The following is a 55,896-nucleotide window of genomic DNA, read 5'->3' on the forward strand; positions in this document are numbered from 1 at the left end:
TGGTGTTTGTTTGGCGACTACACAATAACCTTTCCAGCCGTTTTCGTATCTAGTTCCCGCTAATGTGCGAAGAACCATTAAAAAGCCTTACAATTGCAGTCTGACATGGATGCAGGGCATCTGTAATATAAGTAGGTCAATAGTTTAAGGATAGAGATACGCATGTCTCAGAAACGCGCATGGCCGATTCGATTGCTCGGCTTCATTTGGGCAGGGATCAACGGCACCCGACGACTGATACTGAACTTGGTGTTCTTCGGCTTCCTCGCCCTGATTCTGGTAGGGCTCAGTCAGGATCAGGTCCCACAGGTGCCCCAGGGCGCTGCCCTGGTGCTGAACCTGGAAGGCAAGCTGGTTGAACAGCCCAGAGAGATGGATCCTTTCGAGATGGTCGCCGGCAGTGGCGACAAGGAGCAGGAGATCGTTCTCGAGGAACTGATCGACGTTATTGAAACTGCTGCCGAGGATGACCGCATCGCCGGCATCGTACTGCGTCCCGGAGGTGTCTATGGTGGCACTGCCAAGCTGGAGCTGGTGGGCCAGGCCCTGAACCGTTTCCGCGACAGCGGCAAACCGGTGATTGCCCAGTCCGGTTGGTTCACTCAGGGTCCCTATCTGCTGGCCACTTATGCCGATGAGATTCAGCTGAACGCATCCGGTACCGTCGCCATCGAAGGCATGGGCATGTATCGCCTGTTCTACAAAGATCTGCTGGACAAGGTCGGGGTGAAGACCCACCTGTTCCGCGTCGGCAAATACAAGTCCTTCGCCGAAAGCTACTACCTCAACGAAATGTCCGAGCCCGCCAAGGAAGCCAATCGCTCCCTGCTGGACGACATCTGGGGCCAGTACAAGGCCACGGTCAATGCCAACCGCACCCTGCCCAAGGGTCTGCTGGACCGTAACCTGGACCAGCTGGAAGCTGGCCTGGAGCAGGTGGATGGCGACTTCAGCCAGTACGCCCTGGAAAACGGCCTGGTGGACAGCGTGCTGACCTCGGTGGAGATGCGCGATCAGCTGTTTGAGCGCTTCGGCGCCAAGAAAGACGATAAGAGCAAGTTCAATGGCGTCTCCTGGCAGGACTACGGCGCTCAGATGACCCCTGAGATCAACCTGCCCGGTCGTGATCAGGTGGCGGTGATTGTTGCCCAGGGCCCCATCGTTCCCGGGGATCAGCCTGCGGGCACCATTGGTGGCTACTCCATGTCCAAGTTGCTGCGTCAGGCTCGTGAGGATGACCAGGTGAAAGCCGTGGTGATCCGCGTCGACAGCCCCGGCGGCAGTGTCTACGCCTCTGAGCAGATCCGTCAGGAGATTCTGGCGCTGAAGGACGCGGGTAAAACCGTGGTCTCCTCCATGAGCTCTGTGGCTGCCTCCGGTGGTTACTGGATCTCGGCCAACGCTGACCGCATCTACGCCCAGCCCAACACCATCACAGGTTCCATCGGCATCATCGGCATGATTCAGACCTTTGAAGAGACTGCCAAGACCGTCGGCGTCAACATGGACGGTGTGGGCACCACTGAGATGGCCGGCCTGAATGTGTTCAAGCCCCTGCCCGACTCCTTCAAGCGCATCATGCAGATGAACCTCAACAAGGGCTACGCCGACTTCATCAACCTGGTGGCCACCGCCCGTGACATCCCGGTTGATAAGGTGGACGAAGTGGCCCAGGGTCGTGTCTGGAGTGGCGCCGCCGCCAAAGAGCTGGGTCTGGTGGATGAACTGGGCAGCCTGGATGACGCCGTCGCCGGTGCCGCCGAAATTGCCGGTATCAGCGACTACGACACCATACTCATCGAGAAAGAGCTCAGCCCAGAGCAGCAGATCATTCAGGAGATCCTGAAAAATGCCTCTGTAGAGCTGCCCCAGTCTGAAGGCAACAAGCTGATGGGCATGGTGAAGCAGACTCTGCTGGGCCCTCTGGAGCAGCAGCTGAAGCTGTCTGACCCGCAAAACGCCTACATGCTGTGCCTGGAGTGCAGCGAGCTGTAAGCCGCTTTTCCTCTTAAGAGACACAGATTAAAGGGCCTCCTTCGGGAGGCCCTTTTGCACTCCCCCGCCCCACATCCTATAATCCGGCCATCCTGGCCTACCCCTTTGAGCATAATGACAAAAAAACGGATCTACATCGCCTACACCGGCGGCACCATCGGTATGCAGAAAACCGATCAGGGCTATGCCCCCACCGCCGGGTTCCTCACCGAGCGAGTCAAGGCCAACCCCGAATTCCAACGGGCGGAGATGCCGGAGTTTGAGATCAGCGAATACGCCGATCTGATGGACTCCGCCAACATGACCCCGGAAGACTGGCAGCACATCGCCGACGACATCCAGGCGCGCTATGACGAGTTTGACGGCTTCGTCATCCTTCATGGCACCGACACCATGGCCTTCACCGCTGCCGCCCTCTCTTTCATGCTGGAGGGGCTGACCAAGCCTGTGGTGGTCACCGGTTCGCAGATCCCCTTTGCCGAACTGCGCTCAGACGGTCAGCACAACCTACTGAACGCCCTGTACCTGGCGGCCAGCCACCCCGTTGGCGAAGTCTGTCTGTTTTTCAACAACAAGCTGTTTCGCGGTAACCGAACCACCAAGGTGCACGCAGACGGCTTCGATGCCTTTGCCAGCCCCAACCTGCCACCGCTGCTGGAAGCGGGAATCCACATCCAGTCCGGGCCTGGCGTGACCCTGCTGGAGTCCAAGGGGCCGTTGACAGTGCACCCCATCACCCCGCAACCCATCGGCGTGGTGACCCTCTATCCGGGGATCTCCTCCGAGGTGATTCGCAATATCCTGCTGCAGCCGGTCAAAGCGCTTATCCTGCTCTCCTTCGGCGTGGGCAACGCCCCGCAGCGTCCAGAGCTGCTGGACCTGTTCAAGGACGCCCGCAAGCGGGAGGTGATCATCGTCAACTTGACCCAGTGCCTTCAGGGCAAGGTGAACATGAGCGGCTATGCCACCGGCAACGCCCTGTCACAGGCGGGTGTCATCAGTGGGTACGATATGACCACAGAAGCGGCCCTGGCCAAGCTGCACTTCCTGTTGAGCCAGCCCATGAGCTTTGATGAGCGGCTGCAGGCCATGGAGCAGAGCCTGAGAGGGGAACTCAGCCGATAGGGCGTGGTGACCTTCCTGACAAAAAAGACAGCCCTCATTCGAGGGCTGTTTTTGTAAGTGCGGTTAGACCGGGTCCAACATGCCGGAGAGCGGCCGCCTTGGGGAGGCCTCCGCCTTCTCAACAGGCCGCCCCAACCTGAGCAGTATCTGAGGTGACGCCAGCCCCGTTATCTTGGACAGACGGGTCCTCAAAGAGGCCACCTGTATCGGCTGGTTGAGGAAAGAGCCCTGGTAGCCCCGCTGACAGCAACCAAGCAACACGCTCTGCAGGGCCTGCCCGGTTTCAAGCCACTGCCTGGGGCCGTCACCACAACTGGAAAGTACCAGCAGCAGCGGCGCCTTCTCCACCAGTTGGTTACTTTTACGGGCCATCATGGCGCCAAGGTTGAACCAGCGAATCATGGCTCGAACAAGGGGCGACCAGAGGGCCGACACCGCCAGCCCCTCTCCCCGGTTCGGCGGCATCATCCAGCTCGCCAGCTCCCGGCGCCAGGCTGTATCCGCCCAAAGGGTCCTGTCGCCCTGGGCCACCAGATTGGCGATACGCTGACGCTGGGCCTCACTGGACACCACCGCCAGTTGCACCCCCTCCAATTTGGCCCAATGGCGCAGATCGGCAATCAGCTCACCTTGGTCAAATCCGGGTTCATAATCGGTTCGCACCGTATGGCGGTGGGGGATCTGATCGGCCAGTTGGGCCAGATCAGGCTGCTCTTCCAGCAAAGGGCACTGCTGAACTCTGGCGAGCAAGTCGGGATTGTCGGGGTCAGGAAGCAGCTGTACCTCAATGCCAACCTTGGCTTTGGCGGCTGCCAGCCTCATGTTCATCAGGGCACAACCGCAGCTGATGTGAAGTTCACGATCGTCGGGATCAGTCACAGGCAGGGCACGAGAACGGTCTGCCAGCAGCTCAATGCTGTCATCCTGAAGTCGAAACCGCCAGGGCTGGCTGTTGTGACTGGAGGGCGCCAACATCGCACTGTGGACCATCTGACGTGCGGTCTGTTTATTCATAACCCCCTCCTTCAACTTGCTCTACAGGCGCAACCGCAAAACAGGCGTTGGCCCCGGTTGCTAACTATAAGTAAAACATCTTTTTTCACTCTGTGCGTAATTATCCTGTTCTAATCCATTCCCAGAATAAGCTCCGCCCTTTATCAAACGAAAAACGTCCGAAATCCTGAGCTTACTCAATGAGACTGGCGCAGTTGCTGTTCTCTCTCACGAATCCTCTGCTGGAGCTCGACGAGGTTCTCATCCAGTCGCCGCTCCCCAATCATCATCGCCTCCTCCATCAGTTGCGGCTGCAACCTGAGGATCTTCTGACCGACCTGGGTGCGATAGAACTCGGTCAGCGCCCTAAGCTCCGCCTCGGTGAACGCTTCCTGATAGAGAGCGGCGTAATCCTCTTTGACGCTGTCCCATCCGGCGTATTTGAAGTAGAACGCTTTCAGGGTTGCTTTGAAGGGCGCCATCTCCGGATTGGCACGAACCTGGAGATCCAGAACCACTTCCAGGCTTTCATTGGTGAGGCGCTCAGCTCCCATCGCTTCCAGCATCTCATGGGCCACCTTGAGGTGAGTGTCACCCTTGGCTGGCAAGGCAACAAGCATCGCCGTGGCCAATACAGTGGCTATAAAGGAAGGGGACATCTTTTCTCCATTAGGGGTGATGAGTTTGGTGACGGGTCTGGCGAGCCCTTACTGCTCGCCCTCCTTGGGATTTACGGCATCCTCGGCCGCATGAATACGCTCCAGGGTCTCGGGGTGACTGCTCAGGTACTGGGTCCAGTGGCCAGAGCTGTCCTCATCCAGGGACTGATGGCTGGACTCAGCCAGCAAGCGCATGGCAGTGGCGAAGTACACCGGAGACAAGCCAAGCTGCTTCAGTTGTGCATGGGCAAAGCGATCCGCCTCCGACTCCATCTCCCTGGAAAACGCGCTGTCGATAAGGCTGCTGCCGGCTCCGATGATCACCTCACCGGCTCCCTCAATGTCCCCCAGCACCAGTGCGAACAGCATACTGTTGGCGGTGGCCCGGGCCAGTTGCTTCAACCCGTGCTGGTGCTCCACATGACCGATTTCATGGAGCAGCACCGCCGTCAGGGCGTGGGGCTCCGGCTCCATCAGAGTGACAATCTCATCGGTCAGCACCACGGTACCGTCGGGCAGGGCGAAGGCGTTGGCGCCCATTTTGCTGCTGCGAAACAGCAGCTGGTAGTCGCTGCTGTTCAGTGACAGGTGCTGCAGCGAATGCTGCCATTGGCCTCGAACCCGCTCTCTTTGCGCCTCATTGAGTTCACTGGGATCCATCAGGGTCTTGTCCAGCAGAAACAGAGTCTGTTCCCCAAGTTGGCGCGGCACCGCATCAGGCAACAGGCTCACCGAGGCGTCTGCCGCAGCGGGCAGTGCCTTGGTCACCATCACCCACAGAAACAGCGGCACCAGCAGTACGCCAGCCAATACCGCGCTCCAGTGCCCCTCCAGCCAGTGCAAGACTCGCTGGGCGCTTGAGGTCTGGGGCCAGCGAAACCCCGGATCATTCGGGGTAAACAGGGCGCCATCGGCAAAACGAAGGTCCACCGGCAATCCCGCCAGTACCTCTCCCTGCTCACAGTCGCCAAGATCGCAGCATATGTGGCGAGAACTGTCGCCGTCCAGGTAGAGGATCAACTCTTCCTGAACCAGTTCAACCCGCCCCTTCTGACTTTGACCGCTTCCGGGGGCCAGGTAGACCCCCTCAATCTGAAGACTCATTGCCCAGTCCTATCAGGTGATGGAGAGATCGAGATCGAACAGTCCCGCCGCTTCTTCACCGAAAGCGGAATCTCCTTCGCCGACGGTGTTGGTGAGGGTATCCGCACCAGGCAGCAGCATCACCCCGATGGCGTCGGTCATGTATTTGAGTTTGCGCACCTGGGTGACCGGGTAGGCCAGCCCCAGGGTGCAGGCCAGCATCACCGCATTGGTGGTCATCATTCTCATGTAACTGCCTAACTTGATTTCAGGCTTAAAGGAGACCACGCCCTCGATCGAGGTCTCACCGATCAAGTGGTTAAGTACCATGCTCTGGTACAGGGCGCGCACCATAAAGCTGATCAAAAACGCGGCGCCGTAGAACAGCAGCATGGGCACCAACTGGAAGTCCGGCTCGCCCTCGGCGTTGTAGGCAAACAACCCCTCCCCTAACCCCAGTATGGAGAAAAGGGCGATAAACAGCACAAAGCCCAACCCCAGCCCGGCAAAGGAGGCTTTGTAGTAACTGCCGCTGGAGGTGTTCACCTCGAAGCGCTTGCCACCATAGGTGGTGTGGCTATAGAGGTATTGATCCATCTTCTTAAACACCCAAGGCATCGCCAGGTACAGGGTAAAGGCACCCACAATAGGCAGAAGCACAAAGGTCGCCAATAAGCCGAAGTAGCTGCCCTCGAAGGAGAAGCGCACGTTTCTGTAGGCGGTCATTCGCATGGAGAAGCGCATCCCCTGCAGAATCAGCCAGGGGGTCGCAACCAGCAGGCCCAAACTGAACAGCAGGCCGGCGATGGGAAAGAACTGGGATAGCACAGAAAAGCCAATGAGTACGGCAACGGCGATCACCCGCCCCTTAAGAATCTGCATCGGCTTGGCCAGATAGCGGAAGCTGTGGCCCTCCAGCTTGGTGTGGCCCAGCAGGTACTGATTGTTGCGCACCTTGGCCCAAGCGCTGTAGATCCCAAGGGTGACGATGCTCAGCAGCAGATTGACGATCCACAGTTTGAAGTAGTCGCCCCCGGTGCCGGTAAACTCTAGCGGTACCTTCCTGGCCTCCTTGCTGAAAATGGACTCCCTCTCGGCAATCGCCTGAGCCTGCTGCTGGTGTTTCTCGGCGATCAACTGCTTCAGGCGAGCGGCGCGCTCTGGAAACGCGCTTGCATCCAGCTGCCCCAGGGCATCAACCAGCTCTGTCAGGCTGTATTTATCGTAGTTAGGTTCCATCTGTCCTCTCTAATCCCTTCTCCAATATGCGGAGACAAAAATTGTTGCGCCCTAATCTACCTGCATCCACTAGTGAGATAAAGAGGGGGTGATCGCAATTTATCTAACTAAATCAGTGCATTTGACGCATGAACAAGACGGCAGCAATGGCCGTCAGTGCAAACAGAGGAATGTTGGACAGCAGATAGACCGCGAACCTGAGTTCTACCTTGTTGATCAGGGCCTGCACCAGGCTGTGGGCCACCCGCAGCACCACATAGCTCCAGGCAAGAATCATGGTAATGCTCCCCTGCTCACCCATTAGGACCAGGGCGATGATAAGGGGGTAGAACAGCGTGGGCTGCTCCATCAAGTGGTTGTAGTTGTCAGCTTTCCAGCGTACCGGCGGAGGCAACTGATCCATCTGCTCCCCTCTGGGGGCATTGGGGTCAAGTGTCATGCCGGCTTTGAGGATGGCGGGGATTCGGGTGAAGTACATCCACAGCCACATCACCAGAGACCAGCAAATCAACGCCACTACTGGGCCAAGCAGAGGGGAATATTGAGGCATATCGACGTCCTGTCGAATGAGTAAGCTAGGGTACTTAGTAACTCACAGCTTAACAAGGGTTTCAACCTGACAGCCGTGGTAAGCGCTACCTGGCCGTCGAGACCACCGCCAAGCCTTCAAATTCGATCCTGTCTTCCCTAACCAGACGCTGCTCCACCAGGTAATGCTCAAGTTCATGAAGCATCTGCATCACCAGGTCCGACTGGCGCGACAGCTTTCGCATCAAATCGACCAGGGGTTTGCCAGTTTGCCCTGCGTCCACCGCCACCATCAATTCAGCCAGTGTCTGATGCAGATCCTTATGGCTCTGGTGTAGCTTGTTGAACCAGATGGTGTTTGAAAAACAACGACCCGGACCATAAAGCCATTTGCCCAGGCGACACTGGGTATGATGGGCTTCAGGCCAGCTTAAGGTGTTTGCGTCGCTCATCAGGTCCAAGTTGTAGACGCTGTCGATAACCGCTTTACGCCACTGAATATGGTCCAGTTGGGCCATGTGTAACATGCCCAGGAGCTGAGACGGCCAGTGCCGTCCCTCCTGCAGGAAATTGAGAAAACTCTTAAGGGGCAGTGGTGGGCTGATCCAATACCCCTGCGCCACGCTGCAGCCGGTGTTTTGCAGCAAACGATAGCAGGATTCTGTTTCTACCCCTTCGGCAACGATCTCCAGGTCCATGTTATGGGCCATCTGAATACTGGATTGAACGATGGAGAGTTCCTTTTCCGACGCTTCCACCTGGCTGATGATCGACTTGTCTATCTTAATGGTGCTAAAGGGCCAGCGAGCCAGGGTTCCCAGGTTGGAAAATCCGCGACAGTAATCATCCATCACCAGTCGAATACCCAGGTTCTTCAGCTTATTGAGGTTCTCTATCACCACAGGGCACTCATTGAGCACCACGGTCTCGGTCAGCTCTATCTCTATCTGTTCCGGGACGATCTCTCCCCGCGCGACCCCCTCCATCAGCAACTTGACCAGCTTTCGGTTCTGGAAGTCATGGGCTGACACGTTGAATGAAACAGGAAGCGGCTGACCCAGTTTGTTGATCTGACCGATATCCTCTATAAGGCGTTTGACCATGCACAGGGTCAGGCGGTTGATAAAGCCGTTGGACTCGGCCTGGGGAATAAAAGCGCCGGGAAGTACCACCGTACCATCGGCCCTGATCCAGCGAATTAAGGCTTCAGCACCGCAGATCTCTCCGGTGATCATGGAAACCTTGGGCTGGTAATAAAACTCAAATTCCCGCTTGTGCAGCGCGCTTTCCAAATCGCGTCTTGTTGTTGCCCTGGCGCTCATAGAGATGTCCGATTGTTGGTGACAAAGAAAACAGAACTAATCATGTTGCTATGCCCAATATCCTTGGCATCTGATCCTAAGAGCACGCTCATTTGTTGCCTATTTTTTGCAACTTCAATGAGTTGCGAACTGCTCTAGCAGGCTCATGTGAAACTCTAATTTCTGAATTCTGCAATCGAAAGTACGGAGATCTCAATTTAAGCCGAAACTAATATAAAAAGTAACCAAGAGGATAATATTCCCCATTATTACCGATCACAGGACACAAACAGGGTTCAAGCACGTTCCGCCAAGCGTCCATTAAAAAGGGGCCTTGCGGCCCCCTGCATCATTCAGTTTTTTGTTGACCCGGCTTTGTAGGCCTGGGTGCCCCACAAAGGCACTGTGGAGAGCGAGTGCTTATAGCTGCCCTTGGTCTCTTTAGTGCTGTAGGCGATGTAGAGCAGGGTCTGGGTCTTCTGATCCAAAATGCGTCTTATCTTCAGGCTCTTGAACAGGACACTCTTGGATTTTTTGAACACCACCTCTCCGGATTTGCCGGTATCGATGGCGGCGATCATCTCCGGGGTGATCTCACCGGTCTGGCGACAGGAGATGCCCATATCACTGGGATCGGCAAAGTCCAGATCCGCTTCGATGTTGGAGATATGGCAGGTGACGCCGGTCACTATGGGGTCCTGCAACACCTCAACCTTGATGTCCTTGGTGGTGAACAGCCCCAGGGAAACATCCCCCACCTCGTTGTTGTCACAGCCCGACAGGGCCAGGGCCGCCAGGGCCAAAATCCAGGCTCTCATGGGTTACTCCGGCTTAAGACGGGTGATCTGGTTATCATCAAACTGATGCTTGAGCACATCCTTGGACAGGTGGTTGATCTCCCCATCCCTGCCCACAGTCAGATGTTGGTTCTCACTGTTATGATTGGACTGCCAGACGATCAGCGCCTGCATGGCGGCTTCACGTTGCTCATCGGTCACCAGGGTGCCATCGGGCCACTTACCAATTTCAACCGCGGTCTGAAGCTTCTGCGCCAGTTCTGCGTCCATGTTCGCTGCCAGTGTTTGCCACTCCATGCCTATCCCCTTTTATTCAGCGCGATTCTGACCCGGGTCACCAGGTAACCTACAAAGCCCACGGCCATCATGCCGATACCCGCAGGTTTACGCCAGTTCTCCGCCTGCTCTCCGCCCCAGAACCATAGGGCAAATCCGCCGACAAAGGCCAGCAGGGCCAGGAAGCTGTGGTTCATCAATTGGGTTTTCTTGTTGATGGATGCGATGCGCTGGGCAGATTCGATCTTGTCGCTGTCGCCATCCAGCACCACCTTGCAGTGGCTGCAGGTCTTCGCCTTGTCTGAGATGCGCTTGCCACAGGCGGGACAATCAATTAACGCCATTTCCACTCCTTGTCATCTATGCCCTGACCGGCGCGGGCCGGGGCTGTCTTGCGCCGCCCACTATTACAGAGGCGACCTTCAAGGTAAAGGGTTTCCTCGGTGAAGGCGATATTGCCGCCGCCAACAAACAGAAACGCCGCCTACGAGAGGCGGCGTCTCAGCCCAGGAGAAGGTTTACTCTGCCGGGCTCTGGGCCTTGCCCTCTTCTTTTACATCCGGCGAGGTGGACCAGTAGTTGGCCACCGTCTGCTTCATCTCCTTGGAGAGCAGCAAGATGCCGAACAGGTTAGGCAGGGTCATCAACACAATGGAGACCGCCGCCAGGTTCCAGACAATAGTGGTGTCCGCCACCGCCGCAATCATAAAGCCGGCCACATAAAACACCCGGTAGGTGAGGATCCAACGACTGCCAAACAGGTAGGTAACCGCACGGTCGCCGTAGTAGGACCAAGCGATGGCCGTAGAGAAGGCGAACAGCAGCAGGCCGATGGAGACCACATACTGGCCATACTCGCCGAAGTAGCCCCGGGTAAAGGCCTTGGTGGTTAGCTCTGCCGAGTGAATCAGTGAGCGGCCCTCGATGGTCACAGCCAGATCCATTGGCTTACCTTCGGCGATCTCCAGGTTGCCGCTGAAGGGGAAGCCTTTCACTGTGTAGCGCACATCTTCCGCCACCGAGCGGGCAGCAATCAGGGTAAAGTCCTGGTTCACCGCTTCACCGTCACGAATGACAATGACGCCGTTGTAGGCGTTCACGGTGGAGTCCTGGCCAGTGAGGTAGTGGAACAGCTCGGTCTTATCACTGTCGACGCCGTCACTGTAGTGGCCCTGTACATACTCGATGTCGGCGGTCTGGAAGCTGTTGTGGTGTTTCTCTGTCCACACGCCAGAGGAGAGGATCACCATGCCAGTCAGGGTACAGACGATGATGGTATCAATGAAGGGCTCGAGGATGGACACCATGCCCTCGGACACCGGCTCATCCGCACGGGCCGCGGCGTGGGCGATGGGCGCACTACCCTGGCCCGCTTCGTTGGAAAACAGGCCTCGGTTTACCCCTCGGTTAAAAGCATAGGCAAAGGTGGCACCCAGGAAGCCGCCGGTGGCCGCAGAGCCGGTGAAAGCGTCTTTGAATACAGACACAAAGGAGGGCACCAGGTTATCCAGGTTGTAGAAGATCACCGCCAATGCGCCAATGACGTACACCACGGACATGAAAGGCACCAGGGTGGAGGTCACCTTGGCGATGCGGCTGATGCCGCCCAGGATCACCAGCGCCAGCAGGATGGAGAGCACACCACCGGTAACCACGGGCGCGATGCCGAAGGTGGCTTCCATGGACACGGCGATGTTGTTCACCTGGGGCATATTACCGGTACCGAAGGAGCTGACGATGGTCGCCAGGGCGAAGATCACCGCCAGCCACTTCATGTTCAGTGCCTTGTCCATAAAGTACATGGGGCCACCGGCCATAGTGCCGTCGTCGGTCTTCTCCCGGTACTTGTGGGACAGGGTCACTTCCACGAACTTGGTGGTCATACCCAGGAAGGCGGTCATCCACATCCAGAACAGGGCTGCTGGGCCGCCCAGGAAGATGGCCAGGCCCACCCCCCCGATATTACCTGTACCTACGGTACCAGATAGCGCAGTGGACAGCGCCTGGAAGTGACTGGTGTCGCCAGCCATTTTGGAGTGATCATGTTTGCCCCGGACGATACTCCAGGCGCGGCCAAAGTAACGAATTTGGGGGAATCCAAGGTAGAGGGTGAAGAACAGACCCACACCCAGCAGCACCCAGGGGAACCAGGGCGCGGAGCCCAGGAACCCATCCAGGGACAGGAGGAAGTTGTTAATTACCTGCAAAACGATTTCCTTATTATTGTTCGGGGCCGCTTCCAGGCCCGGTTTGTTTTGTCCCCCCTACACTAGCAACAAGGCTCCACAGGGCTCAAGGCAGCGACTTTCGTCTTCAAAAGCGGTATTTCCCACATAAGCGTCCATTTGGCAGCAGAGAATCCTAAACAGCTTGCACCGTTGAAAATTTGTGCACTGGTGAACTGGTGTTCACCGCCGGATCCTCCAGGGGAAAATGTAAAGAAAAAGTTGGAATGGAGAGGGGTTACAACGAGTTCTGGTGAAGATATAGCCGATAGGTGCTCCGTAGGTTCGTTCAGAAATCATCAGGGTTCAATGAGATATGCTGAAGCCAGTCCCGATTTCGTCACCAAGCCAAGGAGTACTCATGAGTAAACTCAGATACATGCCCCGCCCCATTCCCTGGGCCGTGGTCCTGTCGATACCCCTGATATTGGCGGCGCTTATCGCTATTCCACCCGCCCTCGCCAACGACGCCGAGTGTCAGAGCTGCCATACCACAGAGGATATGGCCGAGTCTGAACACATGGATACCGAGGGTATGAACTGTCTGAGCTGCCACGAAGCTCACGACTAAAGGTTGTCGGCGGCGGCCTGCAGGGTATAGCCCCCTGCCGGCGAGGTAGCAGACAGCCTGGCCTGCACTCTGAGGATCCCCTCCAGCAAGGGGGTATCCTTGCGATAAGCCAGGTATATCTCCCGCTCCATCAGGCTGCCCTCACTCAGCCTGAACAGCTGACCACTCTCCAGGAAAGGCTCCACCATGGAGAGTGGCAGGTAGGCGGCGCCGCCCCTTTTCAGAAGTATATCCAGAGCGATGCGTGCACTGCTGGTGCGCATCGCCGGGGGCACAGACCCCGGATGCTCCTCGGCATGAGCCTGGGCAAACTGCACCCCCCAGTCCACAAAGATGTACTCCCCACAAAGTGCCTGCTCCGCTGATTCCTGGCAGGTGCTCACCAGCACCAACTCCAGCCTGGCCACCTCGCTGCACTGCAGTAGCTCAGATTTTACCGGCTCAAACAGAATCCCCATATCCAGGGTGCGCTGCAACAGCGCCCGGTTCACCTGTTCCTGACTCAGGGTGTCGGCACTGAATGCGTAGCCACTCATCGACTCGGTGATCAGCCCCAAACAATGTTGCAAATAGGCATCCCAGACATTGGGCGTTCCCGCCATAGTCAGCTGCGCCTGCTCCCCCTTGGCCAACTTCAGATCGTCCCTGGCCTGTTGCAGGGTACTGACCATCACCTCGGCATAACGAACCAACCTCTCCCCTGTCGAGGTAAGGCGGATGTTGTTGCGCTGACGCACGAACAAAGAAGCATCGAAATACTCCTCCAGTTGCTTGATGCGGGCACTCACCGCCGCCTGGGTGATGTTCAGGCTGTTTGCGGCCCGGCCAAAGTGGCGCTCTTTGGCCACTTCCAGAAAGGTTTTAAAGACTTTGACGTCCATGGCGACTCCAACGGGTTTCTGCGCCGATGTTAACAACGAATTTTTGTCGAGACGATAGAAATTTATCGTTTTTCTTTATCCGGTTTCAGATCTATCTTTCGCGCGATCTCATGCCTTGAGTGAATACCATCAATACATTGAAATATTTAATCTTTATCGGGATTTGTTATGTCTGATGTCGATTTTCGATTCGGTAGCAAACTGTTTGTGGACAACAACAGATATGCCAGAGGATTTAATCGCTCCGGTGACTTCACCATTGGCGAGAGCCATCTGCTCACCAGTTTTGGTACCACCATGCAGGGGTTAGCAACCGGTCTTCTTGAGCCTCAATCTGACACAGAGCACCATTTTCAGCAGGTGTGTCAGGCCAAGGCAGATCCCGAAACCCCTCTGGAACGTGTATGGCTGAAGTACCAGAGGTTGGCCAATGGCAAACCAAAGATCTACACGCTGCACGACAGCAAAGTCAGCGTCGATCTGAACAGCCCAATTGATGACGATTAATTTTGGACAGGCTTAATGAACATCTGTTTCCTCATGTACCCATGGCAGCGTATCGACCCTGCCTTTGACTCCACGCTGCGCCTTATCCACGAGTGCGCCATTCGGGGACATACCGTGGCGATAACCACGCCCAACAGCCTGACCATGCGCGACTCCACCGTGTATGGCTTTTGCGATGTCATCATCAAAAGCCGAGCGGTCTCTGATAAGGCGGAGCGTTTCTACGCAACCGCTGAGATGCGTCGGGTAAAGCTGCCGATGGCGGGGTTCGACTGCATCTTCATGCGAGCCAACCCTCCCCTGGACACTCTGGCACTGAACTTCCTGGACTCCATAAAGCAAGACACTCTGATCATTAATGATCTGGAGGGGCTGCGCATCGCCAACAACAAGCTGTACACCGCGGGCTGGTCCGGTCCTGCCAGTCAGTTCATTCCCAACACCCATGTCTCCAAGAACAAGGAGTATCTGATGCAGGTGTTGGAAGAGAACGACGCCGGAAAAATGATTCTGAAACCATTGAACGGCTATGGCGGACACGGTGTCATCGTAATCGAGAAGAGCGCACAGCAAAGTGTCAGTTCCCTGTTGGACTACTACATCGGAAGCGGCGACAAGAGCAACTATGTGATCCTGCAAGATTACATTGAGGGCGCTGAAGAGGGCGACAAGAGAATCCTGATGCTTAATGGCGAACCTATCGGTGCCATGCGCAGGGTCCCTGCCAAGGGGGACGTACGCTCAAACATCCATGCCGGCGGCAAGGAGGTCAAGCATACCCTGACACGTCAGGAGAAACAGCTGTGCGCCACCGTGGGCCCCAAGCTGGTTCGTGACGGCCTCTACTTCGTTGGTCTGGATGTGATCGGTGACAAGCTCCTGGAAGTCAATGTCCTGAGTCCCGGAGGCATTACCCGGATCAACAAACTCAACCGAACCCGACTGCAGAGACAGGTGATCGACTGGGTGGAAAACATCATCAACAGCCGCGAACTGCTGCTGCAACGTAAATCCGATTACCGTCAGGCAATTCTCGATGCAAACATTATCGCTGACTGAAGCGATCGAGCTGATCGAGGCCGCGACTCCCTTTACCGCAGTGGTGGAGGGATGCCTGGAAGTCAAGATTGATGCTTATATGCCCGTAGTGGCCGCGGCCATTCACGCTGGAGGACAGTTAAGGCGGGATCTTCTGGACAACTGTTTGCTGTCCAACAAGGAGCGGTTCTACGAGGAAGATCCGGCCACTGACCAGTTTATTTCGTCTCAACCCATCACACTGGTGGGTCGGGACTCGAGATTCGAGTATGACCTTAACCGCCCCAGGGCACTGAGCACCTACTACCGCTCAGCATGGAGCAGGCAGGTGTGGCAAAGGCCGTTAAGCGCCAAACAGCGGGAACGGAGTCACCTTAAACACCAGTGTTTTTATACGTTGTTCGATGCCTTGTTGGCCAAGCTTGAGGGATTGTTCCCTAATGTGCTGGTATTTGATATTCACAGCTACAACCACAAACGCATTGAGCGTCAGGTGCCGCTGTTCAATGTCGGTACTGCTCAGATCGATATGGAGCGATGGGGGACTGTCGTCGAGCGCTTCAACCGTGAGCTCAACCGGATTAAGCTGTCCGATATCAAGGTGGAATCAAAGCTCGATGAGGTGTTCCAGGGACGCGGATACCTGATAGCACACACCAACGCCCGGTTTGATCGCACTCTGGTGCTGCCCACTGAGGTTAAAAAGGTCTACATGGACGAAGAGAGTGGCACCATGTTTCCACTCGTGGTTCAGGACCTGAGCTTGGGTATGAAAGAGGCTTTTGCCCAGACGGCGGCCTACTTCGCCAGGCGCCACAATAAGAGGACAAAGGCAAGCAAGCATCAGATGCTGAGCCAGGTCATTGATCAGGATGTGCTGGAGTTAGACAGGCAGCTGGCCTCCATAGGAAAAGGGCTGGAAACCCTGCCCTACTTGAATCCGCTGAATATCGAACAGGAACGGCGCCGTTTTCGCAGTGGTTGCCGCCGTTTCAGCCCCAGGTTTAAATACAAACCTCTGGCCGTGGACCCTTTCCTGCTAAAAGAGAAGCTTTACCAACTTCCCTTCGAGAGGATATCGGACCCGGCGATTCGCACCCTGTATCAAGGGATTGCCGACAACCTGTCCCGCAGGGTTGATATGCTGACCTCTGTGGGCAAGGAGGAGTTTCGCTATGCCAGCCTGCGCTACTATGGCAGGCCAGATGTTGAAGCGGTGCAAAAGGCTCGATTTCTCCTCCAGGCAGCGCCCCTGAACGAGGAGGAACAACCACAGCCGGCGATCAATGCTGAACAGGCAGTGCATCGCCTCCAGTTGTGCGCCGACAGCTGGGGGCTGAAGTGTCGGGTTCAACAGAGCGGCCGCCTGGCGGCCAAAGCGATGGTGGTGTCGGGACGAGGAAAGCCGACCTTGTTGATCAACAGAAACCGCACTTATACCGACAGGGAGTTATCGGCACTGGAACTTCATGAATTGGGTATCCATGTCGCAACCACCCTGAACGGACGCCGACAGCCCTTACAGGTGCTGAACCTGGGCCTCCCAGGCAGCAACCAGACTCAGGAGGGCCTGGCGATCATGGCCGAGTACTGCGGCGGAGCCCTGACTCTGGACAGGCTTAAGATGCTGGCCAGCAGGGTACTCGCCGTCGATTCGATGCTGGTCGACGATAACTTCGACCTGACCATGCAAAGGCTGATTGAGGAAGCCAGATTGAGCACCGACAGCGCCTTCGACGTGGCGGTCAGGGTATACCGCTCTGGCGGTCTGACCAAAGACTATCAGTACCTGACGGGATTCCTGAGTATTCTGACACTGTCCAGCAACCGCACTCTGGAGCCCTTGCTTGCGGGTAAGGCGTCGGTGGATAACCTTGACCTGCTTGAAGAGCTTTGCCAACGAAACTGGATCACGGCGCCAACCTCACTGGTGGCGTTGCACCCACAAGGAAACGAAGATCCAATTATCCAGTATCTGGTCAAAAGTCTGGTTCACTGATCTGCTAACAATAAAGGGTACCCCGGGGTGCCCTTTTTCTATGCGCGAGCCGATGGGATGCAGTATGCTGGAGCCCTGGCCTCCACAGGAGCAGAAAGTGAATATTGAAAATGACAGCGTTGTATCCATCGCTTATACCCTTCGACTGGTTACCGGTGAAAAGGTTGATGTGGTCTCACGCAACGATCCCCTGGTGTATGTTCATGGCAAGGGCGATCTGGCGGAGGGGCTGGAAGAGGTGCTTCTTGGGCATAAAGCCGGCGATCACCTCACCGTTACCCTGACACCGGATCTGGCCTTCGGTGACCACGACCCCGAGATGGTCAAGCAGGTGGACGCCTCCATCATCAAGGGGGCCGAGCAACTTAAGGTAGGCATGCAAATTCATGCCGAAACCGATCACGGCCCCATGGAGCTGACGCTCACCGAGATAGACGGCGACACTCTGACCCTGGACGCCAACCACCCATTGGCGGGAAAGACCGTTATCTTCGATGTCTACATCTGCAAGGTCGCCCCGTCAGAAGAGGCCACGGCAAACCCTCTTAACTAGCTGATTCATAGCCATATTGCAGGCTGACTAACAGCTTTATCTCCGCACCCACAACCTCTGGTATACACTTTAGAAGAGACCCAATACCAAGGAGGTTCCTATGGGTGCCGCCATCAAAGTCATCGACTATCTCGATTCCCTTGGGGTGCAGTATCAGCTGGTTCCCCATGCACACAGCCAGTCTTCCATCCAGTCCGCGACTAACGCCGGCGTGCCCGCCAGACAGACCGCCAAGTCCGTCGTTCTGGAGGACAACGAAGGTCGCCGCATCCTGGCGGTGGTCCCGGCCGCTAACAGAGTGGTGATTCAAAAGCTCAGCGATCAGCTCAAGCGGGAACTGCATCTGATCCCCGAGACCAAACTAAAGGGTCAGTTCAGCGATTGTGAGTTGGGCGCGGTGCCTCCCGTGGGCAAGCCATACAACCTGATGGCCGTCTACGAGGATGATCTGTGTAAAGAAGATCACATCTATCTTGAAGCAGGCGATCATGAGCACCTGATTCGCATTAGCCGCAATGGCATGCAAGCCCTGATGGCCAACCAGGCCCACGGCCACTTCAGCGCCACCTCAGTGGCCAATGAGAAGCCAAGACGAGCCTGGGACTGGCAGTAGCGCTTTAGCGTGATCAAAAAGGGCGCCCCTTGGCGCCCTTTTGGTTACTGTTTCTTTATGCCAGCCAGCAATGACAGAAAAAACTCCGCGCCACGCTTTCGGGCAAAGGCCACATTGCGCTCCGGGATCTCCTCCGGATTGTCATAGTCTGCCAAAGCCCTGGCCATGCTCTCTTCCCTAATCAAGTGAATGGTGGGCCAGGGAGAGCGGTTGGTGAAGTTGGCCGGGTCGCCTTCCGGCTCCCCGGCAAAACAGTAATCCGGGTGGAAACTGGCCAGCTGATAAACACCCTCATAACCTTGCATCTGCAGCAGAGCATTGGCCAGTTCAACCAGTTCCAGGTACTGGTCAAAATCTGCGAAGCCCTGGGTCAGGACACACAGAGTGGTGGCCACATTCGGGTGTTGGTCCAGGTATTGGCACTCCAGGAACAGCGTTTCCAGTGCGCTGGGCAGTTCCTCTGAGTCGATCTCGGCGTAGCGGATGGTATCCGCTTCCACCTCACGCCGGGCAAAGGGGCACAGGTTGTACTTCATGATGACCCGCTCCACCCAGGCGCGGGTCTGGCTCAGGGCATGGTGTTCCTTCACAGACGGTCTCCTTCATCACTTACCCTCATTAGGGAGCGCGAAGGGTAGCACAGACTCAGGCCCGATGCCGCTGCTAGGCCAACCAGAAGCTCAGGTGCATAATCAGGGCGACGGCGGTCAGCCCCTGGCGCAGTCCAGCATACCCCTGGGGCTTGCCTTCGATCCAGCGGTCGCTGACCAGCATCAGCAGATAGCCAACCGCCAACCAAGGCAAGGCCCCCACTGGGCCCAGACCCACCAGGGCGACCCAGGCCAGAATACTTGGGATCATTGCCAGATAGGTTTGCCAGGGACGCGCCTTGGCGATGACACTTTGATACCAGTGGATTCCTCCCAAAAAGGAGAGAATGATGGCGCTGTACTGAGAAAAGCCCATCAGCGCTGTGTCCGAAGAAATGGCGCCCAGCACCATCATCATGGGAAGGGCTACGAAGGGGATCAGCCCGGCTGCGCCGAGCCAATAGGCGTGTATGTGCATGGGACCTCCAGGTGCAGCTCAAGATAAGTTGCTACGCAGAGGTCCACAAATGGGATCTATTGGGTGACCATCTTGGCGATCGCCTCCGCCCGCTCCTCGTCAGTCATCTCTGACGGTGGGGGCACCAGAATCCCCCGCTGGCAGGCGGGACGCTCAGCCAGTTCATCGAGCCAACGCTTCAGGTTGGGCAGGCCTTCGATGGAGATACCACTCCACTCATGGGTGCGCACCCAGGGCCAGGTGGCCATGTCGGCGATGGAGTACTCTTCGGTCAGGTAACGAGTCTTGGCCAGTTGAGCGTCCATCACTTCAAACAACCGACGCCCCTCCTTCTGATAACGCTCGATGGCCGCCGGGATCTTCTCGGGAAAGTAGCGGTAGAACACATTGGCCTGCCCCATCATCGGACCCACGCCGCCCATCTGGAACATCAGCCACTGAATTGCTCTGGAGCGCTCCTTGGGATCCTTAGGCAGATACTTGCCTGTCTTCTCTGCCAGATAGAGCAGGATGGCACCGGACTCAAACACGGCAAAATCATCATTGTTCCCATCCACTATGGCCGGAATACGTCCATTGGGATTGATGGCCAGAAACTCCTGCTGTTTCTGCTCCAGGGCCATCAGGTCCAGTGGATGGACCCGATACTCCAGCCCCATCTCCTCCAGGGCGATGGAGACCTTGTGGCCGTTTGGGGTGGCGGCGGTATACAGCTCAATCATGACAACTCCTGGTTAACTGAATGCGGGTCGGACGGCTAGCAGGTTACGCCAGCGTTCAATGTTGGGATAGGACTGCACCAGGGAAAACTTGACCCTTTCCATAAAGGCGAAGAGCGTCCAGGCGGTAATGTCGGCCACGGTGAAGCATTCACCGGCCAGGTAGGTGCTCTCTCCCAGGCGCTGTTCCAACTTGGGCAAAAACTCATCCAGTCGCTTTCTGGACTCCTCCCCCCAGGCCTCAACACAGCGCTCTCTGTCGGCGTAGACACCGCTGAGATTGCGAAACGCCTGAAACGCCGGAACCAGGCCCTGGTGCTCAATGATACGGGTCCACATCTCCACCCTGCCCTGCTCCAGAGGCGTCGCGCCAAACAGGCCCGTTGGCTTTATAGCATCAAAGTAGCGGCAGATCGCCAGGCTTTCACAGATGGTTTCACCGTCATCCAGCTCCAGAACCGGCACATGACCATTGGCGCTGAGTCGGCGGAACTCGGTGGAGAGGTTTTCCCCGCCTCGAATGTCTACCTCCTGTCGCGGCACCTCCAGACCGGCCTCGGCCAGAAATAGGGACACGCGCAGGCAATTCGGGGTGGGGGCGGTTTGATGAATCTTCATTGACACTCCTTTTCCGGAACGATCGTTTAGATTAGAATCTATCGATATCAGAACGAACGGTCAAGAATTTTGGAGGCAGTATGGCAAGACAGTGTTGCTTCGACAGAGAGGAGGTGCTGGAACGGGCTATGGGTCTGTTCTGGCAGCGCGGCTTCGAAGCTACATCCGTGGCCAACCTGGTGGACCACCTGGGGATCAATCGTTTCAGCCTCTACAACAGCTTCGGTGACAAGCATCAGCTTTATCACCTGTGCCTAAGGCACTATCAGGAGACCTACTCCAAACCCAGGCTGCAGCCCCTGCTGGAGGACAACGCTGGGCTGAAAGAGATTGAAACCCTGCTAATGCAGATGTGTCAGGAGGTTCGGCCAGGGTTTGGCTGCTTCCTGCAAAGTGCCCTGCTGGAGCGCAGACAACTGGACGAAAAGGTAGCGGCTCTTTCAGATCAGATATTCGACGGGCTGTTTGCGGCGCTGAAGCACGCTCTGGAGGGCGCCAAGGCAAAACAGCAACTCAGGCCCAACACCGACATCGATCTGCTGACCCACTGGCTGGTGTTGCAGATTCAGGGCATCCGCGCCCTGCTCAGGGCCGGTCAGCCGGACAGGGTCACCCCCGCCCTGACGCAAATTGTTACCTTCCTGCGAAGCCAGTAATCGCCACCATACAGCCCCGGTTAAGCCACTCTGAGACTATTATTGTCGTCACTGAATTTAATCGGGGTAACCATCCATGAAACACTTCGGCTTGGCCTTGGTCGCCAGTGCCCTTCTGGTCACAGGCTGCGCCAACCACACTCAATCTGAGAATGTGTCCGGCAGCGTCAGCTATCGGGAGCGTATCGCTTTGCCACCCGGTTCGGTGGTCAAAGTGGCCCTGCAGGATACCTCCAAGCAGGATGTGGCCGCTGAGACTCTGGCTGAAAAGAGCTACACCATCAATGGTGTGCCACCCTACCCCTTTGAACTGACTTATGGCCCAGACCAGTTGAAGCCGGGCCACAGCTACACCCTCAGCGCCCGTATCGAGAGCCCTCACGGCCGGCTGATGTTCATCAATACCACAGTTGAGAACGCCTTCGATGGGGATGGCAATAACATGATGTTGCAGATGGTGGCCCATGAACAGGCGCCGGATCTGCCGTTGAAGGACACCCACTGGATCCTGTCCCACATCGAGGGGCAACCGGCGCCTTTGGGGATGCAGGATAAAGCCGCCAATCTGGTGGTCAATCAGGATGGTGTTGCGGCGGGTTTCTCCGGTTGTAACCGCTATCACGGCCGATACCTGGACGACAGCGGCCAGATTGCTGCGGGTCCCATGGCCGCCACCATGATGGCCTGTCCCCAGGGTATGGATCTGGAGAGGGAGTATCTGGCACACCTGTCCCAGACCGCCGAGTATGAGATCAAGGGCAACACACTTAGCCTCCGGGATAAGAGCGGCACCGAGTTGCTGCGTTTCGTCTCTCAATAAAGTTTCATCGCTGTCGCCGTTTCCACTGCCTGGCGGCAGCGATGCTTTTCCTATAATTTTCCCAAAACACTCCACACGCCTTCAAATCCCCCCTCCTATCTTTACCTTCAGTAATTATTTTCGAATTTAAAAGTCACGCAGCGATCTTACGAAGTGACATTTAATTGACGCCACAAAATTACATTGACGCACTTGATAAAATGCCTGCCAGGGCGCTCAGATAGCGAGAAATAATAGATATTACCGCAAATTATTCGCCAAAATTATTAAAAAAAACGTGTCCTCCATTCAGAGCCAGCCTACACACCCCATCGCAAATTCAACTCTCACATAACAAAGTAAAGAGCCCAAAACCCCCGTAACTCAGGGTTTTTTAGATATCAGAAAACATTCTTTCAACATTTGCGTTTGTGACAAACGTCACTGAACATCCATAATTTTCCGCTATGTTAGATATAACTAAATTAGGTCGTTCAAATAATCTGATTAAAAGGAGAGAAACACACAGGAAAAACTAATAAGCCACAGACACAACAACGAGGCGAAATCCGCACAAAGGAGTTTGTGCGCACAGAATCAAGAAACTGAACAAAAAATGGAAAATTATTCGCTTCGAAAAATAAAAAATCACTGGAGAATATGATGAACTCTAAAACTCTAATATCTTTGGCGGGCATTTTTGCTGTCACGCTCGCCTTGCCAAGTTATGCGGCTAAGCCCATTGACCTGGATGGTGACGGAGTAAAGGCCGCTCAAGACTGTAACGATAACGATGCCAGTGTCTGGCAACTGAACTCCTGCGGCGTCTGTGAAGTTGAGCCCGTCAACGGCTGCGCCGTCAGCCCCCACGACGGTCTCGCCTGGACTGACTACCCCAGCGCCTGTATGAACTGCCACGACGGCGGCGAAGGCGGTAGCCAGTATCAGGAGATGTTCGGTTCCACTCACTATCAGTGGACAGGTGAAACCCCGGATATGACCAACCAGGGTGGTACCCTGCAGGGTAAGCTGACCAACGCGGTAAACAGCTACTGTATCAACATTGAAGGCGACTGGCCTGTGTGCGGCTCCTGCCACGCCGGCCGCGGCACCAAGCCCGGCGAAGGCGACACCGTTGCCAACGTCGACTGCCTGATGTGCCACAACAAAGACTACGCCCTCAACCGGGTGCGCAAGTCTGACGGCTCCCTGGGTCCAGCAGACGGCACTGCCCAAGCGGATCTGGACGGCTATGTACAGAACATTGCCGCCCCTGAGCGCACCAACTGCCTGAAGTGCCACGCCTATGCCGGCGGCGGTGATGGCGTTAAGCGCGGTGACCTCTCCTCTGCCCTGATGGCCAACGGCGATGCTCACTTCGACGTACACATGAACGTGACCGGTGCCAACCTGCAGTGCCAGGATTGCCACAAGTTTGAAAGTCATCGAGTGATCGGCAAAGGCTCCGACCTGCGTCCTACCGACGACATCGTTCGTGGTGCCGAGATCAATTGTGCCAACAGCTCCTGCCACGACGGTATGGACTCCGGTACCGGTCACGCAAGCTCAGGCCGCCGCGACGAGCCCGATCGCCACGTGTCTCGCGTAGCCTGTCAGTCCTGCCACATTCCCACCTATGCCAAGGATCTGGGCGCGGCCAACCATATGCCCACGGAGATGCACCGTGACTGGCAGTTCCACCACGACGGAACTCCCGCCGATGGCGTATCCGGCCCAGGCCACCCGCATACCGACAAACTGGCTAACCAGGTGCCTGAGGTTCGTTTCTGGAACCGTAAGAGCGACAACTACCTGCTGGGCGATCTGGCCAAGGTGGACCCTGAGACCGGGCTCTACCCCACCTCCCGTCCTCTGGGCGACGCCAATGACGGTAAGCTGACGCCGTTCAAGTACAAGACCGCGCACCAGCCCATGACCAGTGCCGACAGCCGCATGATCGCCCTGGACACCTTCGAGTACCTCAAGGGTTCAGGCGATGCCGTCAAGGCGATTGAAAACGGCCTGGCCAACATGGGTTATGCTACTAACGAGCCCTATGAGTGGATCGAGACCGACACCTTCCAGATGATCAACCACGGTGTGAACCCCGCCAGTGACGTGGCAGATTGTACCCAGTGTCACTCCACTGATCTGGATCTGACCACCGACTCCAAACTGGACGCTATGGGCTTCAAACTGAAAGGGCCCAAGGAGCAGGTGTGTGCTCAGTGTCACGACGGCACCAAGAACCTGCCTCGCACCCACGAACGGATGCACAACCACGTAGAGAAGGGCTCCGGCATCGGCTGCTACTTCTGTCACGACGTGCAGCGCCCCGAGCGCAACCTGTGCAGCCCCTGTGACGCCAGCTGCCCTGCAGAGTTTGTGGACAATCAACCCTTCCCACATCAGTGCAGTAACTGAGTTTCCCTGTAAGTAGTGTGCAAAGCGGCCTTCGGGCCGCTTTTTTGTTCAATCGCGGTAAATTGGAGCAATTACGTTAACGAGAAGCTGCTGTTTTGGGTTAACCTGTTCCCTTGATAACTGTGACCTGTTTGGGACTGACTATGAAAAAGATTATTGCCGCTCTGGCGCTGCTTTCACTGATCACCGCCTGCTCTCCTGAAGTGGGCAGTGAAGCCTGGTGCAAGAAGATGGAAGAGAAGCCCAAGGGTGACTGGACGGCCAATGAAGCGACCGACTACACCAAGCACTGCGTATTCTAATCAGGGGCGGCAACAGCCGCCTCTTCATTTTCATAACACATTGGACATTTCCTTATAACTCAGTGACAATCATCCTAGGTCTTCACTCAGGAGCCTTGGATGGCGGGCCTTGTCCTATTCCTCATCTTCACCATCGCCATGCTGGTGATTCAGCTGTTTCGTTACCAGCAACGGCTCACTAGCGCCCGTCTGCAGCAACAGCGATTGATGCAGATTCTCGATCACGCCGGCGCCCATATCTACACCAAAGATCGACACCAGCACTACACCTACGCCAACAAGCCCTGCCTCGAACTGTTCCAGATAGATGAAAGTCAGATTCCCGATTTTAGCGACAGCCACTACTTCCCCATCGAAACTCAGCAACAACTGAAAGAGATAGACATGAAGGTATTGGGGGGCCAGGCCAATCAGGAGGAGGTGATCGTCGAACGGGAGTTTGGTAAACCCACGGTTTATCTGGAAACCAAGCACCCACTGCGGGACGAGGATGGCAAAATCAACGAACTGGTGGGCATCTCCACCGATGTCACCGAACTCTGGCGGCTAAAGAAAGCCCTGGAGATGCAGGCCAACATTGATCCCCTCACCGGTATTGCCAACAGGCTCAAGCTGGATGCCACTTTCCAGACCGAGATAGACCGGGCCCGGCGCTACCAGACCCCGTTGTGCATTCTCTTGGGGGACGTCGATCACTTCAAAGAGGTCAACGACAGGTTCGGGCATCAGGTGGGCGACCGGGTGCTGATTACCATAGCGGAACTGATCCAATCCAGTCTGCGTAGCTCGGATTATGCTGGCCGCTGGGGCGGCGAGGAGTTTCTGATCATCTGCCCCCAAACCGAGCTCAATCAAGCCACCAAGCTGGCAGAACGGATTCGACATCAGGTAGAAGCCCATCAGTTTGAGACAAGTAGAAAGCTCAGCATCAGCTTCGGCGTCGCTTCCTTTAGTGACGCCGACAGCGTCAGTTCCCTGACCACCAAGGCGGATCGCGCCCTGTATCAGGCCAAAGCCGGTGGACGCAACCGTGTGTGCCAAACCAGCTGAGTTGGCGAATAAGACAGCACTGCTCTATGCTCAAACCAAAACACTGATTCTTGGAAAAAAAATGAGATATCTGCCACTGCTTCTTCTTCTCGCCCCCTCGGCCTTTGCCCGCCCCTTCGACAGCGGGTTCAGCCTAAGGCTGGGCGGGTTCTGGGCTGATGTAGACTCCAGTTTTGGCGCCAGAACCGTGAATGGCAATAGTCCGATACGAGTCGATTTCGAGTCAGATCTGGCCCTGGATGAGTCCAAGTTCAGCCCCTTTGTGGAGCTCACCTATCGCTTCGATGAAAAGAACGTGCTGGCTCTGAACTACCTGACCCTGCACCGCACAGCCCAAAGCCGCTCCCTGCAGAAAAGCTTCGAGTTTGAGTGGGAGGGCAATCGCTACCAGGTGGAAACAGGGGCCAACCTGAGATCCGAACTGGATGTGGACATCTATCAGTTGGTCTATGGCCGCACCCTGATTCAGGGCGATAACTACGCCCTGCTCAGCACCCTGGGAGTGCACATCATGGATGTTCACGCTGTGCTCGATGGCGACATCATCCTGGTAGGTGAAGGGGGCAACGAGATGGAGGTGGCCGACCGTGCTCTGGGGGAGATCACCGCCCCCCTGCCAGACATTGGCCTGATTCTGGGCTGGCAACCGGCGAAGAACTGGCTGCTCTCCTTCCACACCCAGTACCTCAAGGTCTCCATCGACGATGTGGACGGCCGACTTTTGGACTGGCGACTGCAGGCTTCGTGGTACCTGACTCCCAACCTGGCCCTGGGGCTGGCCTGGCAGAACTATGAACTGTCTGTGGAGGAGAAACGGCGCTTTTCGGACGTCGATATTCAGTTCGATTATGAGGGCCCCTCCTTGATGCTCAATTATGAGTTCTAATCGCCGGCCAACAGGGCGATGCCGCTACATCGCTCTCCTTATTCATGCTCACTCCCTGGCAAGGACTCGCCGCCAGCAGAGTGACGACCAAGCAACCACTATTTTTTTAATTTAACCAATAATATGGCAGGCCAAACGCTCAGATTTGGTAGTAGTCCAGATAGAGCCCTAGCATCCATTCAGGCAGGTAGCCCACGCGGCTGGAGAGGATCTGCCCCTGGGCATCCACGATCAGATAGGTGGGAAACGCCAGCACATCCAACTGCTGGGCCAGGGCCCGGTTGCCCAGCAATACCCGATCTGTTGCCCCGGGGAAGCTCTCGAGGAAGTCGGTCACCTCCTGGGCACTCTGATAGCTCAGCGCCACCGGGGTCACCGCCCTGCCCTCCCGCTGCCACTCTTTCAGGTGGGGAAAGGTCAGCTTGCAGATGGTGCACCAGGGCGCAAACAGGTAGACCAACCGGTTGCCTTCGCCGACCGGGGATGAAAGCTCACCGCTTAAAAACCAGTCGTTGTGCACCTGGGTCATTACCGGCAAAGGGGAATCCGGCACACTGCCCACTGCCGGGCTCATCATCAGCCCCCGCACCCAGCCACCGAGCCAGAGGGCGGCCAGCAACACCAAGACGAACTGAACGCCCTGTTTGATCCATTTCATTTCGTATCCCTAAAAAAACGGTCTGCTAGAACAGACCGTTTTATTTACGACTTTGTTTCGATTCAGCTCTCTTTGGCCAGGCCAAAGTGCAGGAAAGTCTTATCGGTGGCCATCCGGCCACGGTGAGTGCGCTGGATATAGCCCTGCTGAATCAGGAAAGGTTCAATCACGTCCTCGATGGTCTCCTTCTCCTCACCGATGGCAGCGGCCAGGTTGTCCAGTCCCACGGGCCCACCACCGAACTTCTCGATGATGGTCAGCAACAGCTTGCGGTCAAGGAAATCGAAGCCTTCGCTGTCCACATCCAGCACGCCCAGCGCTTCCCCTGCTACAACCTTGTCGATGCTGCCTTCGTACTTCACCTCAGCAAAGTCGCGCACCCGGCGCAGCAATCGGTTGGCAATACGTGGGGTACCGCGGCTTCGGCGCGCCACTTCGACCGCCCCTTCGCCATCGATCTCAAGATTGAGCACCTGGGCACTGCGGCTGACGATGCTGGTAAGATCCGCTGTGTTGTAAAACTCCAGCCTAAGCGGGATGCCAAAACGGGCCCGCAGTGGCGAGGTCAGCGCCCCGGCCCGGGTGGTGGCGCCAATCAGGGTAAACGGCGGCAGATCCAGCTTGATGGAGCGGGCCGCCGGCCCTTCGCCGATCATGATGTCCAGCTGATAGTCTTCCATGGCGGAGTAGAGGATCTCCTCCACCGCCGGACTCAGACGATGGATCTCATCGATGAACAGCACATCGTTGGCTTCCAGATTAGTGAGCATCGCCGCCAGATCGCCGGCTTTCTCCAGCACAGGTCCCGAGGTGGATTTGATGTCCGCATCCATCTCATTGGCAATGATGTTGGCCAGGGTGGTTTTCCCCAGGCCGGGAGGGCCGAAGATCAGGGTATGATCCAACGCCTCGCCCCGGTTGCGGGCAGCAGCAATGAAGATCTCCAGCTGGCTGCACGCCTCCTTCTGGCCGGTGTAATCGGTCAGCTTCTTGGGGCGCATGGCCCGGTCAATGACCGACTCCTCACTGGACTGCTCCTGAGGGGCTATCAGGCGATCCGCTTCAATCATCCGTTACTCCTACATCATCGCCTTGAGGGCGTCTTTGATCAGCTGCTCTGAGCTGGCGCCCGGGGAACGCACCTTCTCCACCGCCTTCTTCGCCACAGTCGCCTTGTATCCCAGGGCTTCCAGGGCAGCGATGGCGTCCTCCGCCGCATCCGGCGCGGTGATAAAGGTGTTCTCAATCTGGTTGTCCAGGGCGAAGGCATCCGCGTTGGGGGTGGCCAGGCTGGCGGCAAAACCCTTCATGCGATCGCGCATCTCCACCACCAGGCGTTCGGCGGTCTTCTTGCCCACACCAGGGACCTTGGTGATGCCGGTGATGTCTTCCCGCTGAACCGCGGCCACAAACTGCTCGGCAGACATGCCGGAGAGGATCGCCAGGGCCATCTTGGGACCGATGCCATTGGTCTTGATCAGTTCGCGGAACAGGGCGCGCTCCGAGCGGGTGGCAAAGCCATACAGAAGCTGGGCGTCTTCTCTCACCACGAAGTGCGTCACCAGGGTGCAGGGCTGGCCCACGTCGGGCAGCTGGTAAAAACTGGTCATGGGCAGCTGGACTTCATAGCCCACCCCACCGCAGTCAATCAGCACCTCTGGTGCCTGCTTCTCTATCAGGGTTCCCTGTAATCGTCCAATCACGTTCTCATTCTCATCGTAATCGACCGCGCACCCGCGCAGTCACCTTGCCTGCCATGGCTACCATACTCTCACGGGTATGGCTGTGGCAAAGGGCAATGGCCAAAGCGTCCGCCGCATCGGCCTGTGGCGTGGCTGGCAGCTTAAGGATGCTTTTTACCATATGCTGTACCTGACTCTTGTCGGCACCGCCGGTGCCCACCACCGCCTTCTTGATCTCTGTGGGGCTGTATTCAAACACCGGCAAGCCGGCATTGGCGGCGGCCACTACCGCCACACCCCGCGCCTGCCCCAGCTTCAGGGCCGAGTCCGCATTGCGGGCCATAAACACCCGCTCGATGGCAAACTCATCCGGTTGAAACTGACGAATCAGTTCACTGACGCCGTCATACACCACTTTCAACCTCTCGGGCAGCTCACCGTCCGGGGTGCGGATGCAACCGCTCCCCAGGTAGGTGTGCTGTCGGCCCACTTTGCGGATAACCCCGTAACCGGTCAGCCGGGAGCCCGGGTCAATGCCCAGGATGATGGTCATATCAGTCCAACTGCTCCATGATCTCATCGGCGATGTCGGCGTTGTGATACACCTCCTGGACGTCGTCGTGATCCTCCAGGGTATCAATCAGCCGCAGGAACTTGGGCGCGGTGGCGGCATCCAGCTCCGCCTTGGTGGAGGGGATCTGGGTCACTTCGGCATTGACCGCTTCCAGGCCCGCCGCATCCAGCGCGTCTTTCACCACACCGAACTCTTCTGGGGTGGTGTAAACATCGATGCTGCCGTCGTCGTTGGTTTCCACGTCTTCGGCGCCGGACTCCAGGGCCACATCCATCACCAGCTCCTCGTCCGTACCCTCGGCGTAGGAGATCACCCCTTTCTTCTCGAACAGGTAGGAAACAGAGCCATCGGTACCCAGGTTACCCCCGGCCTTGGTGAAGGCGCTGCGTACACCGGAGACGGTACGGTTGCGGTTGTCTGTCATGGTTTCCACCATCACCGCGGTACCGCCGGGACCATAGCCTTCGTAGATGATGGTTTCCAACACCTGGCCGTCCAGCTCACCGGAACCACGCTTCACAGCGCGGTCCACGGTGTCCCGGGTCATGTTGTTGGACAGGGCTTTGTCTATGGCAGCACGCAGGCGGGGGTTGGAGCCAGGATCGGAGCCACCTTCACGGGATGCCACGGTCAGCTCCCGAATCAGCTTGGTGAAGATCTTGCCGCGTTTGGCATCCTGAGCCGCCTTGCGGTGTTTGATGTTGGACCACTTACTGTGACCTGCCATAACTCTTTCTCCTTCAAACCGGGCTGTAATCCCGGCCTTAAAACAATAAAGCTGCCCGCAGGCAGCTTTGACAATCTTGGTGATTAGGCGTTGTCGTCTTCGCCCTTCTCCTGCTTCACCAGGTCGATGGCCAACTCCTCCAGCACATCCGGGTTGGCCGGGCTGGGGGCATCCGTCAGCGGACAGGCTGCGGTGGTGGTCTTGGGGAAGGCCATCACGTCGCGGATGGACGCCGCACCGGTCATCAGCATCACCAGACGGTCCAGGCCGAAGGCCAGACCGGCGTGCGGTGGCGCACCGTAGCGCAGGGCTTCCAGCAGGAAGCCGAACTTCTGCTCAGCCTCTTCATCGCTGATCCCCAGGATGCGGAAGGCGGTCGCCTGCATCTCCTGGTCGTGGATACGCACGGAACCACCGCCCAGCTCCACGCCGTTCAGAACCATGTCATAGGCATCGGACAGTGCGGTAGCAGGGTTGGCTTCCAGCTCTTCTGGGGTCATGTCGCGAGGTGCGGTAAAGGGGTGGTGTAGCGCGTGGAAGCGGCCATCCACCTTTTCGAACATGGGGAAGTCCACCACCCACAGCGGCTTCCACTCGTCGGTGGTCAGGCCGAAGTCTTCGCCGGCCTTCAAGCGCAGGGCACCCATGGAGTCAGTGACCACAGAGTAGCTGTCGGCACCAAACAGGATGATGTCGCCGGCTTCGGCACCGTTGCGCTCAACGATGGCATTGATGATCTCGTCGGAGAGGAACTTGGCCACCGGCGACTGGACGCCCTCGATGCCTTTGCCCGCTTCGTTGACCTTGACCCAGGCCAGGCCCTTGGCGCCATAGATGCCAACGAACTTGGTGTAGTCGTCGATCTGCTTACGGGACAGGGTGGCGCCACCTGGGATGCGCAGGGTGGCCACACGGCCTTCAGGATCATTGGCAGGGCCGTTGAATACCTTGAACTCCACTTCGCTGAGCAGGTCCGCTACGTCTACCAGCTCCAGCGGGTTACGCAGGTCAGGCTTGTCGGAACCATAGCGCTGCATCGCCTCGGCGTAGCTCATGTGTGGGAACTCAGGCAGATCCACGTCCATCATCTTCTTGAACAGGGTGCGGATCATCGACTCGGTGGTCGCCATCACCTGCTCGGCACTCATGAAGGAGGTCTCGATATCGATCTGAGTGAACTCAGGCTGACGGTCGGCACGCAGGTCCTCGTCACGGAAGCACTTGACGATTTGATAGTACTTGTCCATGCCGGACATCATCAGCAGCTGCTTGAAGATCTGCGGAGACTGAGGCAGTGCGAAGAACTCGCCCTTGTGGGTACGGCTGGGCACCAGGTAGTCACGGGCACCCTCAGGGGTGGCCTTGGTCAGGATGGGAGTTTCGATATCCAGGAAACCGGCATCATCCATAAAGCGGCGCACTTCGGAAGTCACCTTGGAGCGGAACAGCATGCGTTCGGTCATCTCGGGACGACGCAGGTCCAGGTAACGGTACTTCAGACGCTGCTCTTCGCTGACGTCGGTGTTGAAGTCGATTGGCAGAGGCGCAGCCTTGTTCAGGATGGTCAGCTCTTTGCCCAATACCTCGATGGCACCTGTGGTCATGTTGGCGTTCACCTGGCTCTCAGGGCGAGCACGCACCAGACCTTTCACCTGAACGCAGAACTCACCACGCAGGCTGGAGGCGGTCTCGAATACCTCGGGCAGATCTGGATCGTACACCACCTGGACAATGCCTTCGCGATCGCGAAGGTCGAGGAAGATCACCCCACCCAGGTCACGGCGGCGGTTAACCCAACCGACCAGGGTAACTTCTTGGCCCACCAGGGCTTCAGTAACGAGTCCACTATAATGGCTGCGCATCGACAGATCCTATCTAAGTTGCTGGTTGTGCGGCGCCTTTGCCTCTGGGGCGGGCCGTCACAAGGTTGATTCGGCAAAACCGGGATTATAAAGAAAAGTTGCCGCTATAAGAAGGCTGACAGCGAGAAGCGCCTCGCCGGTTGCTCAGTTCTGCGCCACCTGAACAGAAACTGGACAAGTCCGTCACCTCAAAGCCACTGAACTTGCCGCAGAAAGGCCTCGGCACTACAATCGGCGGGTTATACCCAACGAGCCCTGTCACTATGACACATCACGATAAAATTTTTGCCAAACCTCAGCAAAATATACCGGATTTCAGTTTTAACGAGCAGGTGGCGTCAGTCTTTCCTGACATGATCTCCCGCTCGGTGCCCGGCTACGCCACTATAGTAGATGGCATCGGTAACCTCTGTGCCCGCGTTGCCCAACCTGGTACCCGCATCTATGATCTGGGCTGCTCCCTGGGAGCCGCCACCCTTTCCATGCGACGCCAGTTGGACGACCGCGGCTGCACCCTGGTGGCCGTGGACAACTCAGAGGCGATGATCAAGCGCGCCGCAGAGCACCTTAACGCCTTTGTCAGCCCGACCCCGGTGGAGCTGGTGTGCGCCGACATTCGCGACATCGACATTGATAACGCCTCCATGGTGGTACTCAACTTCACCATGCAATTCCTGCCGCCCCAGGACAGGGCCGATTTGATGGCCAAGATCTACCGGGGGCTGGTGCCCGGCGGTGTGGTCGTAGTCTCTGAAAAGCTACGATTTGAAGGGGACAGGGTTCACCAGTTGCTGGATGAGATGCACCTGGACTTCAAACGGGCCAATGGCTACAGCGAGCTGGAGATCAGCCAGAAGCGCACTGCCCTGGAGAACGTCATGAAGCCGGACAGCAAACTGCAGCACTACCAGCGCTTCAGTGACGCAGGGTTCAGCGAATACAGCAGCTGGTTCCAACACCTTAATTTTGCCTCCCTGATGGCCATCAAATGATCGAGTTCAAACAGTTTTATCAGCGTATCGCAGACTCCAAGCTCAGCCACTGGCTGGAGTCCTGCCCTACCCAACTGAGTCAATGGCGCAAACTGCACGCCCACGGTGATTTCCCGAAGTGGGAGAAGGTGGTGGCGAAGATGCCCAGCGTCGAGCTGGACGTCAGTGACATCAAGACCCAGGTGATGTTCGGCAGCGGCGACCAGTTGGATGAAGGTCAGAGGGCCAAGATGGGCAACCTGCTCAAGTTCCTCCACCCCTGGCGCAAAGGCCCCTACTACCTGCACGGCACCCACATCGACACCGAGTGGCGCAGTGACTGGAAATGGGATCGCCTGCTGCCCCACATCAGCCCGTTAAAGGGGCGCACCGTCCTCGACGTCGGTTGTGGCAGCGGCTACCACATGTGGCGCATGCTGGGTGAAGACGCTGAGCTGGTGGTGGGCATCGACCCCTCAGATCTGTTCCTGGCTCAGTTCTCCGCGGTCAAACGCATCGCCGGCGATCCGGACAGCATTCACCTGCTGCCCCTGGGAATTCAGCAATTGCCCCCCCTGCGCGCTTTTGACACCGTGTTTTCAATGGGCGTGCTCTATCATCGCACCTCTCCCATCGACCACCTGATTCAACTGCGTAACCAATTGAATAAAGGCGGGGAACTGATTTTGGAAACCCTGGTCGTAGAGGGTGACGAGAATACCGTCCTGGTCCCTCCCGGCCGTTACGGCAAGATGAACAACTGTTGGTTTATCCCCTCCTCCAAGGCCTTGAAATTGTGGCTGGAAAAGTGCGATTTTAGTGACGTACGCATCGTGGATGAAAGCGACACCGAGCTAGGTGAACAGCGGCGTACCGAGTGGATGACCCACCAGTCACTGGAGGACTATCTCGATCCAACGGACCCCACCCAGACTGTGGAGGGGCACCCAGCGCCAAGACGCGCCATACTGGTTGCCACCAAATAACCCAAAGTTCGACCTTTCCAAGGCTAAGGAAAACAGATGAAGACGATCCGATCTGCAGTGGCCATTGCGACTCTGTCGCTGATGGCCGGTTGTGCCAACCTTCAGGGCCAGACTCAGGAACCCGGCCCCGATGTGGAACAGCTGCTGAGCAACCAGACTCAGGCACTGACCGCCGCCCTGGAGCAGCAATGCCAGGGCTACGAGGATCAGACTCTGGCCATCACCGCTTTATCGGCCCAGGTCGAGACACTTCAGGGACAGGTTCAGGGTATGCAAGCCAAACCTCAACCAGCCAAAGTGGAGTGCCCTAAAGTGAATCCAGCCTCTCCCATCGGAGATAAGATGGTTCTGGGTGAAGTGGAGCGGGTCTTTGTTCAGGAGACTGGCATGGCCTTCGAAACCCGGGTGGACACCGGCGCCGAATCCTCCTCCATCGATGCCCAGAACATCACCCTGTTCGAGCGGGACGGCAAACAGTGGGTGCGGTTCGATGTGTCCAACCGTGAAGGCGACAAAGCCGAACCCAAGACCGTGGAAGCCAGGGTGGTTCGCACCGCTCAAATCAAGAAAGGTGCCGCCGATGGCATGCAGGAGCGCCCGGTGATCCTGGCCCGCCTGAAGCTGGGCAGCTACGTGGCTGAGACCGAGCTCAACCTCAATGATCGCAGCCATCTGGATTACCCACTGCTATTGGGGCGCAAGTTCATCAAGGACATCGCCGTGGTCGATGTCAGCCGCAAGCACGTGCAAACTCCCAATGAACCCAAAGGAACCCAGTGATCATGGCGTCCAAAAAAGCCTTCTACTTTGTCATAGCGGTACTGCTGAGTATTGGCATCGGCTCCGCCGTTTACCGTCACTCCGTTGACGGCATCCCCCTGGTCCCCGGCACTCAGACCGTTAACTGGACCGTAGAAGCCCGGGTGACCTTCCAGGCTCAGGGACAGCCCATCGAAGCCGCCCTGACCCTGCCTGAGGATCCTGGTTTTGCCACCCTGTCTGAAAGCGCTGCCTCCCCCGGTTATGGCCTCACTCTGGCCAGGCAGGATGGTGCCCGCAAGGCTGTGTGGACCAAGCGTGAAGCCGTCGGCGCTCAGGAGCTCTACTTCACCGCCAATCTGGTACAGAAGGCTGGCGCCCCCCTGGAAGAGGCCAACGAGCCCGCCGCTCCTGAGCCGGTGGTCTGGGCAGAAGGGGTGGACACCGCCGCCCAGACCCTGGTGGATCTGGCCTGGGATCGCAGTGCCGGCAATCTCTCCTACGCCCAGCAGGTGGCGACGATGATCTTCGACAAGGAGCAGGGTCAGAATGTGGAGCTGCTGCTGGGCCATTACCAGCCTGCCGAACTCATGGTTCAGCTGATGCGAGCTGCGGCCATCCCCGCCCGGGTCAGCCATGCACTGATGCTGGAAGACGGTCGCCGCCGTCAGAATCTGGTGTCCGTGGTTGAGGTCTATGACAATGACCAGTGGCACCTGTTTGACCCGGCTACCGGTCAAAGCGGTCGACCCGATAACATGCTGCTGTGGCAGCGCGCCAGTGCCTCGGTACTGGATATTACCGGTGCCACCGACTCGCGGGTGACCTTCTCCATCATCAAGGACACCCGCCCTGCCCTGGCCACCGCGGTGGATATGATGACCGCCAAGGGCCTGGCCTCCTTCTCCCTCTACTCCCTCCCTCTGGAGGAGCAGAGCCTGATCCGTGGCCTGCTGCTGGTGCCCATTGGCGTACTGGTGGTGGTGTTCCTGCGGGTGATTGTCGGCCTGAAAACCTCGGGCACCTTTATGCCTGTGCTGATCGCCCTGGCCTTCATCCAGACCACGCTTTTGACCGGGCTAGTGGGCTTCCTGCTGATCGTCGCGGTGGGCCTGTACATCCGCGGCTACCTGTCGAACTTGAATCTGCTGCTGATCTCGAGAATCAGCGCGGTGGTGATCACCGTGCTGGGGATCATCACCGCCTTTACCCTGCTGGCCTACAACCTGGGACTGACCGAGGGCCTGACCATCACCTTCTTCCCGATGATCATCCTGGCTTGGACCATCGAGCGTATGTCCATCCTCTGGGAGGAGGAGGGCCCGAAAGAGGTGGCGGTACAAGGTGGCGGCAGTCTGTTGGTGGCGGTGATCACCTACCTGTGCATGGTCAACCCCCTGGTTCAGCACTGGGTCTTCAACTTCCTCGGGGTACACCTGGTGATTCTTGCCCTGGTGCTGATGCTAGGCCAGTACACCGGTTACCGACTGCTTGAGCTGCGCCGCTTCCGGCCTCTGGCGGGGGATAGCTGATGCTGTTCTGTCACCCCTCCAAACTCAAGTCCAAGGGGATCATGGGGATGAACCAGAGAAACATCTCCTACATCGGCCGTTACAACCCCCGCTCGCTGTACAAGCTGGTGGATGACAAGCTGAAAACCAAGCAGATCGCCCTCAAGGGCGACATTGCGGTCCCCGATCTCATCTCTGTGATAGGTCAGCAGCATGAAGTGGCAGACCTGACCAACCGCATCCGCGGTTTCGGCGGCTTCTGCATCAAACCTGCCCAGGGCTCCGGCGGCAAGGGGATCCTGGTGATCACCAAGGTCACCGACGGCCGTTTCTTCAAGCCATCGGGCAGCGAAGTCACCCTGCCGGAGATGGAGCGCCACGTCTCCAACATCCTGGCAGGATTGTTCAGTCTCGGAGGTAAAAACGACGTGGCGGTGATTGAAGCACTGATTCAGTTTGACCCGGTGTTTGACGGCTACTCCTTCGAAGGGGTTCCGGATATTCGCCTGATCGTGTTCAAGGGGTATCCGGTGATGGGGATGCTGCGCCTCTCCACCGCCGCCTCTGACGGTAAAGCCAACCTGCACCAGGGCGCCGTCGGTGTAGGCATCGACATCGCCACCGGGCGGGCCCTGCGGGCGGTTCAGTTCGATGAACCTGTGACCCACCACCCGGACACCAACAAGGAGCTGTCCAAGATGCAGGTCCCCCACTGGGACCGACTGATGACCCTGGCAGCCGGCTGCTACGAGATGTCCGGCCTGGGCTACCTGGGAACGGATATGGTGCTGGATACCGAGCGGGGCCCCCTGCTGCTGGAGCTCAATGCCCGTCCGGGGCTGGCAATTCAGATAGCCAATGGTGAGGGTCTTCTGCCTCGGCTGCGCCAGGTGGAAGCGCTCCCCGGCCATCCAGTGGACGTGGACACCCGGGTCGCACGCTCCAAGGAGTGGTTCGGTCGTGACACTCAGATGGTCTGATGGCCTGCTGATTCTGACCCTGGTCGGCACCACTGCCCAGGGTCAGCCCCTGGAGCTCTGTGAACAGCTTCTGGCGCCGCCTCAGGATGCCAGCGCCCTCTCTCTTGGCCGCTATAAGGCACAACTGGTCCAGTTGCAGGACCAGCTGAGGGCCATCCCCTACCCAGATGAGCAATTGGCCAACTGCCACCACAAGGTGAGCCGTGCCCTGGCCAGATACAGCGGCCAGGTAGTAAGGCCACTGCCTCTCATCTCTGCCGAAGCCGCCTACCTGGCGATGACTCAGGACAACCGCCGCACCATCCAGATCAACCGCGAAGCCTGCCTTCGGCAGGACGTTCAGGTGGAACAGGCAAGGACCCTGGCGCTCTCCAAGCGCTCAGTGGGACGCTACCTGTTTCAAGCGGCAGACTCAGGCTGTGCCCGCTCCGTCTGGCTGGCCTGGCAAAACCGCGGTGGCAAGCAGGCAGACCAACACCTGCGCACCATTCTTGCTTTGTCTCATCAACAGGCCAAAGAGCGTGGCTACGACAGCGCGATGGGCTGGAAACTGGATGGGGCTTACCTCAGCAGCTATCAGCAGGTGGACCATTTTCTCCGAGGCCTCAAGGCGGAGTCGGCAAAGCTACCCTGGAAAAGGCCCAATACCCCAAGATACAGCTACGTCGACGCCCATCAGCTGGCCTTGGCAACCCTTGAGCAGCTGACCCAGCTGTTCGGCCTGAAACTGGACCCCATAACCGATGGTCAGTGGCAACTGTGGGATGGCCGACGCTTTCTGGGCACTCTTACCCTGGTCCCGGCGGACCGCAATGCCTACCTGGGTCTGCAGCGAAACCTGGCGAACTACTACCCGGGTATAGGCCAGATTCACTATCGCAACAAGGAGCGTTGGCGCGGAGAACACCTGTCCGAGCTGGCGGGCAGCATCACTACTGCCTTCTACCACCTTGCTGGCCATCAACTTAGCGATTACATGGGGCAAAGACAGGAGCCGGATCTGATCAACCTGCCCCGAGCCATAGGTCTGGCCCTCGGTGCCGATTCGGGGTTCATAGGCCAACTGAGACAGGCCCCCGAAGCCGAGCCCCTGGGGTTTGGACCCGGTGAACTGCTGCGGACCCGACTCTCCCTGGCTTTCTGGCATCAGTCGCAACACCAGCCTTCAGAGCTGGCCAAACAGCAACAACACCTGTTCCGCAGCTACTATGGGGTCGATGCCCCGACAAGTTGGCGCCCCTTGAGTGCCTACCCCAAACTGGTGCAGCAGGGACCGCTGCTCTACGGTAACCTGCTGGCAAAAAAAACCGCCATGGATCTCGTGGATCTATGGCGGTCTGATCGCATCTCAGGTCCCCAGTTATGGGAAGAGATCTTTGTTAACAGCAATCATCAAGCGTATTCACCCTCCCTGGCACGCCTAACCCAATCGGGAAATTAGGCCAGTTCCAACAGCTTTGCCTTGGCTTGCTCCACGGACTTATCGTTCATGGCAACACCCGCAGCACTGACCACCTGAACGTCAGTGATACCGACAAATCCCAGGACGGTCTGCAGATAGGTGTCATTGTGGTTCAGGGCGGCCATGGGGGTTCCCTCGCTGTAATCGCCACCGCTGGACGCCACAATCACCGCCTTGCGTCCACCCAGGGCGCCCTTAGGGCCCTCTTCGGTGTAGTTAAAGGTGCGACCTACCCGGCAGATCTGGTCAATCCAGGCCTTCATGCCGCCACTGACAGAGAAATTGTGCATGGGGGAGCCCAGTACCACTTCATCGGCAGCAAACAACTCATCCACCAGCTGGTCCGACTGAGCCACCAGCGCTTTTTGCTCATCGCTGCGCTGATCTTCGGGAGTGTAGAAGGCACCGATGGTTGCCTGACTCAACGGGCGAACGGCGTCGCCGGACACATCGCGGAAGATCACCCGACCCTCAGGGTTGGCGCTTTGCCACTTCTCGGCGTAGGCGGCGGTCAGGCCTCGGGTGTTGGAGCCTTGGTTGTTTGGGCTGGCATCAACAATCAACAAAGTTTTCATTTCGGTGTCCTTTTGAATCAGTTCGTTCTCGTTGATCTCAATATTAATTGCACAGAATGGGAAAAAAACTGCATAATATTGACTAAACCATTCTAAGGAATCGAATGATGTACCGCCCCCACTCCACACTGGAACAGTGGCGTATTCTGCAGGCTGTGGTCGACTACGGTGGTTACGCCCACGCAGCGGAAGCGCTTAATAAAAGCCAGAGTTCACTCAACCATGCGGTCGCCAAGCTGCAGACCCAATTGGGCGTGCAACTGCTCGAGGTGAAAGGCCGCAAGGCGGAGTTGACCGATGAGGGCAAGGTGCTGCTGAGGCGTTCCAGGCAGCTCACCCAGCAGATTGAGCAGCTGGAGCAGCTGGCCGCCAACATGGAGCAGGGTTGGGAGCACGAATTGCTGATCTCCCGCGAAGCGATCTACCCCTCAAATTACCTGTTCGATGCCCTATCCCGCTTCTACCCGGAAAGTCGCGGAACCCGGGTCACGGTCATCGACAACATCATCAGCGGCTCCACCGACGCCATCACCAACCGCAAGGTGGATCTGGCCATCTCCGGTCATGTGCCGCCGGGCCACCTGGGCGTACCCCTGGCGATGATTCGCATGGTGCTGTGCTGCCATCCCGGCCACGCCTTGACCCGCGAGAGCGTGGTCGAGCCCGCCAGACTGGAACAGGAGCTTCAGATCGTAATCCGGGATACCGGTCCCCTAGCGGCGGATCCGGATAAGGACATCGGCTGGCTGAGGGCCAAGGAGCGCTGGACCGTCAGTCTGTTCCGCGACGCCATCGACATACTCAGGCGAGGCGTCGGCTTCTGCTGGATACCTGAACATGAAGCCAGACCCTATCTGGAGACGGGAGAGTTGGTGGAACTGAAATCCACCGTCTACAAGCACCTGATCCCCATCAACCTGATCATCCCGGACGAAGATAACCTGGGTCCGGCGGGCAAACGCTTCGCCGAGCTGATTCGAGCCAGCAGCCCCATGGGAGGTGACATCGCCTGTGTCCCCTCTAAGCCCGCTAGTCAGCATCCGGACGACGCCGCCGATTAGCAACAAAGGGGCTCCGGGCTCCTAGGCTTATTGCACCGAGTGGGGCCAACGGCCGTTGATTATGAAAGCGCCTGTTTGAGCTGTTGATGCAATGCACGTACCGCGGGGTTCAGACTCTGTCTGTCGGTCACCAACAAACTCAAGGGAGCTGGCTCTCCCAGCCAGTGAGGGCCGATCTGCACCAGGGCACCGGAATTCAGGTCTGGCTCCAGGTCTAATCTGGATTTATAGGCGATGCCCCTGCCCTCCCTGGCCCACCGCTGCACCAGAGCACCATCATCCCCCCTCCGGCTCCCGGACACCCGAACCTGATGCAGTCGCCCCTCGACCCAGAAACGCCACAGATCGTACTGACGCTCCCCCAACACAAAGCAGAGGCACTGGTGCTCCACCAGGGCCTCAGGGGTCTCCGGCTCGCCACAGCGCGCCAGATACTCAGGAGAAGCCACCAGAATTCGTCGATTGTCCGGGATCAACGGCAGGGCGATAAGCCCACTGGCCGCCGACGCGCCATAGCGCAAGGCTAGATCCACCCGCTGACTGAAGCCATCGCTTAACCTGTCGGTCAGGGAGAGGTTAAGCTCCAGGGAGGGATGGGCCTCCAGAAACCCATCGATCACCGCCAGCAGTCGCTCTCTGCCAAGGGCAGAGGGCATCGACAACTGCAGGGTGCCACTGTAACCACTGTCATCCTCTGCTTTGGGCCTGGCCGCCTGCTCAATCAGGCTGATCCCTTCCCTGGCCCCCTCCAGAAACCTCTCCCCATCGGGCGTAAGTCGTAGGCTTCGGGTAGAGCGGATAAACAGGCGGTAACCCAATTCGGTCTCCAGTCGCTTGATGGCTGCACTGACCGCCGCCGGCGTCAGATCCATCTGGCGGGCACAGGCAGACAAAGAGCCCAGTCGCGCGGTTTGGATAAAGAGGTTCAGGTCCTGGAGAGACTTCATATTCAAAAAACTTTTAAAAGTGATGTAAGAAATTGGCTGTTTTTAAACATCCATCTACAAATTATCGTAGCAACACAAGTCAAGGCAATACCCAGTCATCAGGAGTCCCCATGAAAGCCATTGGATACCGTCAGCCCCATCAACTGAGCAGTAACACCCAACTGGAGAGCATCGAACTGCCGGTGCCCAGTGCCACCGGCGAAGATCTGCTGGTCAAAGTCCGCGCCATCTCAGTCAACCCCGTGGACACCAAGGTTCGCCAGCGCGCTGGCGGTGTCGAGCAGGTGAATGACGGCTACAAGATCCTCGGATGGGACGCCGCAGGCGAGGTGGTCGCCATCGGTGACAAAGTGACTGATTTCAAGGTGGGCGATCAGGTCTGGTACGCCGGCGATCTGACCCGAGCAGGCAGCAATGCCGAATACCAGTTGGTAGAGCAGAAGATCGTTGGCCGCAAGCCTGCCAACCTCAGTTTTGCCCAGGCAGCCGCCCTTCCCCTGACCACCATCACCGCCTGGGAGCTGCTGTTTGATCGGCTGAAACTGGATCCCAAGGCGGATCTGAGTCAGAGAAAGCTGCTGGTGATCGGTGCCGCCGGCGGTGTGGGCTCCATCCTGCTGCAACTGGCCAGCCACCTGACCAACATCCAGGTGGTGGCCACCGCGTCACGGCCGGAGACCGTGGAGTGGGTTAAGCACTTGGGGGCCGACGCGGTCATCGATCACCGCAAACCCCTGTCCAACGCGCTGGCAGAAGCTGGTATCGACGGCATTACCGATGTCATCAGCCTGACTCACAGCGAACAGCACTGGCCTGAAATCGCCAAGCTGATTGAACCTCAGGGCCAGTTGGCCCTTATCGATGACGCCCCAAGCCTGGACATCATGCCTTTCAAACAGAAGAGCATCTCTCTGCACTGGGAGTTTATGTTCACCCGCTCTCTGTTCAGCACCCGGGACAGAGTGAAGCAGCAGCAACTGCTCAACACCGTCGCCGACCTGGTGGAGTCCGGCGCGGTAATCACCACCGCCGACGCCCACTTTGGCGTCATCTCGGTGGCCAACCTGCACCGGGCGCACACCCTGCTGGAGTCGGGCAAGGCCAAGGGCAAGATTGTTCTCGAGGGGTTTGAATCCCAGTAAACAAGTGAACGGAACCCGATCATCAAGGCCGGGTTCCACCGCCAAAACACAAGAAGACAAGCTCAATCCTGCCACTTCAAATCAACCGGCCCGCTTAAGTCTTCACGTCATTCAGGCCAATTGGCACATCAACTGAAGGCAATCTTGTTTCAATCTAAGACAAGCTTTCTCTTCGTTTTCTCTTAGGTTCGATGTTGACCAATGTTCATTGGTTTCAAGCCTAGGTGCACAGGCAAAAACAAACTATTTCATTAGTCTAAAAATCATTAATTTGAGACAATGGTATAACAAATTAGTGATATCTACTGAAGCTCTACTGGGAAACATCAAAAAATATTCCCTCTCAAGTAATTTATGCAACTGATTGAAAATCTGTCAGTATACTTCAGGTATACTCAAGTCAGACGGCGACTGGAGTCAATTTATTGACGCGCTACCTTTAATATTTCCTCATTTGTTCTAAAATCATTGCGGGTTTTGGTTAATAACCTTGGCTTTAATTGCAGTCCAGCCACCGAATTCACTGCTAATAACCGGATTGAGTTTCCGGCGGATGAACTTTTTTCTAATTCCTTCGCTATTCATTCACTTTTTTTCAAGGTTATTTGATGGTGATATCTATTAGATTTTAAAGGATGATGAATTATGATGAACTCGAAATTAAAATCAATCTCCCTGTTGATCGGCAGTCTGCTGCTTGCCCCCGCGACCTTTGCAGAAAACGCGGCGTCAGCATTTACCAATGATGGTACCGCGGTTATTGGAGCAGCCGCTGTACGAGCCGCTATCACAGACGAAGAAGGCTTTACCAAGGTGCTGTCAACCGAGCTCAAAAACTCGGGCACCCCCAAGGACCTGGTAATTGGGCTCTCCTTCGAGACCAGCCTGTTCACCGAGACCGTCGTCGCCAGTAAGAAAGGAACAAAAACGACCGCCACCGCCGATGCCACCATTGAGATGAAGGTCTATGTCGATGGCGTCCCTGCCGCACCGGGTACCGTCGTGTTTGATAAGCGTACCCAGACCTTGTGGGCCAAACTTGGTGGGATTCTCGATTGCGATGATCTCAATACTGACGGCATCGTCTCGTTCGACGAATGTACTCTGACGGAAGAAGAGATTGGACTGATACTCGATACCCGGTCAGCGCACACCTTCAACTTCCTCGCCTATAACATTGGCTCAGGAAGCCATACCATCGAAGCCTTCGCCAAACTCAGTAAGGACGGTCAGGTGGTTGTCGAGAACCCCGACGATGGCTATGGAACCGCCAATGCCAGCGCCACCTTGGGTAAGGGAACTCTGAGTGTTTGGGAAGTGCATGGTTCAAACACAGACTAAGAAATTACCACTTTAAATAAGGTTCTTGACTCGGAGTGACAAGGATGTCCCATTCAGGCCGCAAGGGGGCAATTAATGCTGCCCCCTATCAATTAAACAAAGAGTTATGGCCAGAGCATGTATATTCCAAATAGTTTCCCCTCCTAATATCCAAGCCCTATCCAGCCTAAAAGCAAAGATCAAGAAAACAGCCAATTACCGAGTGGACTCATAAAGACAAGCTTATATTCAGCCATTCCTGAAATTTTATTCTCTAACCAGCAACCTTATACAGTTGCCATCCTCTTTTAAGAAGTCCAAATATTTGACTTACATAACTAATATATAGTCATTTTTTCTTACCTCCAATGAGTAAAAGGCAGCAAAGCACTGCCTTTCTGTTTTATGCAGATAACCCATTAAACGCACGGTCCCAATCTTTCCAGACCGGCGTCAACCCGGCGCATACTATGGCGTCTGCCACCGTTTTGGGTGACCGGGCATCATCAATAGAAAACTGGGCCAGATCCTCGCTGGGGTCGGCATAGCCGCCGGGACGAGTGCTGGAACCGGCGCTCATGTTGGTGGCGCCCAGGGTCATCACATTGTCTCTGAAATGTTCGGATTCCCGGGTTGACAGGGAAAGCTCCAGCTCCGGCCCAAACAGACGCAGGGCACAGATCAGCTGCAGCAACTCCCGCTCCCCCATGGGGCTGACCGGCTCAACCCCACCGGTGCAGGGCCTCAGTCTTGGGAAGGAGACCGAGTAGCGGCTGCGCCAATAGCGCCGTTGCAGATACTCCAGATGCAGCGCCACCAAGGCCGCTTCCACCCGCCAGTTCGCCAGGCCGTAGAGGGCGCCGATGCCGATCTTGTCGATGCCCGCCTCGCCCAGACGATCCGGCGTCTCCAACCGATAACGGAAATCCTGCTTGTTGCCGCGCAGGTGATGCTGGCCATAGGTGGGTCTGTGGTAACTCTCCTGATAGACCATCACCGCATCCAGACCCAGGGCGCGAAGCTCGGCGTAGTCGGCGGCATCCAGGGGCTGCACCTCCATCATCACAGTGGAGAAGCGCGCCTTTATCCTTGGCAACACCCGCCGAAAATAGTCCATGCCCACCTTGGTTTCATGCTCACCGGTCACCAGCAAGATGGCATCGAACCCCATCGCCTTGATGGCATCCAGCTCCCTGTCCAGCTCCTGCTCGGTCAGAGTATGGCGCTTAATGCGGTTGCTCATGGCAAACCCACAATAGTCACACTCATTGGCACAGAGGTTGGAGAGATAGAGAGGCACATACAGCCCCATGGTGTTGCCGAAGCGCTGTCGGGTCAGGGCCTGGGAACGCCCGGCCATCTGCTCCAGATAGGGGGCCGCCGCCGGCGAAATCAACGCCATGAAGCCCCGCCAATCCAGCTTAGGCGCCGCCAGGGCGCGCTTGACCTCGGTCTCTGTGATGGCGTTGATGCTCAGCGCCAGATGGTCCCAATCCTGCTGTTGCCACAACTCATAGAAGCTCATGGCCTACCCCAGAAATCCGGTTAAGGGACTCGACGCATTGGCCTGGGTGGAGATCTGCCCCAAGCCGGCCTCATAGGCACTGCGACCGCAGTTGACCGCCTGGCGGAAAGCCTGGGCCATGGCCACAGGATCGCCTGCCACCGCAATGGCGGTATTCACCAGCACGGCGTCGGCGCCGAGCTCCATCGCTTCACAGGCGTGGGAGGGCGCACCGATCCCCGCATCCACCACCACAGGCACCGATGCCTGTTCGATGATGATCTGCAGAAACTCCCGGGTTTTGAGCCCCTGATTGGAGCCGATGGGCGCCCCCAGGGGCATTACGGCGGCACAGCCCGCCTCCTCCAGCCGCTTACACAGCACAGGATCCGCATGACAATAAGGCAGCACCACAAAGCCCTCTGCACACAGCTGCTCGGCGGCTTTAAGGGTCTCGATGGGATCCGGCAGCAGGTAGCGGGGATCCGGGTGGATCTCCAGTTTCAGCCAACGGGTTCCCAGGGCTTCCCGGGCCAGGTGAGCCGCATACACCGCCTCCTCGGCACTCTTGGCGCCGGAGGTGTTGGGCAGCAGATTGACCCCCAGCTCCCGAATGGGGCCGTAGATGTCCCCCTGGTTGCCGGAAAGATCCACCCGCTTCAGCGCCAGAGTCACCAGTTGCGAGCCGCTGGCCTCCAGTGCCTGGATCATCAGGTCATTGGAGGCAAACTTACCGGTTCCGCTGAACAGGCGGGAATCAAAGGTTTTATCGGCAATGGTGAGCATAATCAGCCTCCGGCAATAACACTAAACAGATCGATGGTGTCCCCATCATTCAGGGGGGTTTGAGGCCATTGGCCTCTGGGCACTATGGTGCCGTTGAGCGCCAGCGCCAGCGCGCCGCCCTGCTGCTCCAACTCTTCCAGCAACTGAGACAGGTGGGTACTGGCCACCTGGCGATTCTCGCCATTAATGATCAGATTCATGATGCTCTCCACACAGGGGACAATCTGGATTGGGCGCCAGAGTAAACTGGCTCCATCGGAAGCTGCGGCCGTCGAAGCGGTACAGCTGGTCAGGCGCCACCGCTTCCCCCAAAAGCCACTTGAGGGCCATTGCCGCTTGAAGGGACCCTATGGCGGACACCACAGGCGGCGCCACACCGGCCTCGCTGCAGCCCTGAGGGTGTGCGTCCTCTTCGGCCGGACAGAAGCAGGCAAAACAGGGGCCCTGGGGCAGCACCCATTGCAACTGACCCTGCCAGCCAATGGCCGCGGCACTGATGAGCGCAGTGTGGTGACGGACACAGGCGGCGTTGATCCGGTGGCGGCTATCGAGGTTGTCGGTACAGTCGAGCACCAGATCCACCTCGGGAAGCAGAGTCTCCAACACCCGCTCATCGGCCATCTGGGCAAAGGCCTCTACCCGGATATCCGGGTTCAGCCCCAGTGCCCAGCGCCGTGCCAGCTGCACCTTGGACTGCCCCACCTCAGAGGCTTGGTAGATCCACTGCCGGTGCAGGTTGCTCAGGGAGACATTGTCGGCTTCCACCAGCAACAGTCGGCCAACGCCGCTCCCTGCCAGATTGGCCAGGGCTGGTACACCCAGGCCACCGAGGCCGATGATCGCCACACTCTTTTGCGCCAACTGGCTCTGACCTCTTTCGCCCCAGCCTGGCATCAATATCTGCCGGCCATATCTGAGAAACGCTTTATCAGCCAACATAACTGGCCTCCCTGGCCTGATGGCCAGACTCATAGGCGGACCACAGCTGCTCCAGCGAGCGGGTCAGATCCGCCGCCTGAGTCACGGCGCGCACCACGGCGATGCTGCCCACGCCGGTCGCGGCGACCTGGGGCGCACGCTGTTGGTCGATGCCGCCGATGGCCACCGTGGGCCAGCGACCCGCCAACAGCTTGTGATACCGTTCCAAGCGCTCAAGCCCCTGAGGCTGGGAGGGCATATCCTTGGTGGTGGTGGGAAAGATGTGTCCCAGGGCGATGTAGCTGGGGTGCAGGGCTGCCGCCCGCATGATCTCAAAGTAGCCGTGGGTGGAGAGCCCCAGACGCAGTCCCGCGTCGGCGATGGCGCCCAGATCGGCCTCCACCATATCCTCCTGACCGAGATGAACCCCATAGGCCCCATGCTTGACCGCCAGTTGCCAGTAGTCATTGATGAACAGCCGGGCGCCACAGCGTCGCCCCATGGCTGCGGCCCTGGCCACCAGAGGTTCGGCTTCCTCTGGGGAAAGACCCTTTATCCTCAGTTGCAAAGTTCTGACTCCCTGTGCCAACAGCCTCTCCAGCCATTCAAGGGAGTCCACCACCGGATAGAGCCCGAGCTCCCGGGTATCGCAGGGTTCAAAGGGCACTATGGGCTCGCCATAGGGCCCGCTGAAACCGAATACCTGCTCCATGACACTGCCCGCCAGGGGCACGCAGGGAAAAGCATCGAACCCCTGCGGCCAACCGGTTCTGGCCAGGGGACCCGGCCCCTGGCCCAGTTGTTGGCTCTGCTGCAACCCACAATGCAGATAGGCCCGGGTCAGTACCAGAGCATCCTCCATCTCATAGCCCCGGGCCAGGAACGCCGCCAGTGCCGATGACAGGGTACAGCCACTGCCATGGGTGTTGTGAGTATCGATGCGGGAACCATCGAGAAGGAAGTGCTGACGTTCACTCAGATAGAGGTCGACGCAGCGTCCGGCAATCTGATCAAAATGCCCCCCTTTGGCCAGGACTGCTTTGGCGCCCCGTGCCAACAGCGCTTTCGACGCCCTGGTCACGTCCATTGCTTGCTGGATGGGCTGACCGGTTAACGCCGCCAGCTCATCGCCATTGGGGGTGACCAGTGCCACCAAAGGCAACAGGGGATCAAACCTGGGCTCGGCGCCGTCACAACCGGAAAGACGGTCCCCGGAGGAGGCCACCAGTACGGGATCCAGTATCACCGGAACACGGGTCTGCTTCTCCTTCAGCCACCTGGCCAGCAGTTGGATCTGTGCGTCATCCGCCAGCAGCCCCACCTTGATCGCCACCGGCGGCAGATCTCGCCACAGGGTGTCGAGTTGGGCAAGAAACACCGAATCACTGACCCGCTCCACGGCAGTTACCTCCACCGAACTCTGGGCGGTGACGCTGGTTACCACAGAGCAACCGTGGCAATCCAGATCGGCGAATGTGTGAAGATCCGCTTGCAGGCCTGCGCCACCGCCAGAGTCTGAGCCGGCGATGGTCCAGACGATGGGCTTGCTCATCACTGGCTCTCCCCTTCCACGGCGTGGTAGAGCTCCCCGCCCTGCTCTCTAAATGCCTTGGACTGAGCGGCCATGCCCGCTTCGATGCTCTCCTGCACCTGGACCACCTGAGTGTCTCCCGATACGGATTCAGGGTGGGCGGCGGCATAGTCACGCACCTCCTGGGTGATCTTCATGGAACAGAATTTGGGGCCGCACATGGAGCAGAAGTGGGCCACCTTGGCCGACTCCTGAGGCAGGGAAGCATCGTGATAGGCCCGGGCGGTGTCAGGGTCCAGGGAGAGGTTGAACTGATCTTCCCAACGGAACTCGAACCTGGCCAGAGACAGGGCGTTGTCGCGAATTTGCGCCCCGGGATGACCTTTGGCGATGTCAGCGGCGTGGGCGGCGATCTTATAGGCGATCAGGCCCTGTTTCACGTCCTCTTTGTCCGGCAGACCCAGATGCTCCTTGGGGGTGACGTAGCAGAGCATGGCGCAGCCATACCAGCCGATCATCGCCGCACCGATGCCCGAAGTGAAATGATCGTAGCCAGGAGCGATGTCGGTGATCTGGGGACCCAAGGTGTAGAACGGCGCTTCGAAACACTCCTCCAACTGTTTCTCCATGTTCACCTTCACCAGGTGCATGGGCACATGACCCGGACCTTCGATGATGGTCTGAACGTCGTGTTTCCAGGCCACCTTGGTCAGCTCACCCAGGGTCTGAAGCTCGGCAAACTGAGCCCGGTCGTTGGCGTCGGCGATGGAGCCAGGACGCATGCCATCGCCAAGGGAGAGGGCCACGTCGTAGCGGGCGCAGATCTCACAGATCTCCTCAAAATGGGTGTAGAGGAAACTCTCTCTGTGATGAGCCAGACACCACTTGGCCATGATGGAGCCGCCGCGGCTGACGATGCCGGTCACCCGCTCTGCGGTCATGGGCACGTAACGCAGCAACACACCGGCATGAATGGTGAAGTAGTCCACCCCCTGCTCCGCCTGTTCAATCAGGGTATCGCGGAAGATGGGCCAGGTCAGATCTTCGGCGATGCCATTGACCTTCTCCAGAGCCTGATAGATGGGCACTGTGCCAATGGGCACCGGACTGTTGCGGATGATCCACTCCCGGGTTTCATGAATATGACGGCCAGTAGAGAGGTCCATCACCGTATCAGCGCCCCAGCGGCAGCTCCACACCAGTTTCTCCACCTCCTCTTCGATGGAGGAGCTGACCGAGGAGTTGCCGATGTTGGCATTCACCTTCACCAGAAAATTGCGACCGATGATCATCGGCTCCGCTTCAGGGTGGTTGATGTTGGCGGGGATGATGGCCCGGCCGGCGGCCACTTCACCGCGAACAAACTCCGGCGTAATGGACTCTGGCAGGTTGGCGCCGAAACTTTGCCCCGGGTGGGCACGGGCCAGGATCTCGTTGCGGATCCGCTCCCGCCCCAGGTTTTCGCGAATGGCCACATACTCCATCTCAGGGGTGATGATCCCCTGACGGGCATAGTGCAGCTGGGAAACATTCCTGCCGTCGCGGGCACGGCGGGGCTTGGGCAGATGCTCAAACCTCAGGTGATCGAACCCCTCATCCGCCAGCCGCTGCTGGGTGTAATCTGAGCTGGCACCGACCAGCTCTTCGGTGTCCTCTCGCTCGAGAATCCACTGGCGGCGCAGAGGCGGCAACCCCTTGCGCACGTCCAGTTCAGACCCCGGATCGCTGTAGGCGCCGGCGGTGTCATAGACGGGGATGGAGTCGTTGTCTCGACTAATGGGATTATCGCGGTCGCCGCCGATCACCGACGGACTCAGATGGATCTGGCGCATGCCCACGCGAATGTCGTTGCGGCTGCCGCTTAGGTAAAGTTTTTCTGAGTTGGGAAAAAGATGGCCCTTTAGGGCATCAAGGTAGGCCTGGGCCTGTTCTCTGTTGTGGCGTCTGGTCGACATCAGCAATCTCCTGTTGGAATAAGGGGAAATTGCTTGTCGGACGGGTTCCTGAAAATAAGGCAACCTGAGCGGGGCGATCCAGGATCACTTGTAAGGGGGATCACTCCCTTCAGGCTGTTGCTTGTTTTCCTACGCAGGTTCTAACCTGTTCAGGTTCCACGGATTCCGCAATGCGGTCTCAGCCCGAAGGCACTCCGACAAGACCGGGCCAGTATAGGTAGGAAAATTACAGGAAACAAGGGCAGGTTGTGGTGAAACTGTCCCGAGGCGGGCGGAGACAATGACTCGACTCAACACGCCCTATACTTGAGTGTCCGGCGGCAAAGCCTTATCCTGTGCGCCCTGCAGTACGGAGTGACATCACATTGAATCCTCTTCTAGAACGCGAAGTTTTCCTGTTCGACCTGGACAACACCCTCTACCATCCTGACGCCGGAATCCTGGATCAGGTTGGCGCCCGAATGAAGCACTATGTGGCCGACAAACTGGCTCTCAGTCCAGAACAAGCCACCGAACTGTGCTTCGGTTACTACCACAGATATGGCGGCACCCTTCGCGGGCTTCAGCAACATCACCCGGAAGTGGATATCGATGATTTCAGTGTCTACGCCCATGATGTGGACACCAGCAAGCTGACTCGCCAGGAGGAACTGGCCGAGCTGCTGCTGGCCCTTCCGCAAAAGTGTTACATCTTTACCAACGCCGCCCGCCCCTACGCTGAGCGCCTGTTGAACAAGATGGGCCTGAGCCACTGCTTTGACGGCATGTTCTCTGTGGAAGAGACCGATTTTAAGATGAAGCCGGATCCCTTCGCCTATGAGAGAATCTGCGAAAAGTATGGATTTAGAGGCGAACAGGCGGTGATGTTCGACGATCAGCCGGCGAACCTGGATACTGCACGAAACATGGGAATCCGCACTGTGCTGGTAAACCGCCCGGACATCAGAGAACACAGCGCCTGCTACGCGACCTCCTCCCTGCCCCACTTCATCCGCAAACTGAACCAGTACCGGCAGCAGTAATATTTCAGCAGAATCCCCTTCACGTCAGGTCTCACTTGAAATTTCAGACCACCCAGGCGTAACATTGCATTAACATGCCGGTTGGCATGATTATCCGGGTGCCCAAGGGACGGGCGCCTTTCACGAGCCTGTTGACCGGCGCCGGGCGTGTAGCATCACCGCGACCTCGGCGGTCGGGTTTGAAAGAGTGCCACTCAACAGGAACAATGACTGGGCCAGCCCCTCTTCATGGATAAAGGATGTCATAGTGAAGGGACGTTCCATTCTCGAACAGGCATTTCTGCGACACTTTGGACTTGAGCCGTCCCAGTGCTTTCTCTCCCCCTTGCAGCTGAACCTCATGGGGGAGGTCTGCGCCCTGTCACCGGGTTTAATGCTTTGCTGCGCAGAGGACAGATACACCGGCATTGCCGTGGGGTCCAGGGGCGATAACCACATCCGCATCGAAGTGTGCGACAGCCGCGGGGCGCCCCTCTCCTCCTACCCCGTTGATGTGCAGCGGCTCATGGAGGGCCTGGTGGCTGCCTTGCAACACCGGGGTTACCGCCTGGGCGGCCTTCACCTTCTGTGCACCCTTCCCGAATCCACCCGTCCCATCCAGAGTATGGACGCTGCCGTCATGGCTTTGGCCTACGGACTGAACACCTATCTGGACCTGGGGCTGTCATCTTCAGGCCTGGTCAAACTGTGCCATCAAGCCTACCCTCCTGGCTGGGGCGAAGTGGATGGTGGCGGACAGCTTGCACCCCTGGTGGCCACCGAGGCCCACCTGTCCCTGGTGGATTACAGCAAGTTGGGTTGGCAGGGCATCCCCCTGCCCGGCGAGCTTGCGCTGCTCAGAGTGGATCTGGAGGGGAACGGGGAACAGTTTGCAGCCCAGAGAAAGCAGAAGCGACAACAAGCCAGGGAGGTGGCCAACTTCTTTTCTCTGTCCAACCTGCGCGATCTCACCATGGAGCAACTGAACAATGCGAGGGGGTTGCTGACAGATGAACTGTTCCGCTGCGCCCGCCACCTGCTCAGTGAACAACAAAGGGCCCTGAATCTGGCCGACGCCCTGGTCGAGGGTCGCCTCCATGAGATTGGCCCGCTGATGCAAAGTGCTCACCTGTCTCTGAAACGGGAATTCGGCATTGAGTCCCGCTCGGCCGATCTCATGGTCGCCAGCCTTGCCAATCTGGTGAAGGAGGAAGGGGGTGCCAGGCTTCTCAGCTCAGGAGAGGTTATCGCATTGATTCCAAAGGCCAGAAAAACTTCAATCGTAGAGCAAGTCACACAAGAATATGCCCAACGATTCGGGGTTTATGCTACCTTCTTCAACATCAATGCCGTATCAGGAGCACATAGTGTCCGTTAAGATCACCCCCCTCTCCTCCTGGGAACATTACCGCGTTGGCGAACTCCCCAGGTTTCAGCTGGAAAATGACCACCTGAGACTGGAAGTGCTTGCCCTTGGAGGCATAGTCAGAAAGCTGGAACTCAAGCGCCCCGATGGTCAATGGCAAAACCTGGTGCTGGGCTGTGACAGTGCCGGCGATTACCTGTCTCAGAAAGCCTGCCTGGGCTCTGTCGTGGGCCGCTGGGCCAACCGCATCGCCAATGCCCGCTGCCTGGTGGATGGCTACGAGCTTGAACTTGACGCCAACCTCTATCCCCATCACCTGCACGGGGGCTTGGCAGGCTTCCACCACAAGGTGTTTCAGCTGACCCCAATTGAAGATGGGCTCAAGCTCAGCCTGTGGAGTGCCCACGGTGAAGCGGGCTTCCCCGGCAACCTGCACCTGGATGTCTATTACCGGCTCAAGGGCAAGAGCTGGATTGTGGAGATGAGCGCCGAGGTCGACAAAGCCTGTCCGGTTAACCTGACTCAGCACAGTTACTTCAACCTGGGCAGTCACCTCACCGGCTATCAGCTGCAGAGCGATGCCCCCTACATCGTCATGACTGACAAAGACGGCATCCCCGTCACCCTGGAAGAAACCGGTAAACACCCCCTGTGCCTGACCGAAGAGCGCACCATTGGCGAGATGATGGATCAGCCATTGGAAGCCCTGAGTCAGGTTGGTGGCATCGACCACTGCTACCTGTGGCCCGACGATGACGGTACGGTCAAGACCCGTTGTGTGCTGAAAGCCAAAGACACCGGCATTCAGCTGACCATCAACAGTGACCAGCCCGGCATGCAGATCTACACAGGCAACCATCTGGGCGGTACCCCGGCCTATGACGGCAAGTGCTACAAGCACCATCAGGGGATCGCTCTGGAGCCCGGGCTCTGGCCAGACGCGCCCAACCAACCCGGTCACACCAAGGGGATTCTCCACCCCGGCGAAACCTACCATCACGTGACCGAGTTCGCCTTCGACAATATTTAGATGATTCAAAGCCAAGCCCGCTACGCAGCGGGCATTTTTTTGGATCACTTTTTAATTCTTGTACAAAACTTGTTTATTTGTACAACCCTGCCCTATGCTGGATTCAAGGTTGTACAAGGAGACATGCTATGTACAAGTTTGATCAGAACACCATCCAGGTTGGCATCAGCGCCTGCCTGATCGGCCAACAGGTGCGTTTCGATGGCGGCCACAAACAGAGTCGCTTCTGTGTGGACGACCTGGGCAAATACGTCAGTTTCCGCCCCATCTGTCCCGAAGTGGCCATCGGCATGGGCGTGCCCCGCCCCACCATTCGTCTGGTTCAGGAAGAGATCATCCGGGTCAAAGCCTCAGATGACAGCTTCGACGTCACCGATAAGCTGACCAATTTCGCCAAGGAGACCTCTCCCGGCCTTGCTGGCCTCAGCGGCTATGTGTTCTGCGCCAAATCCCCCACCTGCGGCATGGAACGGGTCAGCGTCTATCTGCCGGAGAAAAATAACGCCTCCCGGGATGGCGTCGGCGTCTTCGCAGCGCAGGTGATGAAAGACCACCCCAACCTGCCCGTCGAAGAGAGTGGACGCCTGAACGACACCAATCTCAGGGAAAATTTTGTTACCCGGGTCTTTGCTTACCATGACTGGCACTCCAAGTGTGCCGAAGGGCTGACACCGGATCTTCTGTACAGGTTTCACGCCCGCTACAAGTACCTGCTGATGGCTCACAACCCGCAGATCTACCGCTCCCTGGGTCAGGCTCTGGGACGGATTGAGGGGGTCACTCCAGAGTTCCAGGCCTACTATGAAACCGAGCTGATGTCGGCATTGAAGCGCCACGCCAGCCGCAAGAACCACACCAATGTGTTGCAGCACATTCAGGGCTACTTCAAGAAGCAACTGGGCAGCACCGAACGTCAGGCCCTGGCAGAAAGCATCGACAAGTACCGAACCGGGCTGCTGCCCCTGCTTGCTCCCATTACTCTGCTGCGCCATTACCTGACCCTCTACCCCAACGATTACATCGCCAGTCAGGTCTATCTGAATCCGCACCCCGAAGAGATGCAACTTCGCTATGAACACTGATACCACCCCTCGCCACCCCATAGGTGACGTCGCCGCCAGGACCGGGGTAAACCCGGTCACCCTGCGCGCCTGGCAGCGACGCTTCGGGCTGCTCAAACCCGGTCGTACGCCCAAGGGGCATCGTCTCTACAGCGAGGCGGACATAGATCGCATTCATCAGATCCTCTCCTGGCTGGATAAAGGGGTAGCCATCAGTCAGGTGCGCGCTCTGCTGGAATCCGCCGGTGCCCAGACCCCGGACGATCCCTGGCAGGCTCACCAGGAAACGCTGACCCAGGCGGTGATCGCCATGAACGGCGACAAGCTGGCCCGGGAACTGGACCAATTGACCGCTCTCTACACCTTCGAGTTGACCCTGACCCGGGCTCTGCGTCCCTGGCTGGAATCGCTTCAGAGTCGCTTTGCTGACCGGGCCGACGCCAACCTGATGCTGTGCTGGGCCCAACAGCAGTTACTGCTCTATCTGCAGGGGCACTGCAGCAGGGGCCAATCTCAGCTTACCGGGGATTGCGCGCTGCTGGTGCTGCTCAGAACCCCCGCCCTGGAAGGCGCCATAGCCGCACTCTCTTTAACCCACCAGGGAGAGAAATGCTCTCAGTTA

General features: G+C 57.6%; 57 protein-coding genes and 1 riboswitch (1 of these 58 only partly in view). Of the genes, 28 read left to right on the top strand and 29 right to left on the bottom strand.

The features are described from left to right. Positions 1–162: 162 nt before the first annotated feature. A complete protein-coding gene (gene sppA, locus ACN0RV_RS06460) occupies positions 163–1,995 on the top strand; it encodes a signal peptide peptidase SppA (RefSeq protein ID WP_417346637.1) in 1,833 nt (610 codons plus the stop codon). A 114-nt stretch (positions 1,996–2,109) separates the two neighbouring features. Further along, positions 2,110–3,120 (top strand): asparaginase, encoded by a 1,011-nt coding sequence (ansA, locus tag ACN0RV_RS06465; RefSeq protein ID WP_417346639.1) that lies wholly within the window; start codon positions 2,110–2,112, stop codon positions 3,118–3,120. Positions 3,121–3,183: 63 nt separating this feature from the next. On the opposite strand, the gene ACN0RV_RS06470 is transcribed toward ansA, so the two are convergent. From ACN0RV_RS06470 to ACN0RV_RS06515, 10 genes are all read right to left on the bottom strand, one after another. Next, the gene (locus ACN0RV_RS06470; RefSeq protein WP_417346641.1) at positions 3,184–4,134 is read right to left on the bottom strand and encodes an Acg family FMN-binding oxidoreductase; all 951 of its coding nucleotides are present in this window, start codon (positions 4,132–4,134) and stop codon (positions 3,184–3,186) included. 176 nt (positions 4,135–4,310) lie between these two features. Then, on the bottom strand, positions 4,311–4,772 hold the full coding sequence (locus ACN0RV_RS06475) for a DUF2059 domain-containing protein (RefSeq protein WP_417346643.1): 462 nt from the start codon (positions 4,770–4,772) through the stop codon (positions 4,311–4,313). Positions 4,773–4,820: 48 nt separating this feature from the next. Further along, positions 4,821–5,876: a M48 family metallopeptidase gene (locus ACN0RV_RS06480; protein WP_417346645.1), complete on the bottom strand. Its 1,056-nt coding sequence runs from the start codon at positions 5,874–5,876 to the stop codon at positions 4,821–4,823. Between the two features lie 12 nt (positions 5,877–5,888). Further along, complete coding sequence (locus ACN0RV_RS06485; protein ID WP_417346647.1) at positions 5,889–7,094, bottom strand: YjgN family protein; 1,206 nt, start codon at positions 7,092–7,094, stop codon at positions 5,889–5,891. Positions 7,095–7,206: 112 nt separating this feature from the next. Further along, complete coding sequence (locus ACN0RV_RS06490) at positions 7,207–7,644, bottom strand: MAPEG family protein (protein WP_417346648.1); 438 nt, start codon at positions 7,642–7,644, stop codon at positions 7,207–7,209. Positions 7,645–7,729: 85 nt separating this feature from the next. Continuing rightward, positions 7,730–8,914, bottom strand: a complete 1,185-nt coding sequence (locus ACN0RV_RS06495; RefSeq protein WP_417346650.1) for an EAL domain-containing protein — start codon at positions 8,912–8,914, stop codon at positions 7,730–7,732. 362 nt (positions 8,915–9,276) lie between these two features. After that, the gene (locus ACN0RV_RS06500; protein WP_417346652.1) at positions 9,277–9,741 is read right to left on the bottom strand and encodes a CreA family protein; all 465 of its coding nucleotides are present in this window, start codon (positions 9,739–9,741) and stop codon (positions 9,277–9,279) included. Between the two features lie 3 nt (positions 9,742–9,744). Beyond that, positions 9,745–10,017, bottom strand: coding sequence for a YeaC family protein (locus ACN0RV_RS06505; RefSeq protein ID WP_417346654.1), 273 nt, complete (start codon positions 10,015–10,017; stop codon positions 9,745–9,747). Positions 10,018–10,019: 2 nt separating this feature from the next. Beyond that, on the bottom strand, positions 10,020–10,340 hold the full coding sequence (locus tag ACN0RV_RS06510) for a zinc ribbon domain-containing protein (RefSeq protein WP_286342709.1): 321 nt from the start codon (positions 10,338–10,340) through the stop codon (positions 10,020–10,022). 174 nt (positions 10,341–10,514) lie between these two features. Beyond that, positions 10,515–12,203 (bottom strand): alanine/glycine:cation symporter family protein, encoded by a 1,689-nt coding sequence (locus tag ACN0RV_RS06515; protein WP_417346656.1) that lies wholly within the window; start codon positions 12,201–12,203, stop codon positions 10,515–10,517. A gap of 379 nt (positions 12,204–12,582) precedes the next feature. On the opposite strand from ACN0RV_RS06515, the gene ACN0RV_RS06520 reads away from it, so the two are divergent. Beyond that, positions 12,583–12,792 carry a hypothetical protein gene (locus ACN0RV_RS06520; RefSeq protein WP_417346658.1) on the top strand — a complete coding sequence of 70 codons (210 nt, stop codon included), beginning with the start codon at positions 12,583–12,585 and terminating at the stop codon, positions 12,790–12,792. On the opposite strand, the gene ACN0RV_RS06525 is transcribed toward ACN0RV_RS06520, so the two are convergent. Next, positions 12,789–13,673 (bottom strand): LysR family transcriptional regulator, encoded by an 885-nt coding sequence (locus tag ACN0RV_RS06525; protein WP_417346660.1) that lies wholly within the window; start codon positions 13,671–13,673, stop codon positions 12,789–12,791. The genes ACN0RV_RS06520 and ACN0RV_RS06525 overlap by 4 nt on opposite strands. Before the next feature lie 168 nt (positions 13,674–13,841). Between ACN0RV_RS06525 and maoP the strand changes: the two genes are divergently transcribed. The 5 genes from maoP (at position 13,842) to ACN0RV_RS06550 (ending at position 18,383) form a co-directional block, all read left to right on the top strand. Beyond that, entirely contained in the window at positions 13,842–14,180 is a 339-nt protein-coding gene (gene maoP / locus ACN0RV_RS06530; protein WP_417346662.1) for a DUF413 domain-containing protein, read from the top strand. Between the two features lie 15 nt (positions 14,181–14,195). Further along, the gene (gene gshB, locus ACN0RV_RS06535) at positions 14,196–15,239 is read left to right on the top strand and encodes a glutathione synthase (protein WP_417346663.1); all 1,044 of its coding nucleotides are present in this window, start codon (positions 14,196–14,198) and stop codon (positions 15,237–15,239) included. Further along, complete coding sequence (locus ACN0RV_RS06540; protein WP_417346665.1) at positions 15,217–17,217, top strand: tyrosine/phenylalanine carboxypeptidase domain-containing protein; 2,001 nt, start codon at positions 15,217–15,219, stop codon at positions 17,215–17,217. Before gshB ends, ACN0RV_RS06540 begins: the two co-directional genes overlap by 23 nt. A gap of 97 nt (positions 17,218–17,314) precedes the next feature. Further along, positions 17,315–17,770: an FKBP-type peptidyl-prolyl cis-trans isomerase gene (locus ACN0RV_RS06545; protein ID WP_417346667.1), complete on the top strand. Its 456-nt coding sequence runs from the start codon at positions 17,315–17,317 to the stop codon at positions 17,768–17,770. Between the two features lie 100 nt (positions 17,771–17,870). Next, entirely contained in the window at positions 17,871–18,383 is a 513-nt protein-coding gene (locus ACN0RV_RS06550; protein ID WP_417346669.1) for an aminoacyl-tRNA deacylase, read from the top strand. 44 nt (positions 18,384–18,427) lie between these two features. On the opposite strand, the gene ACN0RV_RS06555 is transcribed toward ACN0RV_RS06550, so the two are convergent. From ACN0RV_RS06555 to ACN0RV_RS06570, 4 genes are all read right to left on the bottom strand, one after another. Continuing rightward, positions 18,428–18,973: a DUF1415 domain-containing protein gene (locus ACN0RV_RS06555; RefSeq protein ID WP_417346671.1), complete on the bottom strand. Its 546-nt coding sequence runs from the start codon at positions 18,971–18,973 to the stop codon at positions 18,428–18,430. 73 nt (positions 18,974–19,046) lie between these two features. Then, positions 19,047–19,451 carry a DUF3429 domain-containing protein gene (locus tag ACN0RV_RS06560; protein WP_417346673.1) on the bottom strand — a complete coding sequence of 135 codons (405 nt, stop codon included), beginning with the start codon at positions 19,449–19,451 and terminating at the stop codon, positions 19,047–19,049. 56 nt (positions 19,452–19,507) lie between these two features. Next, positions 19,508–20,173 (bottom strand): glutathione S-transferase family protein, encoded by a 666-nt coding sequence (locus tag ACN0RV_RS06565; RefSeq protein WP_417346675.1) that lies wholly within the window; start codon positions 20,171–20,173, stop codon positions 19,508–19,510. 12 nt (positions 20,174–20,185) lie between these two features. Further along, positions 20,186–20,788, bottom strand: a complete 603-nt coding sequence (locus tag ACN0RV_RS06570; RefSeq protein ID WP_417346677.1) for a glutathione S-transferase family protein — start codon at positions 20,786–20,788, stop codon at positions 20,186–20,188. 80 nt (positions 20,789–20,868) lie between these two features. Between ACN0RV_RS06570 and ACN0RV_RS06575 the strand changes: the two genes are divergently transcribed. The 6 genes from ACN0RV_RS06575 (at position 20,869) to ACN0RV_RS06600 (ending at position 26,905) form a co-directional block, all read left to right on the top strand. Further along, a complete protein-coding gene (locus tag ACN0RV_RS06575; protein ID WP_417346678.1) occupies positions 20,869–21,444 on the top strand; it encodes a TetR/AcrR family transcriptional regulator in 576 nt (191 codons plus the stop codon). 76 nt (positions 21,445–21,520) lie between these two features. Continuing rightward, entirely contained in the window at positions 21,521–22,264 is a 744-nt protein-coding gene (locus ACN0RV_RS06580; protein WP_417346680.1) for a YbaY family lipoprotein, read from the top strand. A gap of 642 nt (positions 22,265–22,906) precedes the next feature. Continuing rightward, positions 22,907–24,667: a hypothetical protein gene (locus ACN0RV_RS06585; protein WP_417346682.1), complete on the top strand. Its 1,761-nt coding sequence runs from the start codon at positions 22,907–22,909 to the stop codon at positions 24,665–24,667. 143 nt (positions 24,668–24,810) lie between these two features. Beyond that, positions 24,811–24,969 (top strand): DUF3012 domain-containing protein, encoded by a 159-nt coding sequence (locus ACN0RV_RS06590; RefSeq protein ID WP_417346684.1) that lies wholly within the window; start codon positions 24,811–24,813, stop codon positions 24,967–24,969. 99 nt (positions 24,970–25,068) lie between these two features. Continuing rightward, a complete protein-coding gene (locus ACN0RV_RS06595) occupies positions 25,069–26,019 on the top strand; it encodes a diguanylate cyclase (protein ID WP_417346685.1) in 951 nt (316 codons plus the stop codon). A 61-nt stretch (positions 26,020–26,080) separates the two neighbouring features. Further along, a complete protein-coding gene (locus ACN0RV_RS06600; protein ID WP_417346687.1) occupies positions 26,081–26,905 on the top strand; it encodes a hypothetical protein in 825 nt (274 codons plus the stop codon). Between the two features lie 139 nt (positions 26,906–27,044). Here ACN0RV_RS06600 and ACN0RV_RS06605 read toward each other — a convergent pair whose 3' ends face one another. From ACN0RV_RS06605 to aspS, 6 genes are all read right to left on the bottom strand, one after another. After that, positions 27,045–27,563, bottom strand: coding sequence for a TlpA family protein disulfide reductase (locus ACN0RV_RS06605; protein ID WP_417346688.1), 519 nt, complete (start codon positions 27,561–27,563; stop codon positions 27,045–27,047). Positions 27,564–27,625: 62 nt separating this feature from the next. Beyond that, positions 27,626–28,633, bottom strand: coding sequence for a Holliday junction branch migration DNA helicase RuvB (ruvB, locus tag ACN0RV_RS06610; protein ID WP_417346690.1), 1,008 nt, complete (start codon positions 28,631–28,633; stop codon positions 27,626–27,628). A gap of 9 nt (positions 28,634–28,642) precedes the next feature. Continuing rightward, positions 28,643–29,266, bottom strand: coding sequence for a Holliday junction branch migration protein RuvA (ruvA, locus tag ACN0RV_RS06615; RefSeq protein WP_417346692.1), 624 nt, complete (start codon positions 29,264–29,266; stop codon positions 28,643–28,645). Positions 29,267–29,276: 10 nt separating this feature from the next. Continuing rightward, a complete protein-coding gene (ruvC, locus tag ACN0RV_RS06620; RefSeq protein ID WP_417346694.1) occupies positions 29,277–29,798 on the bottom strand; it encodes a crossover junction endodeoxyribonuclease RuvC in 522 nt (173 codons plus the stop codon). Position 29,799: 1 nt separating this feature from the next. Further along, positions 29,800–30,546: a YebC/PmpR family DNA-binding transcriptional regulator gene (locus tag ACN0RV_RS06625; protein WP_417346695.1), complete on the bottom strand. Its 747-nt coding sequence runs from the start codon at positions 30,544–30,546 to the stop codon at positions 29,800–29,802. 83 nt (positions 30,547–30,629) lie between these two features. Next, positions 30,630–32,408 (bottom strand): aspartate--tRNA ligase, encoded by a 1,779-nt coding sequence (gene aspS / locus ACN0RV_RS06630; protein WP_417346697.1) that lies wholly within the window; start codon positions 32,406–32,408, stop codon positions 30,630–30,632. A gap of 263 nt (positions 32,409–32,671) precedes the next feature. On the opposite strand from aspS, the gene cmoA reads away from it, so the two are divergent. The 6 genes from cmoA to ACN0RV_RS06660 are packed head-to-tail and all read left to right on the top strand — an operon-like array spanning position 32,672 to position 39,056. Then, entirely contained in the window at positions 32,672–33,400 is a 729-nt protein-coding gene (gene cmoA, locus ACN0RV_RS06635) for a carboxy-S-adenosyl-L-methionine synthase CmoA (protein WP_417346699.1), read from the top strand. Further along, positions 33,397–34,365 (top strand): tRNA 5-methoxyuridine(34)/uridine 5-oxyacetic acid(34) synthase CmoB, encoded by a 969-nt coding sequence (gene cmoB / locus ACN0RV_RS06640; RefSeq protein ID WP_417346701.1) that lies wholly within the window; start codon positions 33,397–33,399, stop codon positions 34,363–34,365. Before cmoA ends, cmoB begins: the two co-directional genes overlap by 4 nt. Before the next feature lie 36 nt (positions 34,366–34,401). Beyond that, the gene (locus ACN0RV_RS06645) at positions 34,402–35,145 is read left to right on the top strand and encodes an ATP-dependent zinc protease (RefSeq protein ID WP_417346703.1); all 744 of its coding nucleotides are present in this window, start codon (positions 34,402–34,404) and stop codon (positions 35,143–35,145) included. A gap of 2 nt (positions 35,146–35,147) precedes the next feature. Then, a complete protein-coding gene (locus ACN0RV_RS06650; protein ID WP_417346705.1) occupies positions 35,148–36,656 on the top strand; it encodes a UUP1 family membrane protein in 1,509 nt (502 codons plus the stop codon). Beyond that, the gene (locus tag ACN0RV_RS06655) at positions 36,656–37,615 is read left to right on the top strand and encodes an alpha-L-glutamate ligase-like protein (RefSeq protein ID WP_417346706.1); all 960 of its coding nucleotides are present in this window, start codon (positions 36,656–36,658) and stop codon (positions 37,613–37,615) included. Before ACN0RV_RS06650 ends, ACN0RV_RS06655 begins: the two co-directional genes overlap by 1 nt. Continuing rightward, entirely contained in the window at positions 37,596–39,056 is a 1,461-nt protein-coding gene (locus ACN0RV_RS06660; RefSeq protein ID WP_417346708.1) for a hypothetical protein, read from the top strand. Before ACN0RV_RS06655 ends, ACN0RV_RS06660 begins: the two co-directional genes overlap by 20 nt. Here ACN0RV_RS06660 and ACN0RV_RS06665 read toward each other — a convergent pair. Next, positions 39,053–39,652, bottom strand: a complete 600-nt coding sequence (locus ACN0RV_RS06665; RefSeq protein ID WP_417346710.1) for an FMN-dependent NADH-azoreductase — start codon at positions 39,650–39,652, stop codon at positions 39,053–39,055. The two genes, ACN0RV_RS06660 and ACN0RV_RS06665, sit on opposite strands and share 4 nt — an antisense overlap. Positions 39,653–39,759: 107 nt before the next feature. Between ACN0RV_RS06665 and ACN0RV_RS06670 the strand changes: the two genes are divergently transcribed. Then, a complete protein-coding gene (locus tag ACN0RV_RS06670) occupies positions 39,760–40,713 on the top strand; it encodes a LysR family transcriptional regulator (RefSeq protein ID WP_417346712.1) in 954 nt (317 codons plus the stop codon). A gap of 59 nt (positions 40,714–40,772) precedes the next feature. Here ACN0RV_RS06670 and ACN0RV_RS06675 read toward each other — a convergent pair whose 3' ends face one another. Further along, positions 40,773–41,660 carry a LysR substrate-binding domain-containing protein gene (locus ACN0RV_RS06675; protein ID WP_417346718.1) on the bottom strand — a complete coding sequence of 296 codons (888 nt, stop codon included), beginning with the start codon at positions 41,658–41,660 and terminating at the stop codon, positions 40,773–40,775. A 110-nt stretch (positions 41,661–41,770) separates the two neighbouring features. Between ACN0RV_RS06675 and ACN0RV_RS06680 the strand changes: the two genes are divergently transcribed. Together ACN0RV_RS06680 and ACN0RV_RS06685 are read left to right on the top strand one after the other, a co-directional pair. Then, a complete protein-coding gene (locus ACN0RV_RS06680; RefSeq protein WP_417346724.1) occupies positions 41,771–42,802 on the top strand; it encodes a zinc-binding alcohol dehydrogenase family protein in 1,032 nt (343 codons plus the stop codon). 645 nt (positions 42,803–43,447) lie between these two features. Then, positions 43,448–44,143 (top strand): hypothetical protein, encoded by a 696-nt coding sequence (locus ACN0RV_RS06685; RefSeq protein WP_417346726.1) that lies wholly within the window; start codon positions 43,448–43,450, stop codon positions 44,141–44,143. Positions 44,144–44,525: 382 nt separating this feature from the next. Here ACN0RV_RS06685 and thiH read toward each other — a convergent pair whose 3' ends face one another. The 6 genes from thiH to thiC are packed head-to-tail and all read right to left on the bottom strand — an operon-like array spanning position 44,526 to position 50,816. Further along, the gene (gene thiH, locus ACN0RV_RS06690) at positions 44,526–45,647 is read right to left on the bottom strand and encodes a 2-iminoacetate synthase ThiH (RefSeq protein ID WP_417346728.1); all 1,122 of its coding nucleotides are present in this window, start codon (positions 45,645–45,647) and stop codon (positions 44,526–44,528) included. A 3-nt stretch (positions 45,648–45,650) separates the two neighbouring features. Beyond that, positions 45,651–46,412 (bottom strand): thiazole synthase, encoded by a 762-nt coding sequence (locus ACN0RV_RS06695; RefSeq protein WP_417346729.1) that lies wholly within the window; start codon positions 46,410–46,412, stop codon positions 45,651–45,653. Positions 46,413–46,414: 2 nt separating this feature from the next. Beyond that, positions 46,415–46,612 carry a sulfur carrier protein ThiS gene (gene thiS / locus ACN0RV_RS06700; protein WP_417346730.1) on the bottom strand — a complete coding sequence of 66 codons (198 nt, stop codon included), beginning with the start codon at positions 46,610–46,612 and terminating at the stop codon, positions 46,415–46,417. Then, entirely contained in the window at positions 46,596–47,351 is a 756-nt protein-coding gene (locus ACN0RV_RS06705) for a HesA/MoeB/ThiF family protein (protein WP_417346732.1), read from the bottom strand. The genes thiS and ACN0RV_RS06705 overlap by 17 nt, the downstream gene beginning before the upstream one ends. Further along, a complete protein-coding gene (thiE, locus tag ACN0RV_RS06710) occupies positions 47,341–48,882 on the bottom strand; it encodes a thiamine phosphate synthase (RefSeq protein WP_417346734.1) in 1,542 nt (513 codons plus the stop codon). The genes ACN0RV_RS06705 and thiE overlap by 11 nt, the downstream gene beginning before the upstream one ends. Then, complete coding sequence (thiC, locus tag ACN0RV_RS06715; protein ID WP_417346736.1) at positions 48,882–50,816, bottom strand: phosphomethylpyrimidine synthase ThiC; 1,935 nt, start codon at positions 50,814–50,816, stop codon at positions 48,882–48,884. Before thiC ends, thiE begins: the two co-directional genes overlap by 1 nt. 108 nt (positions 50,817–50,924) lie before the next feature. After that, positions 50,925–51,023: riboswitch (TPP riboswitch) on the bottom strand. 158 nt (positions 51,024–51,181) lie between these two features. Between thiC and ACN0RV_RS06720 the strand changes: the two genes are divergently transcribed. The 5 genes from ACN0RV_RS06720 to ACN0RV_RS06740 all read left to right on the top strand — a co-directional run. Beyond that, entirely contained in the window at positions 51,182–51,838 is a 657-nt protein-coding gene (locus ACN0RV_RS06720; RefSeq protein WP_417346738.1) for a pyrimidine 5'-nucleotidase, read from the top strand. Between the two features lie 247 nt (positions 51,839–52,085). Further along, complete coding sequence (locus ACN0RV_RS06725; protein ID WP_417346739.1) at positions 52,086–53,195, top strand: hypothetical protein; 1,110 nt, start codon at positions 52,086–52,088, stop codon at positions 53,193–53,195. Next, positions 53,185–54,213: an aldose epimerase family protein gene (locus tag ACN0RV_RS06730; protein WP_417346741.1), complete on the top strand. Its 1,029-nt coding sequence runs from the start codon at positions 53,185–53,187 to the stop codon at positions 54,211–54,213. Before ACN0RV_RS06725 ends, ACN0RV_RS06730 begins: the two co-directional genes overlap by 11 nt. Positions 54,214–54,341: 128 nt before the next feature. Then, a complete protein-coding gene (locus ACN0RV_RS06735; RefSeq protein ID WP_417346743.1) occupies positions 54,342–55,295 on the top strand; it encodes a YbgA family protein in 954 nt (317 codons plus the stop codon). Then, positions 55,285–55,896, top strand: the 5' portion of a protein-coding gene (locus ACN0RV_RS06740) for a MerR family transcriptional regulator (RefSeq protein WP_417346745.1). The gene runs 195 nt beyond the window's last position; the window shows 612 of its 807 coding nt (coding positions 1–612); its start codon is at positions 55,285–55,287; its stop codon lies off the right edge, out of view. Before ACN0RV_RS06735 ends, ACN0RV_RS06740 begins: the two co-directional genes overlap by 11 nt.

The sequence above is a fragment of the Ferrimonas sp. genome, assembly GCF_048263965.1.
GTDB lineage: Bacteria > Pseudomonadota > Gammaproteobacteria > Enterobacterales > Shewanellaceae > Ferrimonas.

Bases quoted from the DNA above. Each gene is read 5' to 3' on its own strand.
- sppA (WP_417346637.1), top strand. From the start codon at position 163: ATGTCTCAGAAACGCGCATGGCCGATTCGATTGCTCGGCTTCATTTGG.
- ansA (WP_417346639.1), top strand. From the start codon at position 2,110: ATGACAAAAAAACGGATCTACATCGCCTACACCGGCGGCACCATCGGT.
- ACN0RV_RS06470 (WP_417346641.1), bottom strand. From the start codon at position 4,134: ATGAATAAACAGACCGCACGTCAGATGGTCCACAGTGCGATGTTGGCG.
- ACN0RV_RS06475 (WP_417346643.1), bottom strand. From the start codon at position 4,772: ATGTCCCCTTCCTTTATAGCCACTGTATTGGCCACGGCGATGCTTGTT.
- ACN0RV_RS06480 (WP_417346645.1), bottom strand. From the start codon at position 5,876: ATGAGTCTTCAGATTGAGGGGGTCTACCTGGCCCCCGGAAGCGGTCAA.
- ACN0RV_RS06485 (WP_417346647.1), bottom strand. From the start codon at position 7,094: ATGGAACCTAACTACGATAAATACAGCCTGACAGAGCTGGTTGATGCC.
- ACN0RV_RS06490 (WP_417346648.1), bottom strand. From the start codon at position 7,644: ATGCCTCAATATTCCCCTCTGCTTGGCCCAGTAGTGGCGTTGATTTGC.
- ACN0RV_RS06500 (WP_417346652.1), bottom strand. From the start codon at position 9,741: ATGAGAGCCTGGATTTTGGCCCTGGCGGCCCTGGCCCTGTCGGGCTGT.
- ACN0RV_RS06505 (WP_417346654.1), bottom strand. From the start codon at position 10,017: ATGGAGTGGCAAACACTGGCAGCGAACATGGACGCAGAACTGGCGCAG.
- ACN0RV_RS06510 (WP_286342709.1), bottom strand. From the start codon at position 10,340: ATGGCGTTAATTGATTGTCCCGCCTGTGGCAAGCGCATCTCAGACAAG.
- ACN0RV_RS06520 (WP_417346658.1), top strand. From the start codon at position 12,583: ATGAGTAAACTCAGATACATGCCCCGCCCCATTCCCTGGGCCGTGGTC.
- ACN0RV_RS06525 (WP_417346660.1), bottom strand. From the start codon at position 13,673: ATGGACGTCAAAGTCTTTAAAACCTTTCTGGAAGTGGCCAAAGAGCGC.
- maoP (WP_417346662.1), top strand. From the start codon at position 13,842: ATGTCTGATGTCGATTTTCGATTCGGTAGCAAACTGTTTGTGGACAAC.
- gshB (WP_417346663.1), top strand. From the start codon at position 14,196: ATGAACATCTGTTTCCTCATGTACCCATGGCAGCGTATCGACCCTGCC.
- ACN0RV_RS06540 (WP_417346665.1), top strand. From the start codon at position 15,217: ATGCAAACATTATCGCTGACTGAAGCGATCGAGCTGATCGAGGCCGCG.
- ACN0RV_RS06550 (WP_417346669.1), top strand. From the start codon at position 17,871: ATGGGTGCCGCCATCAAAGTCATCGACTATCTCGATTCCCTTGGGGTG.
- ACN0RV_RS06560 (WP_417346673.1), bottom strand. From the start codon at position 19,451: ATGCACATACACGCCTATTGGCTCGGCGCAGCCGGGCTGATCCCCTTC.
- ACN0RV_RS06565 (WP_417346675.1), bottom strand. From the start codon at position 20,173: ATGATTGAGCTGTATACCGCCGCCACCCCAAACGGCCACAAGGTCTCC.
- ACN0RV_RS06570 (WP_417346677.1), bottom strand. From the start codon at position 20,788: ATGAAGATTCATCAAACCGCCCCCACCCCGAATTGCCTGCGCGTGTCC.
- ACN0RV_RS06575 (WP_417346678.1), top strand. From the start codon at position 20,869: ATGGCAAGACAGTGTTGCTTCGACAGAGAGGAGGTGCTGGAACGGGCT.
- ACN0RV_RS06580 (WP_417346680.1), top strand. From the start codon at position 21,521: ATGAAACACTTCGGCTTGGCCTTGGTCGCCAGTGCCCTTCTGGTCACA.
- ACN0RV_RS06585 (WP_417346682.1), top strand. From the start codon at position 22,907: ATGAACTCTAAAACTCTAATATCTTTGGCGGGCATTTTTGCTGTCACG.
- ACN0RV_RS06590 (WP_417346684.1), top strand. From the start codon at position 24,811: ATGAAAAAGATTATTGCCGCTCTGGCGCTGCTTTCACTGATCACCGCC.
- ACN0RV_RS06595 (WP_417346685.1), top strand. From the start codon at position 25,069: ATGGCGGGCCTTGTCCTATTCCTCATCTTCACCATCGCCATGCTGGTG.
- ACN0RV_RS06600 (WP_417346687.1), top strand. From the start codon at position 26,081: ATGAGATATCTGCCACTGCTTCTTCTTCTCGCCCCCTCGGCCTTTGCC.
- ACN0RV_RS06605 (WP_417346688.1), bottom strand. From the start codon at position 27,563: ATGAAATGGATCAAACAGGGCGTTCAGTTCGTCTTGGTGTTGCTGGCC.
- ruvB (WP_417346690.1), bottom strand. From the start codon at position 28,633: ATGATTGAAGCGGATCGCCTGATAGCCCCTCAGGAGCAGTCCAGTGAG.
- ruvC (WP_417346694.1), bottom strand. From the start codon at position 29,798: ATGACCATCATCCTGGGCATTGACCCGGGCTCCCGGCTGACCGGTTAC.
- ACN0RV_RS06625 (WP_417346695.1), bottom strand. From the start codon at position 30,546: ATGGCAGGTCACAGTAAGTGGTCCAACATCAAACACCGCAAGGCGGCT.
- aspS (WP_417346697.1), bottom strand. From the start codon at position 32,408: ATGCGCAGCCATTATAGTGGACTCGTTACTGAAGCCCTGGTGGGCCAA.
- cmoA (WP_417346699.1), top strand. From the start codon at position 32,672: ATGACACATCACGATAAAATTTTTGCCAAACCTCAGCAAAATATACCG.
- cmoB (WP_417346701.1), top strand. From the start codon at position 33,397: ATGATCGAGTTCAAACAGTTTTATCAGCGTATCGCAGACTCCAAGCTC.
- ACN0RV_RS06645 (WP_417346703.1), top strand. From the start codon at position 34,402: ATGAAGACGATCCGATCTGCAGTGGCCATTGCGACTCTGTCGCTGATG.
- ACN0RV_RS06650 (WP_417346705.1), top strand. From the start codon at position 35,148: ATGGCGTCCAAAAAAGCCTTCTACTTTGTCATAGCGGTACTGCTGAGT.
- ACN0RV_RS06655 (WP_417346706.1), top strand. From the start codon at position 36,656: ATGCTGTTCTGTCACCCCTCCAAACTCAAGTCCAAGGGGATCATGGGG.
- ACN0RV_RS06665 (WP_417346710.1), bottom strand. From the start codon at position 39,652: ATGAAAACTTTGTTGATTGTTGATGCCAGCCCAAACAACCAAGGCTCC.
- ACN0RV_RS06670 (WP_417346712.1), top strand. From the start codon at position 39,760: ATGTACCGCCCCCACTCCACACTGGAACAGTGGCGTATTCTGCAGGCT.
- ACN0RV_RS06675 (WP_417346718.1), bottom strand. From the start codon at position 41,660: ATGAAGTCTCTCCAGGACCTGAACCTCTTTATCCAAACCGCGCGACTG.
- ACN0RV_RS06680 (WP_417346724.1), top strand. From the start codon at position 41,771: ATGAAAGCCATTGGATACCGTCAGCCCCATCAACTGAGCAGTAACACC.
- ACN0RV_RS06685 (WP_417346726.1), top strand. From the start codon at position 43,448: ATGATGAACTCGAAATTAAAATCAATCTCCCTGTTGATCGGCAGTCTG.
- thiH (WP_417346728.1), bottom strand. From the start codon at position 45,647: ATGAGCTTCTATGAGTTGTGGCAACAGCAGGATTGGGACCATCTGGCG.
- ACN0RV_RS06695 (WP_417346729.1), bottom strand. From the start codon at position 46,412: ATGCTCACCATTGCCGATAAAACCTTTGATTCCCGCCTGTTCAGCGGA.
- thiS (WP_417346730.1), bottom strand. From the start codon at position 46,612: ATGAATCTGATCATTAATGGCGAGAATCGCCAGGTGGCCAGTACCCAC.
- ACN0RV_RS06705 (WP_417346732.1), bottom strand. From the start codon at position 47,351: ATGTTGGCTGATAAAGCGTTTCTCAGATATGGCCGGCAGATATTGATG.
- thiE (WP_417346734.1), bottom strand. From the start codon at position 48,882: ATGAGCAAGCCCATCGTCTGGACCATCGCCGGCTCAGACTCTGGCGGT.
- thiC (WP_417346736.1), bottom strand. From the start codon at position 50,816: ATGTCGACCAGACGCCACAACAGAGAACAGGCCCAGGCCTACCTTGAT.
- ACN0RV_RS06735 (WP_417346743.1), top strand. From the start codon at position 54,342: ATGTACAAGTTTGATCAGAACACCATCCAGGTTGGCATCAGCGCCTGC.